General features: G+C 71.6%; 55 protein-coding genes, 1 tRNA gene and 1 pseudogene (2 of these 57 running past the window's edge). 22 read left to right on the top strand and 35 right to left on the bottom strand.

Going from position 1 to position 55,067, the window contains the following annotated elements:
* The 4 genes from AB5J87_RS17750 to AB5J87_RS17735 form a co-directional block, all read right to left on the bottom strand.
* Nucleotides 1-918: the 5' portion of a MerR family transcriptional regulator gene (locus tag AB5J87_RS17750; RefSeq protein WP_369383571.1), read on the bottom strand. It extends 3 nt beyond the left edge of the window; 918 of the gene's 921 nt are visible here — the first part of the coding sequence; it begins with the start codon at nt 916-918; its stop codon lies off the left edge, out of view.
* Nucleotides 919-1,172: 254 nt separating this feature from the next.
* A complete protein-coding gene (locus AB5J87_RS17745; RefSeq protein ID WP_369383570.1) occupies nt 1,173-2,096 on the bottom strand; it encodes a metal-dependent hydrolase in 924 nt (307 codons plus the stop codon).
* Between the two features lie 2 nt (nt 2,097-2,098).
* On the bottom strand, nt 2,099-3,883 hold the full coding sequence (locus AB5J87_RS17740; protein WP_369377726.1) for an SDR family oxidoreductase: 1,785 nt from the start codon (nt 3,881-3,883) through the stop codon (nt 2,099-2,101).
* On the bottom strand, nt 3,880-4,728 hold the full coding sequence (locus tag AB5J87_RS17735) for a M24 family metallopeptidase (protein WP_369377725.1): 849 nt from the start codon (nt 4,726-4,728) through the stop codon (nt 3,880-3,882). The genes AB5J87_RS17740 and AB5J87_RS17735 overlap by 4 nt, the downstream gene beginning before the upstream one ends.
* 269 nt (nt 4,729-4,997) lie before the next feature.
* Here AB5J87_RS17735 and AB5J87_RS17730 point away from each other — a divergent pair, with 269 nt between their 5' ends.
* The 5 genes from AB5J87_RS17730 (at nt 4,998) to AB5J87_RS17710 (ending at nt 9,374) form a co-directional block, all read left to right on the top strand.
* On the top strand, nt 4,998-6,020 hold the full coding sequence (locus AB5J87_RS17730; RefSeq protein WP_369383569.1) for an ABC transporter ATP-binding protein: 1,023 nt from the start codon (nt 4,998-5,000) through the stop codon (nt 6,018-6,020).
* A gap of 16 nt (nt 6,021-6,036) precedes the next feature.
* The gene (locus AB5J87_RS17725) at nt 6,037-6,972 is read left to right on the top strand and encodes an ABC transporter permease (RefSeq protein WP_369377724.1); all 936 of its coding nucleotides are present in this window, start codon (nt 6,037-6,039) and stop codon (nt 6,970-6,972) included.
* Complete coding sequence (locus tag AB5J87_RS17720; RefSeq protein WP_369377723.1) at nt 6,969-7,880, top strand: ABC transporter ATP-binding protein; 912 nt, start codon at nt 6,969-6,971, stop codon at nt 7,878-7,880. Before AB5J87_RS17725 ends, AB5J87_RS17720 begins: the two co-directional genes overlap by 4 nt.
* Nucleotides 7,881-7,897: 17 nt before the next feature.
* Nucleotides 7,898-8,617, top strand: a complete 720-nt coding sequence (locus tag AB5J87_RS17715) for an ABC transporter permease (RefSeq protein WP_369377722.1) — start codon at nt 7,898-7,900, stop codon at nt 8,615-8,617.
* An 85-nt stretch (nt 8,618-8,702) separates the two neighbouring features.
* A complete protein-coding gene (locus tag AB5J87_RS17710; protein ID WP_369377720.1) occupies nt 8,703-9,374 on the top strand; it encodes a rhomboid-like protein in 672 nt (223 codons plus the stop codon).
* Nucleotides 9,375-9,494: 120 nt separating this feature from the next.
* Here the strand turns inward: AB5J87_RS17710 and AB5J87_RS17705 are convergent, their stop codons facing one another.
* The 9 genes from AB5J87_RS17705 to AB5J87_RS17665 all read right to left on the bottom strand — a co-directional run bounded on the left by AB5J87_RS17705 (nt 9,495) and on the right by AB5J87_RS17665 (nt 19,240).
* The gene (locus tag AB5J87_RS17705) at nt 9,495-10,316 is read right to left on the bottom strand and encodes an HAD family hydrolase (protein ID WP_369377719.1); all 822 of its coding nucleotides are present in this window, start codon (nt 10,314-10,316) and stop codon (nt 9,495-9,497) included.
* On the bottom strand, nt 10,313-11,602 hold the full coding sequence (serS, locus tag AB5J87_RS17700) for a serine--tRNA ligase (protein WP_369377718.1): 1,290 nt from the start codon (nt 11,600-11,602) through the stop codon (nt 10,313-10,315). Before serS ends, AB5J87_RS17705 begins: the two co-directional genes overlap by 4 nt.
* 561 nt (nt 11,603-12,163) lie before the next feature.
* Nucleotides 12,164-13,099, bottom strand: coding sequence for a prephenate dehydratase (gene pheA / locus AB5J87_RS17695; protein WP_369377717.1), 936 nt, complete (start codon nt 13,097-13,099; stop codon nt 12,164-12,166).
* 72 nt (nt 13,100-13,171) lie between these two features.
* A complete protein-coding gene (efeB, locus tag AB5J87_RS17690; RefSeq protein ID WP_369377716.1) occupies nt 13,172-14,431 on the bottom strand; it encodes an iron uptake transporter deferrochelatase/peroxidase subunit in 1,260 nt (419 codons plus the stop codon).
* 11 nt (nt 14,432-14,442) lie between these two features.
* A complete protein-coding gene (locus AB5J87_RS17685; protein WP_369377715.1) occupies nt 14,443-16,371 on the bottom strand; it encodes a copper resistance protein CopC in 1,929 nt (642 codons plus the stop codon).
* A gap of 21 nt (nt 16,372-16,392) precedes the next feature.
* Entirely contained in the window at nt 16,393-16,851 is a 459-nt protein-coding gene (locus tag AB5J87_RS17680; RefSeq protein WP_369377714.1) for a copper chaperone PCu(A)C, read from the bottom strand.
* Nucleotides 16,848-17,507 (bottom strand): SCO family protein, encoded by a 660-nt coding sequence (locus tag AB5J87_RS17675; RefSeq protein WP_369377713.1) that lies wholly within the window; start codon nt 17,505-17,507, stop codon nt 16,848-16,850. Before AB5J87_RS17675 ends, AB5J87_RS17680 begins: the two co-directional genes overlap by 4 nt.
* A gap of 38 nt (nt 17,508-17,545) precedes the next feature.
* Entirely contained in the window at nt 17,546-18,277 is a 732-nt protein-coding gene (locus AB5J87_RS17670; RefSeq protein ID WP_369377712.1) for a YcnI family protein, read from the bottom strand.
* A 117-nt stretch (nt 18,278-18,394) separates the two neighbouring features.
* Nucleotides 18,395-19,240 (bottom strand): hypothetical protein, encoded by an 846-nt coding sequence (locus AB5J87_RS17665; RefSeq protein ID WP_369377711.1) that lies wholly within the window; start codon nt 19,238-19,240, stop codon nt 18,395-18,397.
* 288 nt (nt 19,241-19,528) lie between these two features.
* Between AB5J87_RS17665 and AB5J87_RS17660 the strand changes: the two genes are divergently transcribed.
* Nucleotides 19,529-19,993: an ATP-binding protein gene (locus AB5J87_RS17660; protein ID WP_369377709.1), complete on the top strand. Its 465-nt coding sequence runs from the start codon at nt 19,529-19,531 to the stop codon at nt 19,991-19,993.
* A gap of 123 nt (nt 19,994-20,116) precedes the next feature.
* Here AB5J87_RS17660 and AB5J87_RS17655 read toward each other — a convergent pair whose 3' ends face one another.
* On the bottom strand, nt 20,117-21,583 hold the full coding sequence (locus AB5J87_RS17655; RefSeq protein ID WP_369377707.1) for an aminopeptidase P family protein: 1,467 nt from the start codon (nt 21,581-21,583) through the stop codon (nt 20,117-20,119).
* A gap of 113 nt (nt 21,584-21,696) precedes the next feature.
* Entirely contained in the window at nt 21,697-23,196 is a 1,500-nt protein-coding gene (locus AB5J87_RS17650) for a PP2C family protein-serine/threonine phosphatase (RefSeq protein WP_369383568.1), read from the bottom strand.
* Nucleotides 23,197-23,618: 422 nt separating this feature from the next.
* On the opposite strand from AB5J87_RS17650, the gene AB5J87_RS17645 reads away from it, so the two are divergent.
* Both AB5J87_RS17645 and AB5J87_RS17640 read left to right on the top strand, forming a co-directional pair.
* Complete coding sequence (locus tag AB5J87_RS17645) at nt 23,619-24,302, top strand: bifunctional DNA primase/polymerase (protein WP_369377706.1); 684 nt, start codon at nt 23,619-23,621, stop codon at nt 24,300-24,302.
* Between the two features lie 241 nt (nt 24,303-24,543).
* Nucleotides 24,544-25,230 carry a hypothetical protein gene (locus AB5J87_RS17640; RefSeq protein WP_369377705.1) on the top strand — a complete coding sequence of 229 codons (687 nt, stop codon included), beginning with the start codon at nt 24,544-24,546 and terminating at the stop codon, nt 25,228-25,230.
* A gap of 228 nt (nt 25,231-25,458) precedes the next feature.
* Here the strand turns inward: AB5J87_RS17640 and AB5J87_RS17635 are convergent, their stop codons facing one another.
* The 3 genes from AB5J87_RS17635 to AB5J87_RS17625 all read right to left on the bottom strand — a co-directional run bounded on the left by AB5J87_RS17635 (nt 25,459) and on the right by AB5J87_RS17625 (nt 28,167).
* Nucleotides 25,459-26,424, bottom strand: a complete 966-nt coding sequence (locus tag AB5J87_RS17635; RefSeq protein ID WP_369377704.1) for a DUF5926 family protein — start codon at nt 26,422-26,424, stop codon at nt 25,459-25,461.
* A gap of 119 nt (nt 26,425-26,543) precedes the next feature.
* On the bottom strand, nt 26,544-27,230 hold the full coding sequence (locus AB5J87_RS17630; RefSeq protein WP_369377703.1) for an ATP-binding protein: 687 nt from the start codon (nt 27,228-27,230) through the stop codon (nt 26,544-26,546).
* 109 nt (nt 27,231-27,339) lie between these two features.
* Entirely contained in the window at nt 27,340-28,167 is an 828-nt protein-coding gene (locus tag AB5J87_RS17625; protein ID WP_369377702.1) for a glycerophosphodiester phosphodiesterase, read from the bottom strand.
* Nucleotides 28,168-28,547: 380 nt separating this feature from the next.
* On the opposite strand from AB5J87_RS17625, the gene AB5J87_RS17620 reads away from it, so the two are divergent.
* Nucleotides 28,548-30,110 (top strand): S1C family serine protease, encoded by a 1,563-nt coding sequence (locus tag AB5J87_RS17620; RefSeq protein WP_369377700.1) that lies wholly within the window; start codon nt 28,548-28,550, stop codon nt 30,108-30,110.
* 112 nt (nt 30,111-30,222) lie between these two features.
* Here AB5J87_RS17620 and AB5J87_RS17615 read toward each other — a convergent pair whose 3' ends face one another.
* Entirely contained in the window at nt 30,223-31,203 is a 981-nt protein-coding gene (locus AB5J87_RS17615; protein ID WP_369377699.1) for a helix-turn-helix domain-containing protein, read from the bottom strand.
* 534 nt (nt 31,204-31,737) lie between these two features.
* Here AB5J87_RS17615 and AB5J87_RS17610 point away from each other — a divergent pair.
* Nucleotides 31,738-31,822 (top strand) — tRNA-Ser (locus tag AB5J87_RS17610).
* Nucleotides 31,823-32,103: 281 nt separating this feature from the next.
* Here AB5J87_RS17610 and AB5J87_RS17605 read toward each other — a convergent pair.
* On the bottom strand, nt 32,104-33,159 hold the full coding sequence (locus AB5J87_RS17605) for a bifunctional DNA primase/polymerase (RefSeq protein ID WP_369377697.1): 1,056 nt from the start codon (nt 33,157-33,159) through the stop codon (nt 32,104-32,106).
* Nucleotides 33,160-33,558: 399 nt separating this feature from the next.
* Here AB5J87_RS17605 and AB5J87_RS17600 point away from each other — a divergent pair, with 399 nt between their 5' ends.
* The 9 genes and pseudogenes from AB5J87_RS17600 to AB5J87_RS17560 all read left to right on the top strand — a co-directional run.
* Nucleotides 33,559-33,864 (top strand): hypothetical protein, encoded by a 306-nt coding sequence (locus tag AB5J87_RS17600; protein WP_369377696.1) that lies wholly within the window; start codon nt 33,559-33,561, stop codon nt 33,862-33,864.
* 261 nt (nt 33,865-34,125) lie between these two features.
* A complete protein-coding gene (locus tag AB5J87_RS17595; RefSeq protein WP_369377695.1) occupies nt 34,126-35,298 on the top strand; it encodes an acyl-CoA dehydrogenase family protein in 1,173 nt (390 codons plus the stop codon).
* A 53-nt stretch (nt 35,299-35,351) separates the two neighbouring features.
* On the top strand, nt 35,352-36,272 hold the full coding sequence (locus tag AB5J87_RS17590) for a bifunctional MaoC family dehydratase N-terminal/OB-fold nucleic acid binding domain-containing protein (protein ID WP_369383567.1): 921 nt from the start codon (nt 35,352-35,354) through the stop codon (nt 36,270-36,272).
* On the top strand, nt 36,272-37,336 hold the full coding sequence (locus AB5J87_RS17585) for an acyl-CoA dehydrogenase family protein (RefSeq protein WP_369377694.1): 1,065 nt from the start codon (nt 36,272-36,274) through the stop codon (nt 37,334-37,336). The genes AB5J87_RS17590 and AB5J87_RS17585 overlap by 1 nt, the downstream gene beginning before the upstream one ends.
* Nucleotides 37,333-37,833, top strand: a complete 501-nt coding sequence (locus AB5J87_RS17580) for a MaoC family dehydratase (protein ID WP_369377693.1) — start codon at nt 37,333-37,335, stop codon at nt 37,831-37,833. Before AB5J87_RS17585 ends, AB5J87_RS17580 begins: the two co-directional genes overlap by 4 nt.
* A complete protein-coding gene (locus AB5J87_RS17575; RefSeq protein WP_369377692.1) occupies nt 37,830-38,996 on the top strand; it encodes a lipid-transfer protein in 1,167 nt (388 codons plus the stop codon). Before AB5J87_RS17580 ends, AB5J87_RS17575 begins: the two co-directional genes overlap by 4 nt.
* A 72-nt stretch (nt 38,997-39,068) precedes the next feature.
* The gene (locus AB5J87_RS17570) at nt 39,069-40,082 is read left to right on the top strand and encodes a DUF1906 domain-containing protein (protein WP_369377690.1); all 1,014 of its coding nucleotides are present in this window, start codon (nt 39,069-39,071) and stop codon (nt 40,080-40,082) included.
* Nucleotides 40,083-40,206: 124 nt separating this feature from the next.
* Nucleotides 40,207-40,743, top strand: a complete 537-nt coding sequence (locus tag AB5J87_RS17565; protein ID WP_369377689.1) for a SigE family RNA polymerase sigma factor — start codon at nt 40,207-40,209, stop codon at nt 40,741-40,743.
* A 188-nt stretch (nt 40,744-40,931) separates the two neighbouring features.
* A pseudogene (locus AB5J87_RS17560) lies at nt 40,932-41,144 on the top strand (fatty acid--CoA ligase); the annotation flags it as partial.
* 137 nt (nt 41,145-41,281) lie between these two features.
* Here AB5J87_RS17560 and AB5J87_RS17555 read toward each other — a convergent pair.
* From AB5J87_RS17555 to AB5J87_RS17535, 5 genes are all read right to left on the bottom strand, one after another.
* Complete coding sequence (locus tag AB5J87_RS17555) at nt 41,282-42,448, bottom strand: methyltransferase domain-containing protein (RefSeq protein ID WP_369377688.1); 1,167 nt, start codon at nt 42,446-42,448, stop codon at nt 41,282-41,284.
* Complete coding sequence (tgmB, locus tag AB5J87_RS17550; protein ID WP_369383566.1) at nt 42,445-43,395, bottom strand: ATP-grasp ribosomal peptide maturase; 951 nt, start codon at nt 43,393-43,395, stop codon at nt 42,445-42,447. Before tgmB ends, AB5J87_RS17555 begins: the two co-directional genes overlap by 4 nt.
* Nucleotides 43,396-43,416: 21 nt before the next feature.
* Nucleotides 43,417-43,713, bottom strand: coding sequence for a putative ATP-grasp-modified RiPP (tgmA, locus tag AB5J87_RS17545; protein WP_369377686.1), 297 nt, complete (start codon nt 43,711-43,713; stop codon nt 43,417-43,419).
* Nucleotides 43,714-44,448: 735 nt separating this feature from the next.
* Entirely contained in the window at nt 44,449-44,649 is a 201-nt protein-coding gene (locus AB5J87_RS17540; RefSeq protein ID WP_369377685.1) for a DUF397 domain-containing protein, read from the bottom strand.
* An 11-nt stretch (nt 44,650-44,660) separates the two neighbouring features.
* Entirely contained in the window at nt 44,661-45,515 is an 855-nt protein-coding gene (locus AB5J87_RS17535; protein ID WP_369377683.1) for a helix-turn-helix domain-containing protein, read from the bottom strand.
* Between the two features lie 298 nt (nt 45,516-45,813).
* On the opposite strand from AB5J87_RS17535, the gene AB5J87_RS17530 reads away from it, so the two are divergent.
* Genes AB5J87_RS17530 through AB5J87_RS17520 form a run of 3 tightly spaced genes read left to right on the top strand, consistent with a single transcriptional unit; the run spans nt 45,814 to nt 46,735 of the window.
* A complete protein-coding gene (locus AB5J87_RS17530; RefSeq protein ID WP_369377681.1) occupies nt 45,814-46,212 on the top strand; it encodes an ATP-binding protein in 399 nt (132 codons plus the stop codon).
* Nucleotides 46,209-46,403 carry a hypothetical protein gene (locus tag AB5J87_RS17525; protein WP_369377680.1) on the top strand — a complete coding sequence of 65 codons (195 nt, stop codon included), beginning with the start codon at nt 46,209-46,211 and terminating at the stop codon, nt 46,401-46,403. The genes AB5J87_RS17530 and AB5J87_RS17525 overlap by 4 nt, the downstream gene beginning before the upstream one ends.
* The gene (locus tag AB5J87_RS17520; RefSeq protein ID WP_369377678.1) at nt 46,400-46,735 is read left to right on the top strand and encodes a hypothetical protein; all 336 of its coding nucleotides are present in this window, start codon (nt 46,400-46,402) and stop codon (nt 46,733-46,735) included. The genes AB5J87_RS17525 and AB5J87_RS17520 overlap by 4 nt, the downstream gene beginning before the upstream one ends.
* A 136-nt stretch (nt 46,736-46,871) precedes the next feature.
* On the opposite strand, the gene AB5J87_RS17515 is transcribed toward AB5J87_RS17520, so the two are convergent.
* The 10 genes from AB5J87_RS17515 to AB5J87_RS17470 form a co-directional block, all read right to left on the bottom strand.
* Nucleotides 46,872-47,126, bottom strand: coding sequence for a hypothetical protein (locus tag AB5J87_RS17515; RefSeq protein WP_369377677.1), 255 nt, complete (start codon nt 47,124-47,126; stop codon nt 46,872-46,874).
* Nucleotides 47,123-47,383 (bottom strand): hypothetical protein, encoded by a 261-nt coding sequence (locus AB5J87_RS17510; RefSeq protein WP_369377675.1) that lies wholly within the window; start codon nt 47,381-47,383, stop codon nt 47,123-47,125. The genes AB5J87_RS17515 and AB5J87_RS17510 overlap by 4 nt, the downstream gene beginning before the upstream one ends.
* A 78-nt stretch (nt 47,384-47,461) precedes the next feature.
* The gene (locus AB5J87_RS17505) at nt 47,462-48,340 is read right to left on the bottom strand and encodes a peptidoglycan-binding protein (RefSeq protein ID WP_369377673.1); all 879 of its coding nucleotides are present in this window, start codon (nt 48,338-48,340) and stop codon (nt 47,462-47,464) included.
* A gap of 68 nt (nt 48,341-48,408) precedes the next feature.
* Complete coding sequence (locus tag AB5J87_RS17500; RefSeq protein WP_369377672.1) at nt 48,409-48,654, bottom strand: hypothetical protein; 246 nt, start codon at nt 48,652-48,654, stop codon at nt 48,409-48,411.
* Nucleotides 48,655-48,666: 12 nt separating this feature from the next.
* Nucleotides 48,667-50,103 carry a phage tail protein gene (locus AB5J87_RS17495; protein WP_369377671.1) on the bottom strand — a complete coding sequence of 479 codons (1,437 nt, stop codon included), beginning with the start codon at nt 50,101-50,103 and terminating at the stop codon, nt 48,667-48,669.
* Between the two features lie 41 nt (nt 50,104-50,144).
* Nucleotides 50,145-50,999, bottom strand: coding sequence for a hypothetical protein (locus tag AB5J87_RS17490; protein ID WP_369377669.1), 855 nt, complete (start codon nt 50,997-50,999; stop codon nt 50,145-50,147).
* A complete protein-coding gene (locus tag AB5J87_RS17485; protein WP_369377668.1) occupies nt 50,999-52,111 on the bottom strand; it encodes a hypothetical protein in 1,113 nt (370 codons plus the stop codon). Before AB5J87_RS17485 ends, AB5J87_RS17490 begins: the two co-directional genes overlap by 1 nt.
* Nucleotides 52,096-53,139, bottom strand: a complete 1,044-nt coding sequence (locus AB5J87_RS17480) for a hypothetical protein (RefSeq protein ID WP_369377666.1) — start codon at nt 53,137-53,139, stop codon at nt 52,096-52,098. The genes AB5J87_RS17485 and AB5J87_RS17480 overlap by 16 nt, the downstream gene beginning before the upstream one ends.
* Before the next feature lie 12 nt (nt 53,140-53,151).
* Nucleotides 53,152-54,042 carry a hypothetical protein gene (locus AB5J87_RS17475; protein ID WP_369377665.1) on the bottom strand — a complete coding sequence of 297 codons (891 nt, stop codon included), beginning with the start codon at nt 54,040-54,042 and terminating at the stop codon, nt 53,152-53,154.
* Between the two features lie 2 nt (nt 54,043-54,044).
* Nucleotides 54,045-55,067 carry the end of a phage tail tape measure protein gene (locus AB5J87_RS17470; protein WP_369383565.1) on the bottom strand. The gene runs 1,392 nt beyond the window's last position, so the window shows 1,023 of its 2,415 coding nt (coding positions 1,393-2,415); the start codon falls outside the window, past its right edge; it ends in the stop codon at nt 54,045-54,047.

The raw sequence follows: 55,067 nt of genomic DNA, 5'->3' as shown, positions 1-55,067 counted from the left end.
TTCTGTGGACAACGGACGGCTCGAGAGGGCGTCCAACGTACGGGTCTGGACCTCCCGTTCGGCGGCTGCCGAGATGAACGCGGCGACATGCTCGGCGCCGACCAGCTCCTGGACCGCCCGGACCGTGTCCGCGGGAAGGGCGACCGGTCGGGGCTCGGGGTCCTCCGAGGCGCCGGCTGCCGAAGTGCCCAGATGGCGCTGGAGGTGCCGGGTGGCGAACAGGCGCATCGCACGGGCGAGTTCGGCGTCCACCGTCTGCTGGGCCAGGGGCCGCAGTCGGCGCACCAGACCGGCTGCCTCGGCGGCCTCCGCGTCGGTCGGCGGACGGTGGCCCAGATAGCGGGCGAAGACGTGCTCGGTGGTGAAGTCCAGGAAACGGGCCGCGATGTGCTCCACCTGGCCGCGCAGTTCGCGCAGATGGCCGGAGATCGCGTCCAGGGGGACACCGGCCGCGTAGAGCTCGGCGGCCACCGCGAGCTCCTGGGGGCTGGGGACGAGGAACTCGCGGTCATTGCCGGGGATGCGCTCCAGGATGCCCAGTTCGACGGCGTCGGCCACGGCCTCCTCGTCGGGCTCGCCGCCGAAGGTGGCGTCGAGATCGTCCCGGGAGATCCGGGCGGCCTCCTCGTCGGTCCAGGGGCCGCTGACCTCGGCGACCAGGCCGAGCACCCCGCCCAGGCCGCGGCCCGCGTCCCAGGCTTCGAGGAGCTCCTTGATGGAGGCCAGGGTGTAGCCGCGGTCGAGCAGATCGGCGATCTGGCGCAGCCGGGCCAGATGGGTGTCGCCGTAGACGTTGGACCGGCCGCGGCGTTCGGGCCGGGGCAGCAGCCCCCGGTCCTGGTAGGCCCGGATCGTACGGACCGTGGCGCCGCTCGCATGGGCGAGATCCTCGATGCGGTACTCGGCGGAAGGAGGCAGGGATGAGGAAGTCTGTGCCTGGAACGGCTGCTGCCCAGCCGCACCGGACACCGGCTGCTGGGCCGCTCCCGGGCCCGAAGTCGGGGCGGGGCCCGAAGCCGGGGCCTGGGTCCGGGCCGAAGGGGGGCCTGGCATCGGGTCGGAGGCCGGGCCCGCCGGTGCGGCGGTCAGCCGGATCGCCGGTTCGGCCGGTGGGCGAAGTGATGTCACCGACGACTGTGAAGCTGCTGGCTGCCCGGACAAACCGTCTCCCTCTACCCCAGGGCGGCGCGGCCCACCGCACCCGCTGCCGCACGGGCCGCCGGCGAGGTCGCGAGATAGTCGACGGCCTTGCGCAGGGAGCCCTCCTGCGAGGGATGGTACGACCGACGGATGTAGCGGGGTATGGCCGCGCCGAGCTCCTTCCAGCTGGGCAGCAGTCCGCGCCGCACCGCCCGGTTGTGCTCGCGCAGCGAGTAGCGCAGCCGTCCCGCGAGCCGGGGGTCGTTGCGGATCAGATACGAGGCACCCCAGGCCCAGAGCCAGAGCAGTACGGGAGCGACCACGGCCATGCCCTCGATCCGGCGGGCGTAGCGGGGCAGTCCTTCCCCGCCGCAGTGCTGGTACATGTCGAAGGCGACGGCGCGGTGCTCGACCTCCTCCGCGCCGTGCCAGCGCAGCAGGTCGAGCATGATCGGGTCGCACTCGGCCCGGTCGAGCGCCTCGGCGTGCAGCACCCAGTCGCCCAGGACCGCCGTGAACTGCTCGATCGCGGCGATCAGGGAGAGCCGGAAGCGCAGCCACTCCTGGGTGGGGACCGGGGCGCCGAACGGGGGGCGCTCGCCGAGGAGTTTGTCGAAGAGGAAGTCGACGTGGCGGGTGTAGGCGGCGGTGTCGAGGCGCTGCTCGGCCAGGTGGTCGAGGACATGGGCGTGCTGGACGCTGTGGGTGGCCTCCTGGCCCATGAAGCCCTTGACGTCCTTGAGCAGCACCGGATCGGTGACCAGGGGAAGGGCTTCCTTGAAGACCTTCACGAACCACCGCTCGCCCGCCGGGAGCAGCAGGTGCAGCACATTGATGACATGGGTGGCGGTGGGCTCGTCCGGTATCCAGTGGAGGGGGGTCTCGTGCCAGTCGAAGGAGACCCGGCGCGGGGTGATCCGGTAGTGGTCGGGGCCCACGCCGTCCCGGCGCTCCATGCTCACAGCGGTGGCTCCATTCGGGCTATCGCCCGCAGGGTGCGGGGGGTGAAGCGGGACATCAGGAGGGCGCCCCGGGCCTCGGGGGTCACCGGGACCACGGCCTGGTTCTTGACCACGGCGCGCAGGATCGCGGAAGCGACCTTCTCCGGCGGGAAGTTGCGCAGGCCGTAGAGGCGGGCGGACCTCTTCTGGCGGCGCTTCTCCTCGGCCTCGTCGACCCCGGCGAAGCGGGCGGTGGAGGTGATGTTGGTGTTGACGATGCCCGGGCAGATCGCGCTGACGCCGATGCCCTGGCCGGCCAGCTCGGCGCGCAGGCACTCGCTGAGCATCAGGACGGCGGCCTTGGTGGTGGCGTACGCGGGCAGTGCCTTGGAGGGCTGGAAGGCGGCGGCGGAGGCCGTGTTGACGATGTGGCCGCCCTGGCCGCGCGCGGCCATCTGCTTGCCGAAGACGCGGCAGCCGTGGATGACGCCCCAGAGGTTGACGTCGAGGACCTTCTTCCAGTCCTCGGTGGTGGTGTCGAGGAAGGAGCCGGACAGACCGATCCCGGCGTTGTTCACCAGGACGTCGACCACTCCGTGTTCGGCGGCGACCTTCTCGGCGAGCTTCTCCATCGCCTGCTCGTCACCGACGTCGACCGTCTCGGCCCAGGCACCGGGGGCGCCGATGAGCCGGGACATGTCGGCGGTCCGGGCCGCCCCCTCCGCGTCCCGGTCCACCGCGACGATCCGCGCCCCGGCCTCGGCGAACGCGAACGCGGTGGCCCGGCCGATGCCGCTGGCGGCGCCGGTGACCAGGACCAGCTGGCCGGCGAAGCGGTCCGCGTACGGGCCGGTGGCGACGGTGTCCTTGGCGCTGACGCCGTCCTCGTTGGCGGTGATGAACTCGGTGATCCAGTCGGCCAGCCGGTCCGGGCGGGTGCGGGGGATCCAGTGCTTGGCCGGCAGGGTGCGGCGGACCAGCTGCGGCGCCCAGCGCTCCAGGTCGTCGTAGAGCCGCTCGGAGAGGAAGGCGTCGCCGGTGGGGGTGATCAGCTGGACCGGGGCGTGCGCGTACGCGTCGGCGCGCGGGCGGCGCAGCCGGGCGCGCACGTTGTCGCGGTAGAGCCAGGCGCCGTGCGCCGCGTCCTGGGGCAGGGACGCCGTGGGGTAGTCGCCGGCCGGGACCTTCTCGACCCGCTCCAGGATCGCGGGCCACCGCTTGGCGAGCGGGCCGCGCCAGGCGAGCTCGGGCAGGACGGGGGTGTGGAGCATGTAGACGTACCAGGACTTGGCGCCCTGGCCGAGCAACTGGCCCACCCGGCGGGGGGTGGGGCGGGTCATCCGGCTCTTGATCCAGTGCCCGAAGTGGTCGAGGGAGGGGCCGGACATCGAGGTGAAGGAGGCGATGCGGCCCTCGGTGCGCTTGACGGTGACGAACTCCCAGGACTGCACCGATCCCCAGTCGTGGCCGACCAGGTGCACCGGCCGCCCGGGGCTCACCGCGTCGATCACCGCCAGGAAGTCGTCGGTCAGCTTCTCCAGGGTGAAGCCGCCGCGCAGCGGGGCCGGGGCGGTCGAGCGGCCGTGGCCCCGGACGTCGTACAGGACGACGTGGAAGCGCTCGGCCAGCCGGGACGCGACGTCGGACCACACCTCCTTGCTGTCCGGGTAGCCGTGCACCAGCACCACGGTCGGCTGCTGCGGGTCGCCGAGTTCGGCGACGCAGAGCTCGATCCCTCCCGTACGCACCCAGCGCTCGCGCGCGCCCTCGATTCCGCCGCCCACCCGGTCCTCCACGCTCACGCCGTCTTCTCCTCGGCCCAGCGCCGCACATGCGGCAGGTCGTCGTCCAGCCAGAACGCGCTCTGCTCGGGGTCCTTGGAGTCGGTGACGACCAGGATCTCCTCGAACTTCGCGCCCGTACCCCGGAAGCCGAGGTGCGGCTCGACCGCCCAGAGCCCCGGCTGGGGCGGGTGGTCGGAGAACTTGTAGGGGCTCCACAGCGGGGACCAGCCGTCCCGGTGGCCGTGCAGCGCGTCGCTCGCCAGACCCTTGAGCGCCTGGGTGCCGAACCCGAACACGTTCGGTGACCAGCGGCGCTCCTTGACCTGGTCGATCTTGTGGGCGATCACGCCGAACGGATAGGCGCGGTGCCGGTTCGCGTAGCCCTGGCGGACCATGAGGCGCTCCACGTCCTCGTAGATCTCGCGCAGCGGGCGGCGCTCGCGGACCTCGCGCAGGATGAGCGCGCGGTGCGCCTCCAGATCGGCGAGGAGCCGGTCGTGGACCGGGTTCAGGCCCAGACAGCCCGAGTAGCCGATGTCGGCGGTGAAGCCCTTGTAGACCGGGGCCATGTCGAGGATGAACGGCATCCCCGGCTCCAGCCGCCGGTTGGTGGGGAAGAACTGGAGCGGGACGCGGAAGTTCACGAACGCCGTCCGGTCGCCGAACCAGGCGAACGGCAGATGGAACCAGTCCCGCACCCCGCGCCCGCGCAGCCAGTCCCGCTGCATCCGGGCCGCCTCGCGCTCCGTCACACCCGGCTTGAGCTGGGCCGCGACGGCTTCCGCGCACTCGTACGCGAGAGACTGCACTTCCCTGAACCCGCTGAGCCGCGCGTCGAGTTCAGCCTTGACCGCCGTTGGCATCGCGCCACACCCCTGTCGCCGTACGCGTGCGTAACTTGACACTGATGAATGTGACAATGCCCGGCGGCTACGTCAAGGGCTGTGCGCATCCCTGTGGACGGCGAAGAGGATGTGGACAACTCCGTGGCCCGGTCGGGCGAGCGTCTCGGGGTTCTCTCAGCCTCGCGTAGGGGTTCTCCTACGGGGGCGTACCTCTGGAGTCGGACACGGATCCAGCCGCCTGGTCTGACGATCCGTGTGGTCTGCGCCACTACCGTCGAAGTGTGAATGTGATCGCGACCGAAAGCCTGAGCAAGCGGTTCCCCCGGGTGACCGCGCTTGACCGGCTCTCCCTGGACATCGGGCCCGGTGTGACCGGCCTGGTGGGTGCCAACGGAGCCGGCAAGTCGACGTTGATCAAGATCCTCCTCGGCCTCTCCCCGGCCACGGAGGGCAGGGCCGCGGTGCTCGGCCTCGACGTCGCCACCAGCGGCGGCGCGATCCGGGAGCGCGTCGGCTACATGCCGGAGCACGACTGCCTGCCGCCCGACGTCTCGGCCACCGAGTTCGTCGTGCACATGGCGCGCATGTCGGGCCTGCCGGTGACCGCCGCCCGCGAGCGCACCGCCGACACCCTGCGCCACGTCGGGCTCTACGAGGAGCGCTACCGCCCCATCGGCGGCTACTCGACCGGTATGAAGCAGCGGGTCAAGCTGGCCCAGGCGCTCGTGCACGACCCCCAGCTGGTCCTGCTCGACGAGCCCACCAACGGCCTCGACCCGGTCGGCCGCGACGAGATGCTCGGCCTGATCCGCCGCATCCACACCGACTTCGGCATCTCGGTCCTGGTCACCTCGCACCTCTTGGGCGAGCTGGAGCGCACCTGCGACCACGTGGTGGTCATCGACGGCGGCACCCTGCTGCGGTCCAGCTCCACCAGTGACTTCACCCAGACCACCACGACCCTCGCGGTCGAGGTCACCGACTCCGACACGCACCCCGACGGCACCGGCGCCCTGCGCGACGCGCTCGCCGCCGCCGGAATCACGCTCCACGCGGGCGTGGAGGAGGGTCTGCCGGGCGCCGGTCACATCCTGCTCGTGGAGGCGGCGGGCGAGGAGACGTACGACGTGGTGCGCGACACCGTCGCCGGGCTCGGGCTCGGCCTCGTACGGATGGAGCAGCGCCGCCACCACATCGCGGAGGTCTTCACGACCCCGGCGCAGGCCGCGGAGCCGGTCTCCGAGCGCGCCGCCGCCTGGGCGGCGACCGCCGCCGCGCGGGAGAACGGAGGCGGCAGCCATGGCAGCTGAGGCAGCAGGGACCGGAATGACACAGAACCAGATCGGCCAGCGCCCGACGGCCCAGAGCCCGGTGGCCCAGAGCCCGGTGGCCCAGACCCGGATCCACAACATCGGCTACCGCGGCTACGACGGGGCGCGACTGGGCCGGGCGTACGCACGGCGCTCGCTGTTCTCGCAGTCGCTGCGCGGCGCGTTCGGACTGGGCCGCAGCGCCAAGTCCAAGGTGCTGCCGATGCTGCTCCTGACGGTGATGTGCCTGCCCGCGGCCATCATGGTCGCGGTCGCCATCGCCACCAAGGCCAACGACCTGCCGGTGGACTACACGCGCAACGCGATCCTGATGCAGGCCGTCATCGGACTCTTCATCGCCGCGCAGGCCCCCCAGACGGTCTCGCGCGACCTGCGCTTCCGCACGGTGCCGCTGTACTTCTCGCGGCCCATCGAGCGGGTGGACTACGTGCTCGCCAAGTTCGCGGCGATGGCCTCGGCGCTCTTCATCATCACCGCGGCGCCGCTGATCGTCCTGTACGCGGGCGCGCTGCTCGCCAAACTCGACTTCGCGGACCAGACCAAGGGGTTCGCACAGGGACTGGTCTCGGTGGCTCTGCTCTCGCTGCTGTTCGCCGGCATCGGCCTGGTGGTCTCGGCGCTCACCCCGCGCCGCGGCTTCGGCGTCGCCGCCGTCATCGCCGTACTGACCATCACGTACGGGGCGGTCTCCGCGGTCCAGGGCGTGGCCTTCGACCAGCAGTCCACCGGGGCCATCAAGTGGTTCGGGCTCTTCTCCCCCATCACCCTCGTCGACGGGGTGCAGACCGCCTTCCTCGGCGCCACCTCCGCCTTCCCGGGCCGCGCGGGTCCGGGCGCGGGCGTCGGCGTGGTGTACCTGCTCGTCGTCCTCGCGCTGATCGCCGGCTCGTACGCCGTGCTGATGCGCCGCTACCGGAAGGTCGGGCTGTGACGACCATCGACATCGACCACACCTCCCGCTGGTTCGGCAACGTGGTGGCCGTCAACGACGTCACCATGTCGATCGGCCCCGGGGTGACCGGACTGCTCGGCCCCAACGGCGCCGGGAAGTCCACGCTCATCAACATGATGGGTGGTTTCCTCGCCCCCTCGACGGGAAGCGTGACGCTCGACGGGCGCCCCATCTGGCGCAACGAGGAGGTCTACCGCCAGATCGGCATCGTTCCCGAGCGCGAGGCGATGTACGACTTCCTGACCGGCCGCGAGTTCGTCGTCGCCAACGCCGAGCTGCACGGCCTGGGGGCGAAGGAGGCCCAGCGGGCGCTCGCCACGGTCGAGATGGAGTACGCCCAGGACCGCAAGATCCAGACGTACAGCAAGGGCATGCGCCAGCGCGTGAAGATGGCGTCCGCGCTGGTCCACGAGCCGTCGGTGCTGCTGCTCGACGAGCCGTTCAACGGCATGGACCCGCGCCAGCGCATGCAGCTGATGGAGCTGCTGCGGCGGATGGGCGCCGAGGGCCGCACGGTCCTGTTCTCGTCCCACATCCTCGAAGAGGTCGAGCAGCTCGCCGCGCACATCGAGGTGATCGTGGCCGGACGCCACGCGGCGAGCGGCGACTTCCGCAAGATCCGCCGGCTGATGACGGACCGCCCGCACCGCTATCTGATCCGCTCCAGCGACGACCGCGCGCTCGCCGCCGCGCTGATCGCCGACCCGTCGACGGCGGGGATCGAGGTCGACCTCAAGGAGGGCGCGCTGCGCGTCCAGGCGGTCGACTTCGGGCGGTTCACGACGCTGCTCCCGCAGGTCGCCAAGGCCCACGGGATCCGTCTGCTGGCGGTCTCGCCGTCCGACGAGTCGCTGGAATCCGTCTTCTCCTACCTCGTAGCGGCCTGAAAGGAGCTGTGAGCGTCATGTACAACCCCACAGTCGCCCGGCTCACCTACCGGGCCCTGCTCGGCCGCCGCCGGGCCGCGATCCTCTGTGTGCTGCCGGTGCTGCTGATCGTCATCGCCGCGGCGGTACGGTCCTTCAGCGGCGCCGACGACCAGGTGGCCGCCAATCTGCTCGGCGGGTTCGCGCTGGCCACGATGGTGCCGCTGATCGGCGTCATCGCGGGCACCGGCGCCATCGGGCCCGAGATCGACGACGGCTCGATCGTCTATCTGCTGGCCAAGCCGGTGAAACGGCCGACGATCATCTTCACCAAGCTGATCGTGGCGATCGCGGTGACCATGGTCTTCTCGGCCGTGCCGACCTTCGTCGCCGGAATGATCCTCAACGGCAACGGTCAGCAGATCGCGATCGCCTACACGGTCGCCGCCCTGGTCGCCTCCATCGCGTACGCGGCGGTCTTCCTGCTCCTCGGCACGGTCACCCGGCACGCCGTGGTCTTCGGCCTGGTCTACGCGCTGGTCTGGGAGAGCCTGTTCGGCAACCTGGTCCCGGGCGCGCGCACCCTGAGCGTGCAGCAGTGGTCGCTGGCCCTCGCCGAGCGGATCGGCACCAACGGCTTCATCACCTCGGACGTGGGCCTGCCGGCGGCGGTCGTGCTGCTGACGGCGGTCACGGTGCTGGCGACCTGGTACGCGGGCCAGAAGCTGCGCACGCTGAAGCTGGCCGGGGAGGAGTGACCCCGGGCAGCGCCCGAGGGGGAGGCGTCACCCGCGTGCGACCCGGGCGGCGGCCCTGCGGCCCCGCCCGGGTCATCATCGGAGGATGACGACGCTTCACGGCGGCACCCGGCGGGCGCCCGAGCCGGCCCGCCCGGTGCGGGCCTGGGTGCTCTCCTCGCCGGGGACGCACATCTGGCTGCTGGTCATCGCGGTGACCAGCACCGTCATCGAGCTGTCCAGCCAGGGGCTGGAGCACTATCTGCTGCACCGCAACAGCAGCAACATCCACGAGCTCACCAAGCACCCCGCCCAGTCGCTGTTCACCAGCGCCTTCTGGATCGAGAACCCGTCCTCGTTCCTGCTCTACTTCGTCCTCTTCGAGGTGGTCCACGCGCCCGTGGAGCGCTGGATCGGCACCCTGCGCTGGATGGTGGCGGTGGCCGTCGCGCACGTCTCGGCCACGCTGATCAGCCAGGAGATGGTGCTGCTGAGCATCCGCGACCACGAGGTGCCCAAGCGGATGGCGCACGTGGTGGACATCGGGGTCAGCTACGGCCTCGCCGCCTCCGCGGGGCTGCTCGTCTACCGGCTGCCGCGGCCGTGGCGGTGGCTCTACCTCGCGTGCGTGGTCGCGTTCTTCGGGGTCCCGCTGCTGACCGGGGGCACGTTCACCGATGTCGGCCATGGCGTCTCGCTGGCCATCGGGCTGGCCTGCTGGCCGCTGACCAGGGGAAAACCAGTGGCTCCGAACGGGTCTGCGGGGCACAGTGGTTGAGGGCCCCGGGGCCGACCGTTTCGAGCGCGCCACGGCGCGGGTCGCCCCCGGGACACGGGGATCGGTAAGGGGCGTCCACCCATGGCGGACGCCCCTTACTCTCCGGCTCTCCGGTACGCCCTAGGCGCCCAGAAGCTGCTCCAGCACCACGGCGATGCCGTCGTCCTCGTTGGACGCCGTGATCTCGTGGGCGACGGCCTTCAGCTCGTCATGGGCGTTGGCCATGGCCACGCCGTGCTGCGCCCAGCCGAACATCGGGATGTCGTTGGGCATGTCGCCGAAGGCGATCGTGTCGGCGGCGCGGCAGCCCAGCCGGCGCGCCGCCAGCGAAAGGCCGGTCGCCTTGCTCAGACCCAGCGGAAGCAGCTCCACCACGCCCTCGCCCGCCATCACCACGTCCACCAGGCTGCCGACCACCTGGCGCGCGATCCGCGCCAGCGCGTCGTCGCCCAGCCCCGGGTGCTGTATGTAGACCTTGTTGAGCGGGGCCGCCCACAACTCGGTGATCTCGTCGAAGTGCACATACGGCAGCGGGCCCTCCTGGACCCGGTAGCCGGGGCCCACGAGCACCTCGCCGTCCAGCCCGTCACGGCTCGCCGCCAGCGCCAGCGGGCCGACCTCGGCCTCTATCTTGGCCAGCGCCAGCCCCGCCAGCTGGCGGTCGAGGGTGACCGAGGTCAGCAGCCGGTGCTCGCCGGCGTGGTAGACCTGCGCGCCCTGGCCGCACACCGCGAGCCCCTGGTAACCCAGGTCGTCGAGGATGTGCCGGGTCCAGGGCACGGCCCGGCCGGTGACGACGATGTGGGCGGCGCCCGCCGCCGTGGCGGCGGCGAGCGCGGCCCGGGTGCGCTCCGAGACGGTGTCGTCGGAGCGCAGCAGCGTCCCGTCCAGATCCGTCGCGATCAGCTTGTACGGGAACGGGCTCCCCGGGGTGGTGCTCACTTGGCGATGGGCTCCAGGACCTCGCGACCGCCCAGGTAGGGGCGGAGCACGGCCGGGACCCGCACGGAGCCGTCGGCCTGCTGGTGGTTCTCCAGGATCGCCACGATCGTGCGCGGCACCGCGCAGAGCGTGCCGTTCAGCGTCGCCAGCGGCTGGACCTTGCTCTTGCCCTCGACGGTCTCCCGCATGCGGACGGAGAGGCGGCGCGCCTGGAAGCCGTCGCAGTTGGAGGCCGAGGTCAGCTCGCGGTACTTGCCCTGGGTGGGGATCCACGCCTCGCAGTCGTACTTGCGCGAGGCCGAGGCGCCGAGGTCGCCGGTGGCCACGTCGATCACCTGGAACGGCAGCTCAAGACCGGTCAGCCACTGCTTCTCCCAGTCCAGGAGCCGCTTGTGCTCGGCCTCGGCGTCGTCCGGGTGGACGTACGAGAACATCTCGACCTTGTCGAACTGGTGCACCCGGAAGATGCCCCGGGTGTCCTTGCCGTACGTACCGGCCTCGCGGCGGAAGCACGGCGAGAAGCCCGCGTAGCGCAGCGGCAGCTTCTCCGCGTCGATGATCTCGTCCATGTGGTAGGCCGCGAGCGGGACCTCGGAGGTGCCGACCAGGTAGTAGTCGTCCTTCTCCAGGTGGTACACGTTCTCGGCGGCCTGGCCGAGGAAGCCGGTGCCCTCCATGGCGCGCGGGCGGACCAGCGCCGGAGTGAGCATCGGGATGAAGCCGGCCTCGGTGGCCTGCGCGATCGCCGCGTTGACCAGGGCGAGCTCCAGGAGCGCGCCGACGCCGGTGAGGTAGTAGAAGCGCGAGCCGGAGACCTTGGCGCCGCGCTCGACGTCGATGGCGCCCAGCGCCTCGCCGAGCTCCAGGTGGTCCTTGGGCTCGAAGCCCTCGGCCGCGAAGTCGCGGACGGTGCCGTGCGTCTCCAGGACGACGAAGTCCTCCTCGCCGCCGACCGGCACGTCCGCCTGGACGATGTTGCCGAGCTGGAGCAGCAGCCGCTTGGCGGTCTCGTCCGCCTCGTTCTGCTCGGCCTCGGCGTTCTTCACGTCGGTCTTGAGCTGCTCGGCCTTCTTCAGGAGCTCGGCGCGCTCCTCCGGCGTGGCCTTGGGGATGAGCTTGCCGAGCGCCTTCTGCTCGGAGCGCAGCTCGTCGAAACGGAGGCCGGACGACCTGCGCCGCTCATCGGCTGAGAGCAGGGCGTCGACGAGCTCGACGTCCTCTCCACGGGCGCGCTGGGAGGCGCGAACACGGTCGGGGTCCTCACGGAGCAGGCGAAGGTCAATCACCCCTCCAGGCTACCGGTGCGGATCCCTGGCACCCCACCGGATATCACCCGCACGCTCCTTCCGCGTGTCGCTTTGCCCGAATTGACCGTATTGAGAAATGTGGTGGGGGAATTCCGGGGCGGCCGTCAATAAGGCCCGTGCTTTTCCCCTGGAAAGGGGTGTTTTCCGGACTCCCCTTGACCGGACTCCCTTGCGCCCCAACGGACTTGTCCACAGAAGTGCACAGGCCGGGAAAGTTATCCACAGGGTGTGGGGAGCGGCTGTGGACCGGCCGCCGGATCCCTTCCCCGGCTTGGTGCGGGGCCTAGGATTCCCTGTTCGAAGCTCTCCCACACACTCATTCGGGTGGGAATTCCTCGCCCTAAAGAGTTCATCGGTGGAATTGGGGTGACATCACCCCCAGTGGTCGCCTGTGGACGGATGCGGCGTCACTAGAGGTATTTGTCGACTCTGCCCGGTTGTGTTGTCGACTTACCCACAGGTCGAGAAGCGTGCCTGTGGATAACTTTGTGGACAGTGAAAATCAGCAGGTAGGACTGGTTCGCGCCGGGCGGGACGTGCTCAGGCGCGGCCGTCCTGGCTGCAGGCCAGCCACTCGGACGCCGACACGAACTCGGCGTCCGAGGTCCCCGGCCGCAGCGCCCGTACCTCCTCGGGCGCGACACCCGCGCGCGGGTACGAGCCGAGGAAGCGCACCTTGGGGCAGATCCGCTTCAGCCCCATCAGCGCCTCGCCCACGCGCCGGTCCGAGATGTGGCCCTCGGCGTCCACCGCGAAGCAGTAGTTGCCGATGCCCGCGCCGGTGGGCCGGGACTGGATGAGCATCAGGTTCACCCCGCGCACCGCGAACTCCTGGAGCAGTTCGAGCAGCGCGCCCGGCTGGTCCTCGCCCAGCCAGATCACCACGGACGTCTTGTCCGCGCCGGTCGGCGCCGCGGGCCGGGCCGGGCGGCCCACCAGGACGAACCGGGTCTCCGCGTTCTCCGCGTCGTGGATCTCGGTGACCAGCGGCTCCAGCCCGTACGTCGCCGCGGCGAACTCGCCCGCGAAGGCCGCGTCGAACCGGCCCTCCTGGACCAGCCGGGCGCCGTCGGCGTTGGAGGCGGCCGACTCCCACAGCGCCTCGGGCAGATGGGCGCGCAGCCAGTTGCGCACCTGCGGCTGGGCCACCGGGTGCCCGGTCACCGTCTTGACGTCCGACAGCCGGGTCCCCGGCCGCACCAGCAGCGCGAAGGCGATCGGCAGCAGCACCTCGCGGTAGATCATCAGCGGCTCGCCGGAGGCCAGCTCGTCGAGGGTCGCGGTGACCCCGCCCTCCACCGAGTTCTCGATGGGTACGAGCGCCGCGGCGGCCTCCCCGTTGCGCACCGCGTCGAGCGCGGCGGGCACCGACACCATCGGGACCAGCTCCCGGGTCGCGGCCTCCGGGAGCGTGCGCAGGGCGGCCTCGGTGAAGGTGCCTTCGGGACCCAGATAGGTGTATCGCGTGGCGGACATACCCGTCACCCTAATGGCCTGCCGTCACGCGCGAGGGCCGGTCTCACCGGCCGGGCACCGGCCGGTGACACCTCATGACTCCAGCAGCAGCTGGCCCACGTACTCGCCCGCGCGCGGCCCGCCCGGCACCGCGAACAGACCGCTCGACTCGTGCCGGATGAAGGCCGAGAGCGCGTCCCCCCGGTCGAGCTTGCGCTGGACCGGCACGAAGCCCCGCAGCGGGTCGGCCTGCCAGGCCACGAACAGCAGACCCGCGTCCGGCACGCCGTCCGCCGAGATGCCGTCGTGGTACGAGAAGGCGCGCCGCAGCATCGCCGCGCCGCCGTTCTGCTCGGGGGCGGAGATCCTGGCGTGCGCGTTGTCCGGGATGACCAGCTTGCCGTCCGGGCCGAACTTGTCGAGCCCCATCGGGGTCGTCTCCGTACCCCCCGAAAGAGGTGCTCCGGTCGCCTTCTTGCGGCCGATCACCTGCTCCTGCTGGGTGAGCGGGACCTTCTCCCAGTCGTCGAGCAGCATGCGGATCCGGCGGACCACCGCGTACGAGCCGTTCGCCATCCAGGCCGGCCTGCCGGTGTCGGGGACGAAGATCCGCTTGTTGAAGTCCGGGTCGGCGGGCTTGGGGTTGCCGGTGCCGTCGATCTGGCCCATCAGATTGCGGGCGGTCATCGGCTTCTCGGTGGCGCCGGGAGTCCGGTTGAAGCCGTTCATCTGCCAGCGCACCCGGGCCGCCGCACCCGCGTCCTTCTGCACCGCGCGCAGCGCGTGGAAGGCGACCAGGGCGTCGTCCGCGCCGATCTGCACCCACAGATCACCGCCCGAGCGCTTGGGGTCCAGCCGGTCGTTGGAGAAGTCCGGCAGCGGATCCAGCTCCACGGGGCGCTGAGCCACCAGGCCCGTACGGTCGAAGAAGGTGCGGCCGAAGCCGAACGTGACCGTGAGCGAGGACGGCCCGGCGTCCAGCGCGACCCCGGTGTCCGAGGGGCCCGGCTCGCCCGCCATCAGCGCCTTCGCCGTCGCCGACCAGCGCCGCAGCAGCGCCGCGGCCTCCTTGCGCCCGGCGCCGGGGGCGAGGTCGAAGGCGATCAGATGGCCGCATGCCTGCGGCGGGGTGGAGATTCCCGCCTGATGTTTCACGTGAAACGCGACCTCGGTGGAGCCGACCGAGGAGAGCTCGGTCGAGCCCGAACCGTCCGAACCGACGGCGGCGTGGACCAGCGCGCCGCCCGTCGCTCCCAGGGCGACACCGGTCGCACCGGCCGCGCCCACCGTGCCGAGGAGCCGCCGCCGGGTCATGTCGACGGACTCGTTGGTGCCGTTGGTGCTCTTGCTCATGGGGTCCGTACTCAGCCGATCTTGATCTTCTTGTCCACGGTGGTCTGGTCGATGTCGGAGGTCCGCACCGTCACGGAGACCTGCCAGTCACCCGCCATCGGCAGCTGTACCCCGCTGGCGCTCCAGTGCCCCTTGGTGATGCGCTCGGGCGAGACGGGCAGCGGTCCGACCGCCTTGGCGGGCAGGGTGAACGCGACCTTCAGCTCGGGCGCGTCCAGCGGCTTGGCCTGGTCGTCGTCGGTCCACACATGCAGTTCATTGGCGCCGGTGCGGCCCGGATCCAGGGTCAGGCGGACCGTTCCCTTGCCGTTCTTGCCGCCGGTGTCGAACGGCATGCGGATGCTGATCGGGCGGTCGGGCACGGCCACCTGGGTGGTCGACTGGGCGGCTGCCGCCGCCTCCTGCGTACGGCCCGGCTCGGTCGACGACAGGATCGTCGCCACCGCGAGCACCGCCACCGCGACCCCGGCCTCGGCGAGCACCGAGCGCCGCAGCCCCGACCGCTCCGGGTCGGCGTCGCGGATGCGCTTCTCACGGGCGACCGCCACGGCGGCCTGCTGCCGCTCCAGCTGACGGGCCCGCTGGGGGTCGGCCGGGGCCTTGGCGCCGTCCGGCACGGTGACCGGCTCGGGCTCCTCGGCGGGCTCCGGTTCGGCGGCGCGCTGCTCGATCACCGAGGCGGCCTCGGCCTCCGGCGCGGTGTGCTCGGAGAGCCGGCCGGTCCAGCGGCGCGAGACGTACGCGGCGGACAGCAGCACCGCGATCAGACCGAGCTTGACCAGCAGCAGCTGGCCGTAGCCGGTGCCGGTCAGCGCGGACCAGGAGCCGATCTGCCGCCATGCCTGGTAGACGCCGCTCGACGCCAGCACGACCACGCTCCAGAAGGCGATCCGGGAGAACCGCCGCACCGCGGCGCGCTCCACCGCGGGCGTCAGATGGAGCGCGGTGAGCAGGGTCGCGAGGCCGCCGAGCCAGGTCGCCATGGACAGCAGGTGCACCACCGCGACGGGCATGGCCAGCGCGGTCTGGATGCCGGTCGAGGCGTGCTCGGCCAGCGCCCAGGTCGCGGCGATTCCGGCGGCCACCACGAAGCCGCCGATGGCGAGCCCGTAGGTGAGGTCCTTCTTCTCCTCGTCCTCGCGCTTGGCGTACGCGCCGAACAGTACGGAGATGAACAGGGCCGCCGCGCTGAGCAGCAGCAGCCGGGAGCTGAGCGCGGCGCCCGACTTGGTCTGCAGGACCGCCTTCAGCCCGTCCAGGTCGAAGGCGTCGGAGAGCTGCCCGGAGCCGGTGTAGGGGGTCCTGAGCAGCAGCAGCGCGATGGTGGCCGCGGTCATCGCCAGCCAGCCGCCGACGACGAGCCGCTGCACCGGGCGCACCGTGGCGCCGCGCTGCCAGCAGGCGAGGACGAAGACGCCGCCGCCGGTGAAGAGGATGAACCCGGCGTAGGCGACGTACCGCATGGTGTCGTACAGCGTGCCCACCAGACCGCCGCCGACGTCCTGCGACGGCAGGGCGACCGAGGTCTTGGAGGGGGCGCCGATGGAGAAGGTGAAGGCACCGGCGACCGGGTGGCTGTCCGCCGAGACGGCCTGCCAGGCCACGGTGTAGGTGCCCTTGGGCAGCCCGTCGCGCAGGCTCACGCCGTACTTGACGATGGAGCCGCTGCACAGGTTGAGCAGTTCGCCGGTGTCGGCGCGCTTGCCGCTGGGGTCCAGGACCCGGATGGACTTGTTGTCCATCGCGACCTGCTCGGAGAAGGTGAGATCGACGTCCTTGGGGGCGGCGGCGACCACCGCCCCGTCCTTCGGGTTGGTCGCGGTGACCGCGGCGTGCGCGGAGGCGGGTGCCGCGGTGGCGATCAGCGCGCCCAGCAGGGCCGCTGCGACGAGCAGCAGCCGGGCCAGGGCGGATCCGAAGCGTGGGGCGGTGGCCGTCATCGTCTGTCAGTCCCTCATCCCTCAGTGGTGCTTCGGGTTGTAGGTGGTGTCCTTGACCGGGAGGTCGACCTTGATCGGGTCGGCCTTCTCGAAGTGCAGCTCGATGGAGACCTTCTCGCCCTGCTTCGGCTTCTTCTTCAGGCCCATGAACATGATGTGGTTGCCACCGCGTTCGAGGTCGAGCCGGCCGTTCGCCGGGATGTCGAAGGACTTCACCTCCTGCATCTTCTGGTTCTTGGTCTCGTGGATCGTGACGTCGTCGGAGATGTCACTGGTGACCTTGGTGAGCTTGTCCGCGGTCTTGCTGTCGTTCTTCACGACCAGGAAGCCGCCCGCCATGTCGGCGTTGACCGGCTGCGGCATGAACGCCTCGCTGACCTTCAGGCTGGGCTTGGCGTCGGAGCTGTCGGACGAGCAGCCCGTCAGCGCCAGTCCCGAGGTCAGGGCTATGGCGGCGACGAGGGTGGTGCGGCGGTTCACGGGTTTTCTCCAAGAATGATCTTCGGCAAGTCTTTGGTGTAGTCCTCGGCGGTGGCGGTGTCGCCGTACAGGACGTACCCCTGGTCGGTCTTGGGCGAGAAGGCGATGACCTGCGCGCCGTGCATCGACACGACCTTGCCGTCCTTGTCCTTCGTCGCCGGGTCGATCCCGATGCCGATCGAGCGGGCCCCGGCCTGGATGGTGGGGAAGTCGCCGGTCAGCCCGATGAACGACGGGTCCTGCGCCCGCAGCCACTTGCCGAGCGATTCGGGGGTGTCCCGCTCGGGGTCGGTGGTGACGAAGACGACCTGGAGCTTGTCCTGGTCGGCCTTGGGCAGGTGCTTCTTGGCGATGGCGATGTTGCTCATCGTCAGGGGGCACACGTCGGGGCAGTTGGTGTAGCCGAAATAGATGAGGGTCGGCTTGCCCTTGGTCCGCTCACGGAAGTCGAACTTCTTGCCCTGGGTGTCGGTCAGGACGAAGTCCGGCTTGGTGAACGGCCGGTCGAGCACCGTGCCGGCCTTGTTGCTGGTGTCGGCGGAGACATCGGTGACCGGGCTCTTGGCCTGGTCGGCGCCGTTGTCTCCGCACGCGGTCAGGGTGAGCGCCGCCGCCACCGCGAAAGCGATGGCGGCCGGCGCGTACTTGGTGCGCATGGGGGAAGTTTTCCGCTCGCAGGGAGGGCCGGGCGGGATTACGCGGCCCGGCGGCGTCCGGCGAGGGCGCCGAAGGCGACCCCGGCGACGCCGATGACGATGCCGACGACACCCAGGACGCGGGCGGTGTTGTCGCTGTCCTTGGAGTCCGAGGCGGCCTCGGTCTTCTTGTCGTCGTGGCCCATGCCGTCGGACTTCTTGTCGTCGGACGCGGGCGCGGCACCACCGTGGTGGTCATCGGCGGCGGCGCTCAGCTTCAGCACCGGGGCCGGGTTCTGGGGCTCCTCGGAGCCCTTCTGCTCCTCGATCCAGCGGACGGTCTCGCCGTTGTCGTACGTCTGGACGGCCTTGAAGACCAGCGAGTCGGCGTCGGTGGGGAGCGCGCCGATGGAGAGCGGGAACTTCTGGAAGTAGCCGGGGGCGACCTTGCCGCCGCTCCAGGTCACCTTGGTGACGGCCTCGTTGATCTGCTTGCCGTGCACGGTCAGCGGCTTGTCCAGCTTGGACTTGGTGACCTCGACGGTCCAGCCGGGCAGGGCCTCGGGCTGCACGGACGCCAGTGGGTGGTCGGCCGGGAAGTTGACTTCGAGCTTCACGGTCGAGGCGTTGTCGCGCTCGTTGGGCACCTTGAAGTTGACGACGGCGTAGCCGCCCTTCGCGGCCGAGCCCTCGGGCTGCACGCTGACGTGCGCGAAGGCGGGACCGGCGAGGACCACGACGGAGGAGGCGGCGACGGCACCGGCGAAGGCCAGACGGCGGGAAACGTTCATGGTGAAGACACTCCGGTGAGCAGGAAGGTGAGTGGGAACGGCCCGGCGCACACGCGTGCGCGGACCCCACGGACCACTCCTGGGACGGGTGTCGTCTGAGGTGCGGAGCGGGCCGTGTCAGGCTGCGAGGGCGTACGCCGCGGGCGGCCCGCGCCTGATCACCGAGTGCTGGAGCGCCTCCCCGCACGACGGCAGGGGTACGGCGAGCTGTGCCAGCGGGATGCGGGGGCCGTGCTCCGGCGTCCCCGGCAGACCCGCGCACAGGGCCCGTACGAGCGCCAGGGCGGCGCGCAGCGCGCGGGCGCAGGTGCCCTGGGCGGCACCGGCGGCGGCCTGGGCGGAGAGCCGCACCAGACGGAACAGCGCGGCCTCGCCCCGGCGCAGCAGCCAGCCGGTCAGCACGGCGGCCAGCAGGTGGCCGAGCAGCATGGGGAGCGAGGGGAGCAGTCCGGCCAGGACGCCGTGCGACGAGCCCGGCTGGGACATCCCGGGCATGTGGGCCATGCCGGGCATCGAGCCCTGCGCGGCCGGGGCGGCGCCGGACGGCGGGCGCAGGCCCGCGTCCGTGATGATCCGCCGCGCGTCCGTCACCGTCAGCTGGGCGGCGCCGGGGCCGCACACCAGCTTGGCGGCGAGGCGCAGCACCGGCGAGTCGCCGCCGAAGCCGGCGCCGGTGGTGCCGGCGGCGTGCTGGCCGAGGCCGAACAGGGAGTGCAGGGCGAGCTGACCCGCGGCCAGGGCGCCCGCGATGGACGGCAGCGTGCGCTCCCGCCCGGCGAGCGGCACGGCGACCGCGAGGACCCCGAGGAACCCGGCGAGCAGCGTCCACCACGGGACGGTCGCACAGGCCGCCAGGACGTGCCCGAGCGCGGACAGCACGACGCAGACCGCGGCGAAGACCGCGGCCCTCAGCAGCCGGAGACCGGCCCCTGCGTCTGTGTGTCGGACGGTGCGAGCAGACATGGCGGGGCCATCATCGCACTGGCCTTACCCGCCTCATACGGCAGGTCCACAAGGTCACGAATTACTGTGATGATCACATCCATCCCGAGTGTCCCTCTCGTGCACCGCCGTCGCGCCCGTCGCGCCCCCGCCCACCTTGTGCTTCCCGCGCCCCGGAGCATCGCCATACACCGGCGCATCGAGTCACACATCCGCCGAATGAGCGTCATCACGTCAAGTCCGCGCTTACGGGCCGGGTGTTGAGGCAATAGGTAGGGGTATGTCGAGCCGCAGCCAGGAGGCTGGAGCATGAGCATCTGGTGGTCACTCCACTTGCGGCGCGAGGCCGCGAGCGTTCCGCTCGCACGTCGCCTTCTGCTCGGCACCATGGAGACCGCTGGGGTCGATCCGGACATCTCCTACGATCTGTCGGTCGCACTGGGAGAAGCGTGTGCGAACGCGGTGGAACACGGTGGAGACGAGGATTCCGGAACCTCGGAGGCGTACCGGGTGACCGCGTATCTGGACGGCGAGAAATGTCGTATCGAAGTCGCCGACTCGGGGCCGGGCTTTCCCCAACGACGAGGCCGTCGCACCGCGGCACGGATGAACAGCACACTGGGCAGCGCCATGGCCGAGAACGGCAGAGGGCTCTGCCTCATCGAACAGCTCGCCGACCACGTGCACTTCCGCAACCGCCCCGGCAGAGGCGCGGTGGTGAGCTTCGACAAGATCCTGAAGTGGCGGGAAGGCGCGCTCCTCAACGTCTCGTGACGGCGGGGCGGGAGCGCCCGCAGGCGCCACGCGCGCGTGGCGGAGACGCGGTCCGGCCGCGGGCCGCGGTACGGGAAGAGCCCGGACGCCCCACGGGGCGGCCGGGCTCTCGCGCGTGCGGGGTCAGCTCTGCTTGACCCGCGCCATCCACGCCTCGACCTCGTCGGACCGGCGCGGCAGCGCGGCCGAGAGGTTCTCGTTGCCGTCCTCGGTCACCAGGATGTCGTCCTCGATCCGGACGCCGATGCCCCGGTACTCCTCGGGCACGGTCAGGTCGTCGGCCTGGAAGTACAGACCCGGCTCGACGGTCAGGCACATGCCCGGCTCCAGGTCGCCCGCGACGTACGTCTCGGTGCGCGCGGCGGCGCAGTCGTGGACGTCCATGCCGAGCATGTGGCCGGTGCCGTGCAGGGTCCAGCGGCGCTGCAGACCGAGCTCCAGGACCTTCTCCACGTCCAGGTCGCCGCAGAGGCCCCACTCGACCAGCTTCTCCGCGAGGACGCGCTGGGCGGCGTCGTGGAAGGCGCGGTAGGGGGCGCCCGGCCCGACCGCGGCGATACCGGCCTCCTGGGCCTCGTACACCGCGTCGTAGATCTTCCGCTGGAGCGGCGAGAACGTGCCGTTGATCGGCAGCGTGCGCGTGACGTCGGCGGTGTAGAGCTCGGTGGTTTCGACGCCGGCGTCGAGCAGGAGCAGCTCGCCGGGGCGCACGGCGCCGTCGTTGCGCACCCAGTGCAGGGTGGTGGCGTGCGGGCCGGCGGCGCAGATCGAGCCGTAGCCGATGTCGTTGCCCTCGACGCGGGCGCGCAGGAAGAACGTTCCTTCGATGTAGCGCTCGCTGGTCGCCTCGGCCTTGTCCAGGACCTTCACGACGTCCTCGAAGCCGCGCGCGGTCGCGTCGCAGGCCCGGCGCAGCTCGGCGACCTCGAAGGCGTCCTTCACCAGGCGCGCCTCCGACAGGTACACCCGCAGCTCTTCGTCGCGCTCGGCGGTGACCTTGTCGGCCAGCGCCGCCTCGATCCCGGCGTCGTGACCGCGTACGGCCCGGACCGGACCGGTGGCCTCGGTGAGCGCGGCGGCCAGCTCGCGCACGTCCTTGGCCGGGATGCCGAGGAGCTGCTCGGCCTCGGCCAGCGAGTGGCGGCGGCCGACCCACAGCTCGCCCTGGCCGTCCAGCCAGAACTCGCCGTTCTCCCGGTTGGAGCGCGGCAGCAGGTAGAGGGTGGCCTCGTGGCCCTCGCCCCGGGGCTCCAGCACCAGGACGCCGTCCTGGGTCTGGTCGCCGGTCAGGTACGCGTACTCGGTGGAGGCGCGGAAGCTGTACTCGGTGTCGTTCGAGCGGGTCTTCAGATTGCCCGCGGGGATCACCAGGCGCTCGCCGGGGAAGCGCCGGGACAGCGCGGCGCGGCGGTCGGCGGTGTGGCCCGCCTGCGCGATCGGCTCCAGCCCGTGCAGCTCGGTGTCGGCCCAGCCGGACTTCATGTTCTCGGCCAGCTCGTCGGACACGCCCGGGTACAGGCCGTTCTTGCGCTGCTTGATCGGCTGCTCTTCCGACTCTTCCGGGGTCTCCGGGGTGAGCTCTTCGGCCACGGTCTGCCTCCACTTAGTACGACATTGGACCTCCGTCCATCGTACGGGCGGCGCGAAAAGGAGCCAGGGCCCTAGGACCCCGGCTCCTCTTCCGTCACGGCGCGTGGGCGGCGCTATGCGAAGCGTGCCGCCAGCAGCACCACGTCCTCGGTGCCGTCCGAGGCGTCCAGACCGTCCGGCAGCACCGTGCGCAGGACGTGGTCGGCGACGGCGTCCGGGTCGTCGCGGGCCGTCTTGGGCACGCTCGCGGCAGCCGCGTGCAGCCGCGCGAAGGCCCGGTCCATCGCCTCTCCGGTGCGGTGGAGCAACCCGTCGGTGTACAGCAATACCGTTTCTCCGGCCGCCGGGTGGATCTCCACGCTGGGCGCCTCCCAGCACGCGAGCATGCCGAGCGGCGCGGAGAGGGAGGTCTCCACGAACTCGGTCCGGCGCTCGCCGACGATCAGCGGCGGTGCGTGCCCCGCCCCGGCCAGCACGATCTTGCCCTGGGCGGGCTCGCAGTAGGCGAAGAGCGCGGTGGCCGAGCGGGCCGGCTCGGTCAGCCGCAGCAGCAGCTCCAGATCGGACAGGACGGCCACCGGGTCCTCGCCCTCCATCACCGCGTACGCCCGCAGGCTGGCCCGCAGCCGGCCCATCGCGGCGACGGCGCTCGGCCCGGACCCGGTGACCGACCCGACCGCGAGGCCCAGCGCGCCCTCCGGCAGCGGCAGCGCGTCGTACCAGTCGCCGCCGCCGCGCGGCCCGGTGCGGTGGCGCGCGGCCAGCTGCACCCGTGCCACCCGGGGCAGCCGGCTGGGCAGCAGCTCCTCGGTGACGGTCGCGAGCCGGGTGCGCGCCCGGTCGAGCTCCAGCAGCCGCGCCACGTGCTCGGCGGCCTGGCGCAGATAGAGGCCGATGAGATGGCGGCGGCGCTCGTCCGGCTCGGCGGGCTCGTCGTAGAGCCAGACGGCCGCGCCCAGGCGTCCGCCCGCGTCGGTGGTGAGGGGCAGCGCGTAACTCGCCGCGTATCCCAGACGGGCCGCCACTTCGCGGTGGCGGGGGTCGGGGCCCCGCTCGCCCGCCGCGCCGACCAGCTCGGATCCGCCGTCGGCGTCGGGCAGGCCGTCGAGGATCCTGCCGTACCCGGTGGCGCTGCGCGGGACCGTCTCGATGTGGCCGAGGTCGGCGTGGGCGAGGCCGAGGCCGGTGGTGACGGCGGGGCCCAGACCGTCGGCGGGCTCCAGGACGACCAGGCCGCGCCGGGCGCCGACCAGCCCGGCACCGGCCCGCAGCAGTTCGTTGAGGGAGGCGTCGAGCGTGGTGGTGCGGGAGAGGCGTTCGGTGAGTTCGTGCAGCGTGGTGAGGTCAGAGACCCAGCCCGCGAGCCGGTCCTGGATCAGTGCGCCGGGGGCGGTGGTGGCGGTGACGGCGGCTGTGGGCAGCGGCGCAGAAGTGTGCGCGGGGGGCGGGACGGCTGGATCGATTCCAGCCACTTTCGGCAGGTGTGGGGCGCTCATGGCAGTCGGCTTTCCGACCGGTCGATTCTGCTCAATAGCATCGCAAACCCCCATGTCAATCTGCGCCGCCATCAATGCATCCAGATGTACACGCACAAGTAAGGGGATGTCCAGCATTGTCATAGCGGGATTGTTGGTGTCCGCGGGGTGTCCAACTTGGCGGAAAAATGCCCCCCGTGGCCCACCCCTGGGGTCGACTGAGGGCGTTCAAGAGCGCGTCATATCGAGCGTGTTGGGTACGTACTCGGTGATGGCCAGGGGCAGTTGACGGTGCCCCGGAACCCGGCGGCGGGTCGGAGCGTCTTAACAGCCGGTGGCCGCGCCCCATCCCCGAGTGGCGGGGTTTTTGCACAAGGGACGGCAAGCGCCACGCGCGCGCCACCCCTCGCCATGCGTTTAATGGTCACAGCCCACGCTCGGTCCTGACGGGTTACCCGTACCGCAGGCTCGCAGAGCTCACAGAGCATGTACGCGCAGTGAAGTGATGCACACATGGTGTGATGTGGACCTCGGCGTTCAACGGAAAGGAACGAGCGCTCATGCGCGAGATCCTCGGAAGGCGACGCAGGCTCCGGTTCCGGCGCAGTGAAAGGGCTGCCCAGCTCGGTGCCGCGCTGATGTGCGCGACCGAGTGGAAATGGCCCGTACTCCCAGGTGTGGGGCTTGAGGCCGCCCGTGGCCGCGGTGACCGGGACCGCGGCTGTGCCTGCCCCGACCCCGAGTGCGTCGTACCCGGGGCACATCCCTTCGACCCGGGACTGCTCGCGGCGTCGACCGACGAGCGCCTGGTGCGCTGGTGGTGGACCAACCGGCCGGCCGCCCCCGTGCTCCTGGCGACCGGAGGCAGGGCGCCCTGCGCGGTGAGCCTCCCGGCCGTCGCGGGCGCGCGGGCGCTCGCGGCCCTGGACGACATGGGAATCCGGCTCGGCCCGGTGGTGGCGACGCCCACCCGGTGGTCGCTGCTGGTGGCCCCTTACTCGATGGAACGTCTGGGCGACCTCCTCTACTCCAAGGACTGGGTGCCGAGCTCCCTCCGCTTCCACGGGGAGGGCGGCTATCTGGTGCTGCCCCCCTCGCAGACCGGCCGGGGACAGGTGAGCTGGGAGCGGGCCCCGCTGCCCGGGTCCGCCGCACCCTGGCTGCCGGATGTGGAGGCGGTGGTGGACGCGCTGGTCGCGGCGTCGACCAGCGCGCCGGACGGAGGATCCCGGCTCGCCTACTGAGCCGCGGGGGACGGCCCGGGTGCCCGAGCCGTCGGGACGGTTGGGTGCCGGGTCGGTGGGACAGCCCGTGTACTGAGTCAGCGAACGGGGCGGGCTCCGGGTTCCCGACGGGGCCCGGTTCACTCGTTCGGGTGTGACAGGCCCCCAGTTGTACGGGAAACGGGCGCGCGGACCGCCGGGCGCCCGGAATCCGTCGCTATCTTCGGCCCACCGCAGGAATTCCAGGGACGGATGGGCCGCCATGAACCTCCGCATGATCGGGATCGGGGCCGTGGTGGTGTTCACGGCGCTGCTGCCGCTGGCGGCCTCGGCCGGGACGGCAGAGGGACCGGAATCCTCGCCGCGGGCGGGGGGTTCGGAAGGGCCCGGCACCTTCGGCGGCGCCGGAGGGCCGGACGGGGCGCGCGCACCCGGGGGCTCCGGCGCCCCGCCGTCCCCGGGCGCGCATGACGGGCGCCCCGCGCACGATGACGCGAAGCCGTCGCCACGCGCGCGCGTGAAGGGTGCGCCGGAGTCCACCGCGCACGCACCGGCCGCCGCCGGGCCGGCCGAACACGAGCCCGCCGCGCGGTGCGGGCCCGCACTCGTCTCCCCCGAGGGCATCGAGGCGCAGACCTGTGTGCTGAGCGAGGACCGCGACACCTGGGCGCGTACGTACTACCGCAATGCCACCGGCGGACGGTTGCGCTCGGTGCTCACCCTGATGGGCCCGCGCGGGCACACCGTACAGACCAACTGCTCGGTATTGGCGGGCGATCAGCCGGGAGTGTGCGAGACCCCGAGAGAACCCGCGCGGGGAAAACCTGGCGCGTACTCGGCGGTCGCGGAGTTCTCGGGAACGAGCGACGAGGCGCCGCTGCTGCTGCGCTCCGGATCCCAGGCGCCCGACGGCGGGGCGGTCAACTCGGCTGTGGCCACGGCTCGTTGAGACGGAGGTGGGCACGTCACAACGGCGGGGATCCGGCGGCGATCCGGAAGAGGAAATGGAAGGGCCCGATCGCTGGCGACGGGGGATGCACCAGCGACCGGGCTCTTAGAACGGTAACAAGAGATCTGTCATTCGCAAATTCGATCTCGGTTATTCGGACACCGATTTATCTGCGACTACCGGGAGTTGTGACGCGGGTCACCCGTCCCGTGACAGGGTTGGTCACTCTCAGCTCAAGGTCACCTGGCGGTTGGTGAGCCCGCCGCGCGCCCGGCGCTCCTCCGGCGTGAGCGGCGACTCGTCCGCCAGCGCACCCGCCAGACGCTCCGCGAACGCGGCGGCCGGCTTCTCGCACTCCTCGGCCGTCATCGCGCGCGGCAGGTCCCAGACCGGGACGGTCAGACCGTGCGCCCGGAAGGAACCGACGAGCCGGGTGCCCTCGCCGAGCGACGAGGCGCCCGCAGCGTGCAGCCGGGCGAGCGCGTCCAGAAGACGCTCCTCGGCGTGCGGCATGACCCACCGGAGGTGGTTCTTCTCCGGGGTCTCGCACCAGTAGGACGAGTCGACCGACTTCAGCCGTACGGTCGGGATCGCCGCCGCGTTGGCGCGCTCCAGGGACGCCGACACCTCGGGGGTGGCGTTCTCGGAGTCCGGCACCCAGAACTCGAACCCGCTGTGCACGGCGGGCTCGAAGGGCGCCGCCGGGTCCAGCAGGTCCTGGAGGCGCGGGCCCTGCGCGTCGATGCGCGCGGGGGCGACGGGCGTGCCCGGCTCGGCCGCCAACGCGCGCGTGAGGGTGTCCGCCAGGTCGCGGCTGATGTCACCGGTCGGCGTGTCGTTCTGCAGGCCGAGCAGCACCGAGCCGTCGTCGCGGCGCAGCGCGGGCCACGCCATCGGCAGCACGGTCGCGAGCGTCACGGAGGGCACGCCCTCGGGCAGCCCGTCCTTCAGGGTGAGCTCGACGGTCGCGGCGGGGACCAGCTCGCGCAGCGCGACCCAGTCGCACTCGCCCGCCAGGCCCTCGAAGGGGCGCTGGACCAGCTCGGTCACGGCGTGCGAGGCGGCCCGCCCGTGGCACGCCTTGTAGCGGCGGCCCGAGCCGCACGGGCAGGGCTCCCGGGCCCCGACGACCGGGATCTCGCCATCGGCGATCTGCGGCTTGGCGGCCTTCGTCTGGGGGCGCTTCTTGGCCATGGTGTGGCTCTCTCCCGACTGCGGTGGTGCGGTGTCGCTGTGTCGGGCGCGAGCCTAGCCGTACGCGTCGTCGCCCGGGGTACGGCTCGGGGGTCCGGGTATGCGGTTCGGCCGGGGAATCAGCCCAACTCGTCGAAGGGGTCCGCGAAGCCGAGCCCGGGAAGCATCACGCGCGCGATGAAGTCGTCCAGGAGCGGTCCGTGCCCGTTCTCCCGGGGAGCCGGAACGGTTCCTCCGCCGGCGCCCTTGCCGGGTGCGGCGCCGGGGACGGGCGCCGGGCCGTGGGCCACCGGGATGATCGCCCAGACCGTCACCTCGCCGGCCGCGCTGTCCCGTACGCCCCAGTCCTGGGCGAGCGCGCTGATGATGTTCAGACCGCGGCCCCCGCGCGCGGTGACGGACGGCGTGGCCGGAATCGGGCGGGTCGGGCCGCCCCCGTCGGTCACCTCGACGGTGAGGCGTCCCGCCTTGTCGATGCGCCAGGCCGCCCTGACGTCACCGTCGCCCATGTCCGCCGGGCCGAGCGGTCTGCCGTGCCGACACGCATTGCTGAGCAGTTCCGAAAGGACCAGTACGGCATCGTCCACGACCGGCTCCGACACCCCGCTGCCGAGCAGTTGCTCACGCATCCGGTGTCTTGCCTTGCCCACGCCCGCAGGGCCGTAGGGCACGGCCATGCTCGACGACGTGGGCACCTCCTGTGCCACCACCAACGCCACCCCCGAGACCTCCTTCACCCCACGCCAGGGTGTGAATGCCCCAATGGACTGGACCGGAAACCGGCCAACCGGCCTCCGGTGACGCACTCGACACGCCCGCACACGGAGCGAACGCGCCGGTGCACTCCCTGTCACCAGTATTACTGGTGACGCAGGAGGCGTCCGGGGGGACGGACGGGGGGACTTCCGGTGCGTCTCAGGCGCGGCCGAGCTGGTGCAGGACCTGCTTGGGGCGGTTGGTGATGATGGCCTCCACCCCCAGGCGTACGCACAGTTCGACGTCCTCCGGCTCGTTCACCGTCCAGACGTGCACCTGGTGGCCGGCTTCGTGCAGCCGGTCGATGTAGCCGGGGTGGTTGCGGACGATCCGCATGCCCGGGCCCGCGATGCGCGCGCCCGCGGGCAGCCGCCCGTCGCGCAGCCGGGGCGACAGGAACTGCATCAGGTACACGGTGGGGATGTCCGGCGCCGAGGCGGCGACCCGGTGCAGCGAGCGCGCCGAGAAGCTCATGATGCGCACCGGCGAGGGCTCGTCCGCGGGCGGCGGGTCCGCCAGCCCGAACCGCTTGAGCAGGTGCAGCAGCCGCTCCTCGACCTGCCCGGCCCAGCGGGTGGGGTGCTTGGTCTCGATGGCCAGCTCGATGCGCCGGCCCGCGTCGGCGACGAGCTCCAGGAGCCGCTCCAGGGTCAGGACCGAGGTGAAGGACGGGTCGCCCCAGTCCGGGCTCTCCTCGCTGTCCTTCCAGGAGCCGAAGTCGAGCGCCGAGAGCTCGGAGAGCTCCAGCGCGGAGACGGCGCCGCGGCCGTTGGAGGTGCGGTTGACGCGGCGGTCGTGGACACAGACGAGATGGCCGTCGGCGGTGAGCCGGACATCGCATTCGAGGGCGTCCGCGCCGTCCTCGATGGCCTTCATGTACGCGGCGAGGGTGTGCTCGGGCGCGTCCTCGGAGGCGCCGCGGTGGGCGACCACCTGGATGGAGGCCCGGTGGGGGGTGTTCCTGTCGTGCTGCCGTGCTTGGGTCACCGCGTCATCGTGCCACTGCGCGGCGGGTGCCGGGCGCTTCGCGGGCAGGTGGGGGAAGGACCGGCCGGGTGCCGGGCCCGGCACCCGGCCGAGGACCGTGACGACGTACGCGTCGGCGCCCGCGACGTCGTACGGACGGGGGCGCGGCGACCGGGTACCCGGGTGGCCGCGCGCTCGATGCGGCGGCCCGGAGCACGGATCCACAGCTCCTGCTTACAGTGGCCTGACAGGTCGTGGGAAAAGCTGAGCCCTGACATGTGCACACGTCCGCACCTCGTGACACGCGATTGTCGGACCCCTGACGCACCATGGTCGGTGTCGCCGTCCCCATGCCGAAACAAACCGACCCCGAGACTGAGTGGAACCGAGGAGAGAGAGCTGTGAGCACCGAGAACGAGGGCACCGCGGCCCCGGCCGTCCCGCCTGCCCCGTCGTCAGCACCGCCCGCGCCTCCCGTTCCGCCCGCCACCAACGAGGGGGCGGTGCAGGAGACCGCCCGGCTCGAAAAGCCGGTCCCGGCGGCGGAGCCCGCGCCCGCGCAGCCGGGCCCGGCCACCGCCCCCGACCCGGCCGCCGCGCCGCAGACCGTCGCCCCGCACGCGGCGCACGAGAGCGCGCACCCGGCGCCCGACCCGGCCGCCGCGCCCGCCCAGGACCCGGCCACCGCGCAGCTGCCCGGCCCGGTGCCGGGCGAGCCGTACGGCGGGGCGCCCGCCACGCACGCGCAGGGCGGCTGGCCCCCGCCCCCGCCCGCCCTGCCCGCGTACGGCGGCGGCCAGGGCGGCGGCCCCGTCTGGGGCGCCCCGGCCCCCGAGCCGCGCCCGCGCAGGCGTGGCGGCGGTCTGGTCGCCGCCGTCCTGGTGGCCGCGCTGGTCGCGGGCGGCGTCGGCGGAGCCATCGGCTACTGGGCGGCGGACCGCGAGGACGGCTCCAGCGGTTCGACCACGGTCTCGGCGTCCGACACCCCCAAGGACTTCAAGCGCGACCCGGGCACGGTGGCGGCGGTCGCCGCCAAGGCGCTGCCGAGCGTCGTGACGATCGAGGCGCAGGGCGGCGACGGCGAGGGCGGCACCGGCACCGGCTTCGTCTACGACCGCGAGGGCCACATCGTCACCAACAACCACGTGGTCGCGGCGGCGGCCACCAGCGGCAAGCTGACGGCCACGTTCTCCAACGGCAAGAAGTACGACGCCACGGTGGTCGGCCGGGCGCAGGGCTACGACGTGGCCGTCATCAAGCTCAAGAACGCCCCGGCCAACCTGGTCCCGCTGGCCCTCGGCAACTCCGACCAGGTGGCCGTCGGCGACTCGACCATCGCGATCGGCGCCCCGTTCGGCCTCTCCAACACGGTCACCACCGGCATCATCAGCGCCAAGAACCGTCCCGTGTCGTCCAGCGACGGGGGCAACTCGAAGGCGTCGTACATGAGCGCCCTCCAGACCGACGCCTCCATCAACCCGGGCAACTCGGGCGGTCCGCTGCTCGACTCGCGCGGCGCGGTCATCGGCATCAACTCGGCGATCCAGTCGGCGGGCAGCGGCGGCTTCGGCCAGTCGCAGGCGGGCTCGATCGGCCTCGGCTTCGCGATCCCGGTCAACCAGGCGAAGAACGTGGCCGAGCAGCTGATCAAGACCGGCAAGCCGGTCTACCCCGTGATCGGCGCGACCGTGGCCATGGACGAGAAGGGCCAGGGCGCCAAGATCTCCCCGCAGGCGGCGGGCGGTTCGGCGGCCGTGGTGGCCGGCGGCCCGGCGGACAAGGCGGGTCTCAAGCCCGGCGACGTCATCACCAAGTTCGGCGACACGGTGATCGACAGCGGCCCGACCCTGATCAGCGAGATCTGGACGCACAAGCCGGGCGACCAGGTCCCGCTCACGTACCAGCGCGACGGCAAGGAGACGACCGTGACGGTCACGCTGGGCGAGCGCACGGGCGACAGCTGACGTCCGTCGGCGTCCGAAGGCCGTGAGGAGCGGCGGGAGCCGGGAGGACCGTGAGGGCGGTGAGGGCCTTGACGGTGCTCCGGGCCGCGAAGTCCCCGCAGTGCGTGGGAGGTCACGGGCTCTCCCCACGGCCCGCCGGAAGCCGCGCGGAGTCCGCCCCGGCACCGAGCCGGGCCCGGGCGGACACCGAAGCCCCCGACCGTAGCCCGGTCGGGGGCTTCGCGGTGCCCGCCGCCCGTCCGGTCGGCGGGGCGGGCAGCAGGTTGTCGACCGGCGACCAGTCGGCGGGGCTGCCGGGCACCTGGGTCGGGGTGAGCCCGGTCATCGCCTTGAACACATGGTTGTAGTGGGCCTGGTCGTGGTACCCGGCGAGCTGCGCGACGGAGGCCAGCGGCAGCCCGCCGTCCCGCAGCCGCAGGGCCCGCCCGAAGCGCAGGATGCGGGCGATGGCGGCCGGGGAGCGCCCGATCTGCTCGCGGAAGCGGCGCTCCAACTGCCGTACGCTCCAGTTCGTTCCGGCGGACAGGGCCGTCACCCGGAGCTGTCCGTGGGTGCGGTGCAGCTCGTGCCAGGCCCACTCGACCTCGGGCGAGACGGCCGGACCCCGGGCCAGCAGCTGGTGCAGCACCCGGTCCAGCGTCCGGAACCGCTCGCCCCAGTCGGCCTCCTCCAACTGCTCGGGCAGATGGCGCAGTACGCGCGGCAGCAGATGGACGGGGTCGAGGTGGGGCAGGTCCCACTCGGACATCGGCACCCCGAAGAGCCGGTAGGCGCCCATCGGCGTCAACCGCACCACCACGCCCCGCACACCGCCCTGGTGGTGGCCCAGCATCGCCGTCATGACCGGCAGGACCGCCCGTGAGGGGGCGCTGACGGAGTCACGCGGGTCGATCATGTTGTCGGTACGGACGGACCCGCCGCCCAGGCCGAAGCCGACGGAGACGAGGGTGTCCGGGAAGACCAGCCGCCGCTGCGCGCAGCCGTCCCCGTACTCGTATCCGGCGTACGACCGGACCGCGCCGCGCAGGGCGGGAGCGGCGAGCAGGCGGGTGAGCACGGGCCGGTCGGGCGCGGAGCCATGTGGCGTGGACACCTCGCGTACCCCCTGTGAGAGACAGGGAGATGCTGCCCCGCGCACCACGGCGGGGACAATGCGCCCGCGCGCCATTCCGGTCCCGCCGAGGCGTGGGCGCGCGGGCGCGCGGACGGTGAGTCCGGCGAGGACGCCGGGTACGCGTCCGGTCCCGTTGCCGCGCGGGCGCGCGGGTGGGGCACCGGCCCGGAGCCCGACCTCGCGCTCGTCAAGCCCGTTGCCGCGCGGGTGGGCCCGCGAAGGCGGGCGGAACGGCCCCGCCGCGGCCGGGCCTTGGCCGGACCCGAACGGAATCGGATCTTCCGAATCCTGTCGCGTCCGAACAATACGGCCGCCTCGGCGCCGGGTGACGCTGATCCCTCCACCTCGCCGGTGCGGCGGCCCGGACCCGAACGGCCCGCCGCACCGGCTCCCCCGGGACCCCGCGCACGAGCCGCCACGACGGCCCCGCGGCCACCCTGTGGTCAGCCATCCGCGCCCCGGGCGCCCCTCCGCTACCCTGTACTCGCCCCGCCGCTGGTCGGCCGGGGTGAGGGTGGGTTGCCCGAGCGGCCTAAGGGAACGGTCTTGAAAACCGTCGTGGCGCGAGTCACCGTGGGTTCAAATCCCACACCCACCGCGTGAGCGGCCGATGCGGTCCGCGATAGAAGAGGTGCCCCGGGAGACCGGGGCACCTCTTTCGTCTTCCTCGTGCCTTCTTAAGAAGAGGCAGTCGGGCGGTGCGAGGAGAAGCGGTCCGGCGGACGCCGTGCCCGTTGGTGAGGAACTCGGCGCGGTAGTGCCCGCGCGAGCCTGTGCACGTCGACCTTCTCGCCGGTGCCAGCCTGTACGCCGTGTCGCCGCCCAGGGCTCCGCTCAGCGCCCCCTCGGTGTGCCGCCCGCGGCCCCGCCCAGCGCCCCTCAGTGCGCCGTGGTCAGCCGCGCCGCCGACGCGATCGTGGCGCGGGCCTCGCGTTCGGTGAGGCCGGTGCGTACGGCCGCGGCGGCGAGGCGGTCGGCCAGCGCGTCGCCGAAACCGTTCTCGTACGCACGGCAGGCGGCCCAGAACAGCCGGGTGTTGCGCTGCCCCTCATGGGCGGCGAGCACGAACTGCACCAGCCCGTGCCCCTGGTTCGCGCCATGGGCGTGGGGGTGTGGAGCGCGCGGCGGGGGCGTGAGCAGATCCAGGAGTGCGCCGGGGCAGGGAGCGGGGGCCAGATGGGCGGTGCCGGGGGCGAGCCGATAGACGCCGTTGCTGGTCAGCGAGCCGGGACCGACCAGATAGCCGCCCGCTCCCCGGACGTCGATACCGGGGGCGAGCCGGCTCGCGGAGTTGGGGACGACCCGGTCGGGCGGACCGGTCAGCCAGATGTGCCGCCCCCCGCTGGGCGTGATCACGACGACGGTTTCCGGAATCGTGAACAGGTGCCGCAGCGCGAGGTGCTGGAGCGCCGCCACGGACTCCGGCGGCGGGTCGGCGGCGGGCGGCAGGGCCGCTGCGGCGGGCGCCGCGTGGCGTCCGGGCCGCCGCGCGGGCGGGACCCTGGGCGGGTCCGACACGGGCGGCAGGTCCGGCACGGGTAGTGGACCCGGTACGGACGGCAGGCCCGGTACGGGCGCGGAGTGCGCGTGCCGGGGCGCCGCGCGGCCCGCGGCCGCCGCGGGCTTCATCGTGTCCAGGTCGATCCCGATGAGGTGGTGCGGCGGCCGTCCGCAGGCGATCCCGTACCCCGTGGCCCAGGGCGCGGCGGCGAACAGCGCGCGTACCGCCGCCGGGTCGGTGGTGGCGTCGTGCACCCCGTGCCCCGGCAGCCCGCACTCGCCCCGGCAGAGGGCGGGCTGCGGCTCGTCGCGGTGCGGGGAGCGCAGCGCGGGGAGCTTCGAGCGGGACAGCGGGATCACGGGCAGCCCGCGCTCGGCGACGGAGAGCGCGTGGGCGAGGGCCAGGGTGGAGGCATGCCGGTCGATGGTGGCCATGGCTCTATGTTCGTACGAGTGTTCGAAAAAGGGAAGCGGAAGGCGGTCCCGACTCGGCCGTGCCGACGGCTTTCGTTCGCCCTTCTTGCCGCCCCTTCGCCCCTGGGTGACAGGCAAATGACGAGGAAGATTGGCCGAAAATGTGCTGAAACGCTTCTCCCCTTATGGGGCCCGGGATACGTACGACAACTCCTGTGCCGGTGGACATGCGCTGGGGTTTTGGGAGCGCGTTGGGGGTTTATCGACATGTCCTCACGCTTGCGGGCGAAACGCGCCCTCTGGACTGGTTCGCCGGGGATTCGGTGGGCAACTCTGATCTCGCGACGTCGTCACAGCGTCCGGGGCGGTCGGCCAACTGCCTTGGAACAAGCCGTACTTCTGGTTCCTGGAGGAATTGACATGGCAAGCATCCGTACCGCCCGCGTCCTCGCCGCTGTTGCCGCCCTGCCCCTCGCTGCCGCGCTCTTCACGGGGGTGGCCTCCGCCGACAACGGCTCCTTCGCGGACCACGGATCGAACGCGGCCGTGGCCACGGTCAGCGGGAGCGGGGTCGGGCACGACAACAACGGGAACTCGTCCACCACGCAGCAGCAGGCCGTGGGCTCCGGCGCTTCGAACCAGAGCAACACCGCACAGGTGAACGGGTCGGCCTTCACGGCGATCCGCCAGGACAACGTGTCGGTCAACTTCACCAACCTCTGGTGAGCCGGGGCCCGTCGGGGCCGGGGTCAGTGGGGTGAACACCTGCCCGGGTGGCGGCGCTTCGGCGTCGCCACCCGGGCGGTTTCGCGTGACGGGGGCGGTTGTGGAGGCGGCTCCGCGGCGGCCGGGGTCCGGGTCGCGCGGCGCGGGTCCGGGGCTGTCGCGAGCATTGACAAGGGATCGCTATCTGACGGACAGTCAGAAACCCTGTTCGCCCATCCGCTGTGTCCCGGACGATCCGGCCCGGACCGGAAGGCCGCCCCCGTGCACCTCACCCCGACCGAGCGCCAGCAGCGACTGCGCGCCGAACTCCGCTCCTACTTCCGCGCCTTGATGCCGGACGGGCCGCCCCGTCCCGACTCCGGCGACCCGGCGGCGCAGCGCGCCCTGCTGCGGCGCATCGGCGCCGACGGGATGCTGGGGCTCGGCTGGCCCGTCGAGTACGGCGGACAGGGGCGCGGCCCCGACGAGCAGTTCGTCTTCTTCGACGAGGCGTACCGCGCGGGCGCGCCCGTGTCGATGGTCACGCTCAACACCGTAGGGCCGACCCTGATGAAGTACGGGACCGCCGCGCAGAAGGCGTACTTCCTGCCCCGGATCCTGGCCGGCGAGCTCGTCTTCGCCATCGGCTACAGCGAGCCGGGGGCGGGCACCGACCTCGCCGCGCTGCGGACCAGGGCCGTGCGCGACGGCGCCGACTGGCTGGTGGACGGCCAGAAGATCTTCACCTCGAACGCCCAGAACGCCGACTGGGTCTGGCTCGCCTGTCGTACGGACCCGGCGGCGCCCAAGCACAGGGGAATCTCGATCGTGCTGGTCCCGACCGACGCGCCGGGGTTCTCGTGGACGCCGATCCACACGGTCGGCGGCCTCACGACGACGGCCACGTACTACGACGGCATCCGCGTCCCCGCCGGGAACCTCGTCGGCGAGGAGAACGCGGGCTGGGGCCTGATCACCAACCAGCTGAACCACGAACGGGTCGCGCTCGCCGCGATCGGCATGCAGGCGGAGGACTTCTACGACGCGGCGCTCGACCGCGCCCTCATCCCCGATCCGGTGACGGGCGGGCGCCGTGTTGACGCGTCCTGGGTTCGTTCCAAAGTCGCCGAGACGCATGCCCGGCTGGCCGCGAATCGCCTGCTCAACTGGCGTTTGGTGGGGGACGTGGGGGCCGGTTCGCTGGCCCCCGGCGACGCGAGCGGCGTGAAGTTCATGGGAACCGAATCGGCGGTCGAGGTGTATCGGATGTGTCAGGAGATCGCGGGGGAGGAGGCGCTGGTCCGAGCGGGCTCGCCGGGCGCCCTGGGGGACGGCGGGCTGGAGCGGATGAACAGGGCGGCACAGATCAACACGTTCGGGGGCGGGGTGAGCGAGGTTCAGCGGGAGATCGTCGCGACGATGCGGCTCGGGATGACGAGGGGGCGGAGGCAGTGAGCGAGGACTCCGTGGCGGACGGGGCGACGGCGGTTGGTGCGGCGGGCGACGCGTTGGCGGACGGCGCCGTGGACGGGTTGTACGGGCGTCTGAAGGCGTTCGAGGGGCGGCCGACCGGGGGCTCCGGGGTCGGCAAGGACCTCGTCAACGAGCCCATGATCAGACACTGGTGCGAGGCGATGGGCGACACCAGCCCGGCGTACCGGGGGCCGGACGCGATAGCGCCGCCCACGATGCTCCAGGCATGGACGATGGGCGGCCTGTCGGGCCAGACGGACCGCTCGGGGGCCCACGAGGAGTTGTTCGGCCTGCTCGACGCGGCGGGCTTCACCTCCGTCGTCGCCACCGACTGCGAGCAGGAGTACGTACGGGAGCTGCGCCCGGGCGACCGGATCACCTATGACGCGGTGATCGAGACGGTGTCCGCGCGCAAGACGACCAAGCTGGGCACGGGCCACTTCATCACCACGCGCATGGACATCCGGGCCGGCGGCGAGCTCGCGGGCACCCACCGCTTCAGGATCCTCAAGTACGCACCGGCGCGTGCGGAACCGAAGCGGCTGCGCCCCCGCCCGGTGATCAACCGGGACAACGCCGGGTTCTGGGACGCGGTGGCCGCCCGCAGACTCCTCATCCAGCGCTGCACGGGCTGCGGCGAACTGCGCTTCCCCTGGCTGCCGGGGTGCAACGGATGCGGGTCCCCGCGGTGGGACACCGTCGAGGCCGAGGGGGCGGGGACCGTGTTCTCGTACGTGGTGATGCACCACCCGCCCTTCCCCGCCTTCACGGAAGGGGGCGGCGCGGGTCCGTACGCGGTGGGGCTGATCGAACTCGCCGAGGGCGTGCGGATGATCAGCAACGTGGTGGGCGTCCCGTACGACAAGGTGCGCGTCGGGATGCCCGTACGGCTCGAATTCCTGCGGGTGGACGACGAGTTGGTGCTGCCGGTGTTCCGAGGGTGTGAGGGTGGCTGATGGACTTCACCCCCACCGAGGAGCAGACGGCCGTCCGCGAGCTGGCCGGGGAGATCTTCACGGACCGCTCGACCCATGAGCGCCTCACCGCCGCCGGGACGGGCACCGACGGGGAACTGTGGAAGGCGCTGTGCGGGGCCGGGCTGCCCGGGGCGGTCGAGGAGACGGGGCTGCTGGGGCTGGTCCTCGCCCTGGAGGAGCAGGGCCGGACGACCGCCCAGGTGCCGTTCGCGGTGAGCTGTGCGTACGGCGTCCTGGCGGTGGCCGCGCATGGCTCGGCGGCCCAGCGCGAGCGCCTGCTGCCCGCGTTGCGGGACGGCACGGCGGTGGCGACCGGGGCGTTCCCGGCGGGAGCCGGGGTGCGGATCTCCCCGGACGGCGGGCTGACCGGCGTGGCGCCGCTGGTGCCATGGCTGCGCGACGCCACCCACGTCCTGGTGGCGGCCGGGGACCGGACGCTGTGGTGGATACGGGTCGGCGCACCCGGGGTGGCGGTGGAGCCGGTGGAGTCGACCGCGCCCTGGTCGGCGGGGCGGCTCACGCTCTCGGGGGCGCGGGGCGAGCGGATGGGCGGGCCGGGGCCGGACGCCCACGAGGACGTGCTGGCGACCGCCCGCACCGCCTTCGCGGGGCTGCAGACGGGGGTGTGCGCGGGGTCGCTGGCCCGTGCGGTGGCGCACACCACGACCCGCGAGCAGTTCGGGCGCCCGCTCTCCACCAACCAGGGCGTCCTGCTGCGGGCGGCCGACGCGTACATGGAGACCGAGGCGATCCGGGTGACCTCGTACGAGGCGGCCTGGCGGCGTGACGAGGGCCTGCCGTACCGGACGCACGCGTTGACAGCGGCCTGGTGGGCATCCGAGGCGGGCCGCCGGGTCGTCCACTCGGGCCAGCATCTGCACGGCGGCCTCGGCGCGGACCTGGAGCATCCGGTGCACCGGCACTTCCTGTGGGGGCGGCAGATCGACGCGCATCTCGGCTGCGGCGCCGAACTCCTGGAGGAACTGGGCACGTTGATAGTCGACGCGCGGGCGGCGGCGGACCGGACGGAGGGAGTGGCATGAGAGTGGGCGACGAACTGCCGCCGCTGGAGGTTCCGGTCACCCGGACGCTGATCGTCGCGGGGGCGGTGGCCTCCCGCGACTACCAGGACGTGCACCACGACGCGGTGCTCGCCCGGGAGAAGGGAGCCCCGGACATCTTCATGAACATCCTCACCACCAATGGCCTGGTCGGCCGCTACATCACCGACCACTTCGGCCCCGCCTCCCGGCTGCGGGCGGTGCGGATCCGGCTGGGGGCGCCCAACTATCCGGGGGACACGATGACGTTGACGGGCACGGTGACCGCCGTGGACGGGGAGACGGCGCAGGTGCGGGTGGTGGGGGCCAACGGCCTGGGGCACCACGTCACCGGGACCGTGACGGTCGTGCTGCCCCCGGACCCGGCGGCCGGGGCTCCTCGGGCGGTCAAGGTGCCCACGGCGGACGGGGCGGCCGGGACAGCCGGCGGGGCCGAGGTGCCCGGGGCCGCCGGGGCGTCCGGCGAGGGGGCGATATGAGTGTGCGGCGGGCCGACTCGCTCGGCGGGAAGGCGGCGATCGTCGGGATCGGGGCGACCGAGTTCTCCAAGGACTCGGGCCGCAGCGAGCTGAAGCTGGCCGTGGAGGCGGTGACGGCCGCGCTCGACGACGCCGGTCTGAGGCCCGACGACGTCGACGGCATGGTCACCTTCACCATGGACACCAGCCCGGAGATCACCGTGGCGCAGGCGGCCGGCATCGGTGAGCTGTCCTTCTTCTCGCGGATCCACTACGGGGGCGGCGCCGCGTGCGCCACGGTCCAGCAGGCGGCGCTGGCGGTGGCGTCCGGGGTGGCCGAAGTGGTCGTCTGCTACCGGGCGTTCAACGAGCGCTCGGGGCGCCGCTTCGGGGCCGGGGTGCAGCAGCGGGAGGCGTCGGCGGAGGGCGCGGCGCTGGGCTGGTCGCTGCCGTTCGGACTGCTCACCCCGGCCTCCTGGGTCGCCATGGCCGCGCAGCGCTATCTGCACGCGTACGGGCTCACCCCCGAGGCGTTCGGGCAGGTGGCCGTCGTCGACCGGCGGTACGCGGCGACCAACCCGGCGGCGTACTTCTACGGCAGACCGATCACGCTCGCGGACCACGCGGCCTCGCGCTGGATCGTCGAACCGCTGCGGCTGCTCGACTGCTGCCAGGAGACGGACGGCGGCCAGGCCCTCGTCGTCACGACGACCGAACGGGCCCGGGGGCTGCGCCGCGCGCCCGCCGTGATCAGCGCGGCGGCGCAGGGAGCGGGCCGCAGACAGGAGGGGATGACGAGTTTCTACCGGGACGGTCTGACCGGGCTGCCCGAGACGGGGGTGGTGGCGCGGCAGCTGTGGCGGACGTCGGGGCTGGCACCGGCCGATGTCGACGTGGCGATCCTCTACGACCACTTCACTCCCTTCGTGCTGATGCAGCTGGAGGAGTTCGGGTTCTGCGGGCCGGGCGAGGCGGCCGACTTCGTGGCGGCGGACGCGCTGCCGCTCAATACGCACGGAGGGCAGCTGGGGGAGGCGTATCTGCACGGGATGAACGGAATCGCGGAGGCCGTCCGGCAGGTCCGGGGACTGGCGGTCAATCAGATACCGGGCGCCGGACGCGTGCTGGTCACGGCGGGTACGGGAGTGCCGACGTCCGGGCTGATCCTGAGCGTGGACGGGTGATCCTGTCCACGGACGGCTGAGGCGGAGGGCCCAGCGGTGGCCGAGCGGAGCTGACGGCCTTTCACTCGCCGTATGCGCAGCCTCGTATCGACCCGGGCCTGGTACCTGGGCATCGTCACGCCACCGCTAGCCGTGGCCACCACGCTCGCCGCTCTGCTCACGCTGAGCCCGCCCGCCTCGGCCGCCGCGCCGGGCGCCAGGCCGGGGAGCGCGGCGGCCTCCGCGCCGTCGTCCGCCCCCGGTCCCGTACGGGGGCCGCTGTGGGGGCCGGACGGGCCCGATGTGGTCGAAGCGGCCGACCTGGCCGAGGCGGCCGGTGCGGGCGTGCCGGCCGACGCGGTGGACCGTCCGGAGGTGCTGGCGCGGGCCGTGCACTTCAAGGGCGCCGCGTTCGACACCTGCCAGGCGCCGCCGCTGGCCACGATGAAGGCATGGCGCTCCTCGGCGTACCGGGGCGTCGGGGTGTACTTCGGCGGGCGTGGCCGGGGCTGCCCGAACCAGCACAACCTCAGCCGGAGCTGGCTGGCGAGCGTGGACGGGATGGGCTGGCGGGTGCTGCCGATCTTCGTGGGCTCGCAGTCGCCGTGCGTGTGGTCGGCGGCCAAGCGGAAGGTGCGGATGAGCAGCCGTTCGGCGACCCAGGGCCGGGCCGAGGGCAGACAGGCGGCGGGCGCGGCCCAGCTGCTCGGCATCCGGCCGGGCAGCGCGCTCTACCTCGACATGGAGGCGTACGACGCGGACGACTCGGCGTGCGCCCGCACCACGCTGGACTTCGTCCGGGCCTGGAACCGCGAGGTGCGGCGCCAGGGCTTCCTGCCGGGCTTCTACAGCAGCGCCGCCTCCGGGGTGCGGCACATGGAGCGGGCGCGGAAGGCGGGGCAGGGCGACCTGCCGTCGGCGATGTGGTTCGCGCGCTGGGGCTCGGCCGCCTCGGTGTACGGGGAACCGACCCTGCACAAGGACGCGTGGCGGCCACACCGGCGCATCCACCAGTACGCGGGCAACGTGGCCGAGACCCATGGCGGGCGCCGTCTGGTGATCGACCGGAACACGGTGGACGCCCCGGTGGCGCGGTTCGAACCCTGACTCGCGGGGAGGGTGCCTCCACCTTCAGGAGGTGGGGGCACCCCCACCCGTACAACCTGAGAGGGACCCGGCTTCGCGACCTGGGGCCGATCCGTGGCGTAGTGGGCGCTCCTAGCGTGGAGGTATGACCACGCCTGTCTGCAACAGCGCCTCCCGGGCGGCGACGCCGTACCCGTCGTTCGCCTCGTACATGAGGGCCAGGGGCCCCGTGCTGCTGCGCACCGCACGCTCGCTGACCGCGAACCCGAGCGACGCCGAGGACCTGCTGCAGACGGCCCTCACCAAGACGTACGTCGCCTGGGACCGGATCGAGGACCACCGCGCCCTCGACGGCTATGTGCGCCGAGCGCTCCTCAACACCCGGACGTCGCAGTGGCGCAAGCGCAAGGTGGACGAGTTCGCCTGCGACGAGATGCCCGAGCCGGACGTCGTGCCGGAGCCCGACCCGGCCGACCAGCAGGTGCTGCACGACGCGATGTGGCGCGCCGTGATGAAGCTGCCGGACCGCCAGCGGGCGATGGTGGTGCTGCGGTACTACGAGGACCTCAGCGAGGCGCAGACGGCCGAGGTCCTGGGGGTGTCGGTGGGCACGGTCAAGAGCGCGGTGTCCCGGGCGCTGGGCAAGCTCCGCGAGGACCCGGAGCTCGCGCCGGTGCGCTGAGCCCCGGCCCGGGACCGAGCCGTCCGGGGTCGCAGGGGAGCGGCCGTCCGGTGCGTGACGTTGGTCTCGTCGGTGATTCATTACCTCCGGGTAGTGACATACCGCGCGGTACGTGAGCAGAATCGGCACACCCCTATCGCCACGTGGCGCACCATAGCGCCCACCGGGAGGCCGCCGTGCTGAGCACCATGCAGGACGTACCGCTGCTGATCTCGCGGATCCTGACCCACGGATCGACGATCCACGGCAAGTCGCAGGTCACGACCTGGACCGGTGAGGCCGAGCCACAGCGCCGCAGTTTCGCCGAGATCGGCGGCCGGGCAGCCCAGCTCGCCCACGCCCTGCGCGGACTCGGCGTCGAGGACGGCCAGGCGACCGCCACGCTGATGTGGAACAACGCCCCTATTGCACACGCCGCCAAGGGAGCATGAAAAGAGCAGGTCAGAGTAGGTGCGGCGACAGGTGTTCGGTGCACAACGGCCCCGGATTCCGCCACTAGAGGCGGACCGGGGCCGTTGCGTTCTTGCCGAACTGGGGGCTACAGGTCCCAGCGGCGGCCGGTGGGGATGTGCCACGCGCGGGCGCTGCCCTCGGGTTCGCGGGCGTAGCCGAATCGGTCTTGGGAGGGGCGTCCGTTCTCGTTCCACCATGCCCATGCGTTCTCGACCTTCTGCCACAGGTCGAGGGCGCCGCCGTAGGTCATGGTCGCGTCGCCGGCGAGGGGTGTGCGGGCCCATGAGCCGTCGGGGCGTTGGAGTTGGAGCGACATGGTTCCGTTGTCGTCGGAGTGATAGACGAGCTCGACGTCGCGCAGTTCCAGCGCGAGCAGCAGCCGGAAGGGGTAGTTGCCTCGGATGTCTGCTGCGGTGACCGTGGTCGGGCGCGTGCCGGTCTCCGGGGCGTAGGGGGCGCGCTGGCGTGTGGGGTAGGTGGTGGCGTTGCTGCGTGCGGCCATGAAGCGGCCGGTGGTGTGGGTGAAGTGTCCGTAGGCGCGTTGTTCGGCGTCGATGGAGAGGCGGACGAGGCCGCCCTCGATGCCGAGGGCGATGTCGGCGACGATGATTCCTTCGGGGCGGGTCTGCTCGATCCATGCCGGGGGGATGCTGGGCACGGAACAGGTGGCGATGATCCGGTCGAAGGATGCTGCGCCCGGGTAGCCGTTCTGTCCGTCCCCGGCAGTGAGGTGCGGGGCGTATCCGATCTCGGTGAGCCGCTTCTGCGCGATCTGGACGAGGGCGGGGTCGACGTCGATGGAGTGCACGAGGGTCTCGTCGAGGCGGGCGCAGAGTAGGGCTGCGTTGTAGCCGGTGCCGGTGCCGATTTCGAGGACCCGGTGACCGTCCTCGACGTTCAGGTCTTCGAGCATGCCGGCCATGAGGCTGGGCAGGGTGCTGGACGAGGTGGGGATGCCGGTCCACGCGTGCGGGTCGACCTGCTCGGCGGTGTCCGGGTCGAGGGCGGTCACGAGGGTGATGTCGCGGTACGCCTGCGGTAGGCGGTCCTCGTGAATGGCGTGCTGCATCCGCCACACGGTGATGCCGTTGTCGTTGGTCTCCTGCTCGTACCAGCGGGGCACGAAGACGTGCCGGGGAACGGTGGCGAGCGCGTCGGCCCAGGGCTCGGACCGGATCGCCCCCTTCTTCCTGAGTTCCTCGACGAGGCCGGCGAGGTAGGGGCGAGCGGTGTCGAGGGCGGTGGTGCTCACGGGGTGACTCCTAGCAGGTCGTCGGCGATTCCTTCGGCGATGGGGTGCCCGGTGGCGTGCTGTATCCAGTCCCATTGCCCGCAGGGGTTCGCCTCCAGGAACGTCCAGTCGCCGGATGGCGAGACAATGAAGTCGAGCGCGGCGAAGCGGAGTTCGAGGCGCTGCATTAAGCGTTGCACTGCCTCGGCGATGGCCGGTGGGGTTTCGGTGGCCCGGTACGTCAAGGACTTGTAGTCGCTGCGCCAGTCGACGTGTCCGGCTTTGGTGTTGGAGTGAACCTCTGCGGCGTAAAGGCGCTCGCCGGCGACGGTGAGGCGGATCTCGTGGGCCTTGTCCATCCACGCTTGAAAGAGGTGGGCGGTTGTGTCGATGCCCGTGAGGTCGGCGAGGTCGTCCTCGGTGAGGCGGCGGGTGTAGACGGTCTTGAGTTGGTCGCCCTCGATGAACACCGGGCTCGCGACGGGCTTGCAGATCAAGGGCCCCGGTGTGTCGCCGGCGAACGCTCGTACGGCGTCGGGGCTGTTGGTGATCAGGGTCGGCGGGATCGTGAGGCCGCACTCACGTGCGGTGGCGAGCTGGAGGGGCTTGTACTCGGCGCGGGACATGGCCGAGGGGTGGCTGACCCATCGGCAGTCCAGTGCGGTGAGGATGCCGCCGAATCCGGCGCGAGCCTGGGCTGCGGCGAATCTACGTTCGGGCTCGGACATGCCGGCGGCAAGGCGGAACGGGTGCGGCGTGCGGAAGTAGCAGGCGCTCACGTCGGCCAGGTCGAGGGCGCGGAGCGAGGTGGACAGTCCGCCGTGCCACGGGTGCGCGTCGTCGATGCGGGCGGCGAGCGTGGCCTCCTGGGGGAACTCGGCGGCATCCATGCGGAAGACGGTCGCACCGCGGTCTTGCAGCGTCTTTACGACTCGGTCCGTGGGCCAGTCGTCGCGAGCGGCGATCACCAGGACGGTAGGCACGTGGCGTCAGTCCTTCGGTCCCTCGTCGAGCGGCGGCGGATTCTTCGGGTCGCCGTCCGGGACCGTGGGGTTATGGGTCTGCATGTACGGCAGCAGGTCAGTGTCGACGCCGACGGAGATCTGTCGGTCCTCGTCGTACAGGGCCGGCGGCAGGGGGACGGCCTGTGTGGAGTCCGGGAGGATGGCGTAGCGGAGAATCCACGGTCGGGTAGTCGGGCCCGAGGGCTGCTCGGAGCTGTGGGGGATGCGTCCTCCCTCGGCGACGAGGGGGAAGGCTGCTTGGGGGTGCGCAATGTGGCTCAAGAGACAGTCCTTAAGTCCGGTCAGCCATTGGTGGGTTGGGGGTTTCGATCGCACCAATTGGGAGGGGTAAGGCGCAGGAACTGCGCGGGGCGAACGGTCCATACGGCGATCTCGCCCGTGCGTAGACGGAGAATGCATCCGAGGGGCTCGCCGAAAGCGAGGGTTGCGCGAGCAGCGACGAATCCCTCGTTGGCCCACTGAACCGTTCGGTAAGATTCTTCGGGAGTCATGGCGAGTACATGGCCGGTCCGAAGGTCAATGCGCAGGGTGCTGATGGCGCGGGAAAGCGTATCCAGCACGGCACTTTTGACTAGGCGCGGTGCCTCGTCCTCGTTGGATCGGTAGAGCAGAACCTCGTACCAGTACCCATGCTCGACGCTGGCCTCGACGAGGCGAGCCCTAGGGGGCAACGTTGCTACGCCACGAGCGGCAACTGCCTGTCTGATGGGCATGGGCCAGTCCTCCCGCGTAGCGGCATGGTTGCCCCGCCCCTGACAGGGATCGGGGCAGGGCGACCAATCGGGGATCTCGCCTGAACCAGCCATCGGCACAGGCGAGTTGCGTCACCACGGGCACGGTCCTGCCGAGGAGTCGAGCGCCAGGGCGATGCAGAGCGAACGTAGCGCTACGCTACTGACCGGACAAGGCTGCTACGGGGCATACTTGGTTTTTGGCATATGCAGAAGCCCCCGTCCCAGGTCAGACGGGGGCAACGTTGCGCAGGCGTGAGTGTCTCTAGTTGACGTACTCGTCAAACTCCCCCGCCTTGGCGCCTGCAAGGAAGGCGGCGAAGTTCTCCATAGATGTGAGGATCTCGACGCCGGGCAGCGCGCTCTCGTTGAGCTTGATCACGCCGTCCTTCCGCTCCACGTAGATGCACTGTTCGCCGCCAGCGCCGGAACGGCTGGACTTCTTCGGGGGAATGTCCCTGATCATTACTGGAGTTCTCACAGTTCTCTTGCGATGTGGTGAATGAATTGGCGTGATTCTTCGGGATCGAGAGACGCCTGCTCGGCAAGGTCGAGCAGGGTTCGATATCGAGCGAGGTCGGCCTCGGCGTCGAGGAATCGGCCGCCGAAAGGGGTGTCGATGTGCACAGTGTCGAGCTGCGGCACCTTTCCGGCGGCGTAGAGGACTGTCTGCGTGGCCTCGATGAAATCTTCGCTCGTGAATGGGATTACCCGCAGCGTCAGCCATGGAAGCTCAGATGCCTGCATGAGGTCTTCGAGTTGATCCCGGGCCGTCTTCCGGCCGCCGACGCGCATCCGTAGCGCGGCCTCGTGAACGATGGCGAGGAACGGTGGTGGACTGGGGCGATTGAAGATCTCTCGCCGCTTCATCCGATGCTCGACCCGAACCTGTACTTCGTCGTCGGGGAGCGGCGGGATGTGGCCGGCGAACAGAGCCTCGGCGTAGGCCCTGGTCTGAAGAACTCCGGGAAAGGTGACGGACTGGAGCCCGCGGAACTCGACTGCATGGTGCTCGGTCTCGGCGATGTCCAAGAACCCTGGGGCTAGCACTCCCCGGTACGCATCCCACCAGTGTTGGCCCCGGTGCTCTCGGGCTATTTCGCACAGAGCCTCGATCAGCGCCTCGTCGTCGCAGGCGTAGAAGGTGGCCAGGCGCCTGATGCGGTCCTCGCTGATGCCGATCCGACCCGCTTCAATATGGCTGATCTTGGCCTGATCGGTCGAAATCAGCCCCGCTGCCTCTTTCGCCGTCTTACCGGCCCGGTCGCGCAGCTTCCGCAGCTCGCTGCCCAGGCGCGCTTGGCGCACAGTTGGGTTATCCCTCGGCGGCATGTCACCTTCCCCTGTCTGGGCCCAGTGTCGCGCGTAACGGTGCCATGGGTCCACCCGCTAAAACCAGATCCCCGGCGCTACCTTGCCACGGGGCATGTATGCCCCCTACCGTCGTGGCAGCACCGCGTCGCACGCCAGTAAGACCGAAGTGCAGCCGCGCGTAGGCCAGTTGAGGCATGCGCACGAGGGGCGGCCATTGCCACGCATGGCGAGCAACGCGAGCACACACGCGTTGGGAGACGACGACATGACGACCGCAGCCTTAGTACCTCCCGCACCACCCGTATCCGCATCAACGATGACTTACCGGCTGACCACCGGGAGCCGGACGGAAGCCGTCGGCGGCATGCGCGACCTAGTCGCAGCGTTGTGCCAGAGCTTCGGGCACAAGGAGCTCGCCGAGGCGGCAAGGATCTGCACGAGCGAGGTGGTCACCAACGCTTTCAGGCACACCAAATCGCCCCTCGTGCACGTCGAGGTCACCATCGCCGAGCGCGGCGTGAAGGTGTACGTACACGACAACCTGCCGCGCGATCTGCCGATGCCGCGCGAGGTCAGCGACGCCGAGGGCGGGTACGGCCTGTTCATCGTGAACAGCCTTGCGGACGCGTGGGGAGTCGACCACTACGGCGGACTGATTCCGACGTCAAAAGCCGTGTGGTTCTCCCTGCTTGACGGTGGCGGGGGTGCGGCGTGATCCGGCCCAAGCGCATCCACGTGATGGCATTCGCCCCCAACACGCGTGCGGGACGCGTGTGGTTGTCCGTCGATCACGCGACGCTCGTCGACATCAGCGCCGAAGACGCCCGCGTCCTGACCTTCGAACTCGGCGCGCAGCTCGGTTTGTTCGTGGCTGCACGCGACGGGATCGCGGAGGCAGCAGAGTGAGCCCCGGCACGGAACGGATGTTCTGGGGCGTGATCGTCCTCGCGGTCTGCCTCGGGCTGCTGGCGCTGCTGGCGATCTACTGGTCGATGCCGTCCCCTCGCCGCGCGTACGTCGCGCCGCCGACAGACCGGAACGGCTACTCGTACACCTGCTACTGCTGGCGCGACCCTGTGCGCGTGACCTTCTGCGCTGAGCCGGCCCGCAAGCGGCGCCGGCACGCGCGGCTCGACCAGCCGCCCCAAGACCGCCGCAGCCGCCCGGACCCGTCTCCCAATGCGGGGGCGGACTGCGGAAAGGAGGGGGACATAGCTCCCGTGCCCGTGGCCGTATAGGACCGCCCGCACGGTGACCGTCCCCTGTGAGAGGACCCTCGGCACTGCGGCTCGCCGGGGGTCCTCCCCGTGTTCCCCAGCAACAGCAAAGGCGCCCCCGTCACCGGCCCGAGGCCGGTGATGGGGGCGCGCTGTGTCAGCGGGTGGCGAGCTGCCACAGGGTGAGGGCGAGGCCGGCCAGGGCGACGAGGGCGAGCACGCTGGGCAGGGGCCATCGGCCCCGCTCGATCGCGTCGAGGCGCTGCTCGTGGTCGGCGAGGGCGCGGTCGGTCTGGTCGCTGCGCTGGACGAGCAGCGCGAGTGATCCGTCGGTGCGGGCGAACCCGACCTCGACGACTCCGCGGAGCCGTTCCAGTTCGAGGGCGACGTCGGACGGGTCCGGTTCGGTCACTCGGCGCCCCGCTCGCGGTCGAGGGCGAGCAGCTCGTCGTCGGCGTTCGGCGCGGTGCGCAGCCATCCGGGCAGCAGGTTCTCAACGACCGGCAGGGCCATCACGCGAGTGAGGCCGGCGGCGACGGCGAGCACGACGGCGACGCCGGCGGTCGACTGGGGAATGCCGGATGCGTCGATGATCAGGGGGAGGCCGGCGGCGATACCGAGCACGGTCTGCACCACGGTGCGCACAGTGCGGCGGGTGGCGTCAGTCATGGGGATGTACCTCTTTCCACAGGGTGGGGACAGTGAGGCGCCCGCCCAGGGATGCGGGTGGGCACCAGGGGCAGGGGGTCAGACCTTGGGGACCTTGAGGGCGTCCCACTGGCGCGGGCCGGGCCACCCGTCGCAGTACTCGGGGGCGTCGCCGAGCTTGCGCTGCCACAGGCGGAAGGACTCGCGGTCGGCGTTCGTCCAGCGCGGGCCGGGGCCCTCGGAGTAGGCCGAGCAGCCTTCGGCGACGAGGCGGCGGCCCATCGCGGTCACGATCGGAGAGTTGGGCGCGTTGCGGAACCACTGCTCGCCGGGGAACGGCTCGTACCGGGGCGCGGGGGCCGGAGTGTCTGGTGTGGCGCCGAGGCGGCGTGCGATCCGGGCGCGCATGCCCGCCATGGAGAACGTGGGGTCGGACTTCCAGTCGGACCATTCCTTGTGGCCGATGACGGATGCGGCCGACCAGCCGTAGGCGCGGCAGATCGCCGCCGAGGTCCGCTCGATCGCGTCGAGCTGCGCGGCGGGCCACGGGTCGGAGCCGTCGCCGAGGTTGACGCACTCGAACCCGTAGAAACGCGCGTTGCCGTCGGCCGAGCCCGAGCTGCCCTCGTGCTTGTGGGTGGCGGGCAGGGACTCCTCGGCGATCACGGCGTCGAGCACGCGGGCGTCGCCCCCGCCGGCATGGTTGGCGCGGCCGGACGAGATCAGGTAGACGGTGCCGTCCTTGGCGATCACGCCATGGCACAGCGGGCCGGGCAGCTCGTCGTATCCGTCGTAGCAGAGCCGCACCGAGGAGTCGGTGCCGGAGCTCACGGTGTGGTGGATCATCACGCCGTTGACCGGGCCGAACGGCCCGCGGTGGTTGCGGTTGTGGTTACGCCAGTCGCCGTACTCGACGACGCGTACGCCCTCGGCGCGCAGGATCTGCACGAGCCGGTCGGCGCTGAACGGTGCTGCCATCTGTGGATGTCTCCAGACATGAAAAAGGCCCCCGGGAAAGGGGGCTGCGGGATGCGGGCGGGCGGGGGCTAGCGGTGGGCGACCTCGGCCGCTGTCTCGGTGACGAGCTCGCCGCTTGCCTGCGTGAAGCGCATCGGCAGTGCGGCGATGGCTGCGGACAGTGCGGCGGTGAGGACGTTCTCGCGTTCGGCGTCGGTCCATCCGTCGTACGGGTCGAGGCCGACCCGGTCCGTGATGCGCAGCTCGATGTACGGGGCGAGCTTGTCCGGGGAGGTGCTGCGGGACGTCTTGAGCGTCGCGGCAGTGATCGGCATGAACGTTTCTCTCTAACTGACTGCTGCCCAGAGGGCGTTGGCGTCGTAGGTGAGGCCCGAGGCGGGCGTGAAGGATGCGGGCAGGCTGGTGAGGCCGGTCGCGGTGAGCCGTGCGTGACGGCGGAATCCGCCGGGCATCGCGGCGGCGCCGGCGGGCGAGGTGCCGAGATTGGCACCGCGCGCGAGCACGGGGCCGTTGTAGGGGCTCGCGGTCTGCCCGTTAGTGACGATGGCGACCCAGTAGTTCCCGGGCGCGGCCGAGTAGGCGGCGGTCAGCGGGCAGACGACGGTCGCGCCCTCGTTCGCGGTGAAGATGCCGTTCAGCGCGGCGGTGACGCCGACGCGCTGTCCGGCGGCGGTGTAGAGGGCGGCGAAGCTGTTCGCGTTCAGGGAGCCGCCCGCGTAGCCGCACGAGTAGAAGACAAGGTTCGTGACCGTGGTCGTCGCGCGCAGCGTGATGCCGCACAGGTAGCCGTATCCGGCGAGCAGGTTCTGCCCCGAGTTGGAGGCGGCAGGGTCGAACGTCCAGGCGGCGAACCCGAGGTCGCTGGGCTGCCAACTGCCCCCGCCGAACGCGTCAACGTAGGACTTGCGGGCGAGGTGGTTCGCGCTCGTCGGTGCCGCGCTTGACGACGGCACGGTGCTGAACGTCTTGGTCCCACTGATCGTCTGCGTTCCGGCGAGCAGGACCGCGCTCCCGGCGGCCTCGGCGCTCACGTCGGCTGCGACCAGGACGACGGCGCCGGTCTTGCCGTTGACCGAGTCGACGGCGCCTCCGCCCCCGCCCGCCGGGAGCTGGGCGGCGGGTACCTTGCCGTCGGCGCCCAGGGTAGCGATCCCGCCCGCAGCCCCGGCGGCGGTGGCTGCGACCGCGCCGACGTCGGCGGCGGTGAGGGTGACCGAGGGAGCGCTCTTGCCGTTGACGGACTGGATCACACCGGGGGCACCCGTCGCACCTTGGACGCCTTGCACGCCCTGCGGCCCGGTGGCGCCCGTCGCCCCGGTCGCACCTCGTGACCCGGTCGCCCCGGGCGGGCCGACCAGAGAGGCGAGCCACTGCGCCGGGGACCCAGTGAAGCCGCCCGCGACGGCGACCTCGTACGCCGAGTCGCCGCGCACAGCTACATAGTTGGGCTTGGTGGGGTCGGTGGGGGCGATGTCGGCGAGGTCGACGACCGGGTGCTCGGCGGGCAGCAGGACTTGGTAGGAGCGGCCGGCGGGGATGCCTGAGAGCTGCTCGGTGACGGTGTACGACCAGCCGGCCGGGTCCATGCCCGGGGCGTCGGTGGCGGGCAGCGTCGCCGATATCTGCCCTTGGGCGTCGAGCTGGGCGATGACGGGACCGCCGAGGATGACGTCGGCGGCGGGGAACGTGAGCTGAGCCGGCGGCCGGAAGATCACGGAGCCGGACAGGGGCTGACCGTCGGGGGCGAGGAAGCGCCCGCGCACGGTGACGGTGGGGATGGACTCGGGCAGCAGGGTGCGGCTCCCTAATCGGAGGACGGCGCGGCCTCGGGCGCCGTGCTGCGGGCGAGCGAGGCCGGGCGCGGGTCGGGGATCTCGGACTTGGATGCGGTGGCGCGGGTGAACGCGCCGAGGATGTGTGCCATCACGCCGGATGTGCCCGACCTCTGCCGCACCTGGAGCCGGAAGTACACGGGCAACAGGTAGCTCGCGCGGTGCAGGGGCGTGACGAATTGCTTCGCCGACCATGCGGTGTCGGTCGCGGGAGCGGTGACGCTGGCGGTGCCTACGTCGGTGAAGTCGGTCGAGTCCGCGGTGCGGTACTGCAAGAGCACTTCACAGGTGGAGCCCCCGCCCGCGCCGAACTCGACGACGACCACGGCGACCGGCTGCTGCGCGGGGAAGATCGAGAAGTACCGGTTCTGGAACGAGGACGAGTTGACCACGTCGCTCCCGGTACTGACGAGGCGGTTGAAGACGATCGGCAGATAGGGCGTGCCCATGCCCCACCCGGTGGTGGTCTCGTCGGAGACGACTTGGTTGTGTGACCGGTCCCAGATGCTCACGGCCTGGTCGTCGACGCCGAGCGCGCTCGGGATCGCGCGCACGGTGATCGCCTCGGTGCCGTCCTCGCGCTGGATGATGAGCCCCTGCTGCGGCGAGCCGTCAACGTGGTTGTAGAACGGGGGGAGTTGACCGACGCCGAAGAGGCCCTCGCCGTTGGGGGCGGTGACGGACAGCGATCCGCCCTCGCCGATCCGCACGTTGCCGTGGTTGATCTCGTTCAGGGCGGGCCGGATGTTGGCGCGGCCGGTGAGCTCGTGCAGGCGGCGCTCAAGGTCGCGGACGCGGTCGAGCAGGTCCTGCGGTACAGCAGCCATCAGGCAGTCTCCAAGTACAGGCGGGCGGTTTCGGGTCGGCCGCGCTCGGGCGGGGTGATCGCGAGTCCGATCACCCGGTACCGCTCGTCGAGACCCGTCGGCCACCACAGGTCACGGATGCGGAGCCGGATCACGGAGCCGAGCAGCGCGGGCGACAGGGGGGTGCGGTCGAGGGCGACCGTGATTTCGGGGATGGTGCGGGGCCTGCGGGCCGCTTGCCAGTCGGCGCGGGCGTGCGCGTCGAGTACCGGCTGCTGCTCCACGGTTGTGTAGTCCGACGTCCCGTCGAGGCGCGGCCACCCGGCGGAAAGATCGTCCTGGGCGACGAGTTCGGCGGACATGAGCGGCACCGATTCCGTGGCTTGGTTGCTGTTGGTCGAGGCGCCTCTCGACTGCCAGGCATTCGCGCGCTGGGTGCCGTCCACTGGCCACGCGTAGGACAGGACCGGGCCGGGGTGGTCGAGCACGATGTCGGACGCCCCGCCCCGGATGACCGGGTGCCCGAGCTGCAACCGCTTGACCCTGCGCCCGGAATCCGGGTCACGGTGGACGGCGATGCGCCACTCGAACCCGCCCTCGACCTTGCCGAGGGCGTCGAGCAGATCGCGCACGGTGGGCAGGTCGTAGCGGCTGTATACCCGGTCGCGCAGGACACCGGACACCTGCTCGTCGTACTCGATGCCGATGTCGCCGCCCGGCGTGCGCTGCGCGTAGTCCACGAGGCTGCGCGCGATGTCGAACTGATCAACCCCGGTGGCGGTCTGGGTGTCGAACAGGCGGCGGTGGTCGAGGTAGCTGTCGAAGGTTCCAGCCTGTACCTGCATGGTCAGGAAACCGCGGGCATCGCTCGCGACGTTGGCGGTCCAGACGATGCCGCCCCACCAGAGTTCACGGTCGCGCTCGATCCACAGAGCGGTGCGGGCCGGCTCGACCGCGTCCCGCACGCGCGCAGCGATGGCGGTGTTGGGGATCGGGATGGTGCCCGACGCTGAGCCGGTCTTGCCGATCCAGTCGTCGAGCGACACCCCCTGGAGCGGCAGCACGTCGAGGAGCTGATCGGAGCGCAGATCAGCGAACAGCGCCCGGTACGTGCTCGTCACGGACCCTGCCATATGAGCGACGCTTTGCTGTACGAGGCGGGAACGTTGGTCAGGGCCGCATCGGTGTAGATGGACATCTCGATGTAGTCGCCGGCCTTGAGCACCACGGGGCGGGTGGCGGCGTTGGACTGCCCGCCGTTGGAACTGGCGATGAACGACATTGCCTGTCCGGCGGCAGCGCCGTTCACGGCGATCGTGGCGCGCGCCATGGTGGCGCCGCCCGGCCAGATCTGATGCGCGCTGATCAGGTACAGGCCGTTCACGGTGGCGGTCAGACGGCTGTCGCGGGAGGCGCTCCACATGCCGGGGTCCGACATGGCGTCCGTCCCGGACCACGACAGGGTGGTGTACCGGCCGCCGGCGAGGTTGTAGTCGCTGCTCTTGTAGACCGACACGTAATGCCGCTCGACGGCGTCCCGCCATGCGGTCCCGTCCCACCGTTCAAGGCGCCCGGCATCGCGGTACTGGCCGACGTAGGCGCCCGGAGTGGAGGGGCCGCCGGGCGGGGTGATCCCGCCGTGGCTGGTGGTGTAGCGGCGCCGGTCGGTGAGGGCTGTTGCCCAGTTGATGCCGCCTGTCCCGGCGGAGGTGCCAGCGGGCACGGTGATGTCCCACAGGCGCAGCGTCGCGGGTGGAAGCGGGGGCGGCGCCGGGGTCGCGTTCGCGTCGCCGACGATGACCTCGACGCGGGCGAGGGTCTGCCCCGAGGTGTCGTACAGACCGTCGTAGACCTTGAGCACGACGGAGTCGATCCGGGTGAACTGGGCATGCCCGGCGCCGATCGGGAGTGTCTCGGGGGCGGTGACGGCGACGGGGTAGGCGCCTTGGGCGAGGGTGCCCTGCACGACGGCGCGGCCGGTGCCGATCTGTACCGCCATGGCCGAGGCGCCGCTCGCACGCAGCGGGTTGCCGCCGGCGATCACGCCGTCGCGGGTGAGCAGCTCGCCCTCGGGGGCCATCGTGCCCAGGGGCGTGATGCGGGTGTCCTCGCGGGTCTGTCCGCCCGGGGCGGTGAGCAGCCAGGCAGAACGGACCGTCATACGCGGACCTCCTTACCAGTAGGCCGAGCGGAACCGCACGGCGGCGGACGCTCGGGGATCGGATGAGCCGGGGGCCGCGCGGAACGCGAGATCGGTCGTGCCGGGCGGGAACGTGAACGCCTGCTCGGGCACGCTGCGCGCGGTGGCGGTGTAGAGGCGGGAGGCCGAGCCGTTGAGGGTGACCGTGCCGTTCGCGGTGTCGACGAGCAGCTCGTCGCCGTCGGCGAGGACGAGGTCGTACTCGACTGCCTCACCCGTGACGATGTTGGTCAGGCTCGGCCGCTCAACCGGCCCCCGGAACACGAGGGTTGGGTGCGCGGGGGCATCGCCCTCGTTGAGCGCGGTCATGGCGCCGCTCGCCCCGGGCGCTCCCCAGTTGAGCGGCCATGCAAGGGTGCCCGTCCAGTCGAGGCCGGGCTCGGCCTGCGGCAGGCGTGTCTCGATGTGCCGCTCGTCGAGGCTGTAGCGGCGCGGGTCGGTCGCCTCCCATTGCAGGGCGGCGCCCTGGACGACGCCGACGCCGTACCCGCCGGTCCCGACGGGTATCGCCCGGCGCAGGCAGCGGGCCCAACTCAGCAACGGCGGCGCGGAGTCGAGGCGGATCACGAGGGGCAGCTCGTCGTCGCGCACCGCAGTGGCGGCGGCGAGCTGCCGCACGGCGGCGCCCATCAATCCGGGCTCGGTCCGCACGACGATCCCGTCGAGGGTGATCGTGCGCGGCTGCGCGAGCAGCCGGCCCGGGTAGGCGCCGTGCGCAGCGGAGCGGCTGACCGTCCCGGAGTCCAGCGCCGGCGAGTCCTCCCACCCGGTCAGCGACTGCCACCCGTAGGCGGTGTGCGGGCCGAGCAGCAGCTCGCCGAACTGGACATGCCCGGGGCGGGCGACAAGGTCACCAGGGGCCACGGTCACCCCCTCGCCTTGGCGTGCCACGCGAGCGCGGTCGCGTTCTGCTCGGGCGACTGCTCGCCCCCGTACCAGTGCTCGATATGGACGGCCGAGCCGCCCCAACCGCCAGAGTCATAAGCGGAGTTGGCCGGGGGAATGCCGCCGACGCTGAACTGCGGGGCGGCGGGGACGGTGACCAGGTTCCGCATGGTGCGGTCGACCGCCCCCGCACCGGAGTTGATGCCCTCGACGATTCCGGCGGGAATGAACCGGCCGATCTGATCACGCATGACGCGTGACGGCGAGTGAATCCCCAGGGCCTTCGCGATGGGCCCGGGGATCATGTCCTTCGCCCACGAGGTGAGTTTCGAGCGCAGCCACGAGCCCATGGCCTTTATGCCGTTCCACAGGCCCCGGATAAGGTCGGCGCCCTTGTCGTAGAGCATCGTTCCGAAATCGCCGAAGTACCCCAGGACGGTGCCCGGGAATCGGACGAGCCACGAGAGCAGCTCGCCCGCCTTCCGAATGGTTCCTTCCTTGATCGACTGCCAATGCCGGACGATCAGTCCGGCGAGAGTCCAGTTCAGGAAGAAGTCAACGATGCGCCCGGGGAGGGCCTTGACCCAATCGACGATGGCGGTCCAGATGCGGACCGTTCCCGACCAGATCGCATCCCAATGCTTGATGACGGAACCGACGATGGTCCAGTTGAGGAAGAAGTCGAGCAGGAACTGCCCGATGCCCTTTATCAGGTTCCAGACGAATTCCCACGCTGCCTTTGTGGCGGATGCGATCGTGTCCCAGTTGGCGACGACCAGGGCGACGATGCCGACCACGGCGGCGATCACGAGGGCAACCGGGCCCATGGCGAGCAGCCAGCCGGCCGCCATGCGGGCGCCCTGGATCAGGGCCTGTCCGCCCATGAGGACCCAGGCGGCGACCACGCGGAGCGCGGTCGCTCCGGCCGCTACTCCCTGGGCGATCCAGCCGCCCACGATCAGGGCGTTGGTTGCCAGGAACCGTACGGCGGCGACTGCGCCGGC

Source organism: Streptomyces sp. cg36, from assembly GCF_041080675.1.
Classification (GTDB): Bacteria; Actinomycetota; Actinomycetes; order Streptomycetales; family Streptomycetaceae; genus Streptomyces.
The sequence above is the reverse complement of the archived record's forward strand: the minus strand, read 5'-3'. Positions and strand labels throughout refer to the sequence as shown.

Excerpts from the sequence above, each read along its gene's own strand:
- AB5J87_RS17745 (WP_369383570.1), bottom strand. The coding sequence starts at position 2,096 with ATGGAGCGCCGGGACGGCGTGGGCCCCGACCACTACCGGATCACCCCG.
- AB5J87_RS17735 (WP_369377725.1), bottom strand. The coding sequence starts at position 4,728 with ATGCCAACGGCGGTCAAGGCTGAACTCGACGCGCGGCTCAGCGGGTTC.
- AB5J87_RS17725 (WP_369377724.1), top strand. The coding sequence starts at position 6,037 with ATGACACAGAACCAGATCGGCCAGCGCCCGACGGCCCAGAGCCCGGTG.
- AB5J87_RS17715 (WP_369377722.1), top strand. The coding sequence starts at position 7,898 with ATGTACAACCCCACAGTCGCCCGGCTCACCTACCGGGCCCTGCTCGGC.
- AB5J87_RS17710 (WP_369377720.1), top strand. The coding sequence starts at position 8,703 with ATGACGACGCTTCACGGCGGCACCCGGCGGGCGCCCGAGCCGGCCCGC.
- pheA (WP_369377717.1), bottom strand. The coding sequence starts at position 13,099 with ATGTCCGCCACGCGATACACCTATCTGGGTCCCGAAGGCACCTTCACC.
- efeB (WP_369377716.1), bottom strand. The coding sequence starts at position 14,431 with ATGAGCAAGAGCACCAACGGCACCAACGAGTCCGTCGACATGACCCGG.
- AB5J87_RS17685 (WP_369377715.1), bottom strand. The coding sequence starts at position 16,371 with ATGACGGCCACCGCCCCACGCTTCGGATCCGCCCTGGCCCGGCTGCTG.
- AB5J87_RS17675 (WP_369377713.1), bottom strand. The coding sequence starts at position 17,507 with ATGCGCACCAAGTACGCGCCGGCCGCCATCGCTTTCGCGGTGGCGGCG.
- AB5J87_RS17670 (WP_369377712.1), bottom strand. The coding sequence starts at position 18,277 with ATGAACGTTTCCCGCCGTCTGGCCTTCGCCGGTGCCGTCGCCGCCTCC.
- AB5J87_RS17665 (WP_369377711.1), bottom strand. The coding sequence starts at position 19,240 with ATGTCTGCTCGCACCGTCCGACACACAGACGCAGGGGCCGGTCTCCGG.
- AB5J87_RS17660 (WP_369377709.1), top strand. The coding sequence starts at position 19,529 with ATGAGCATCTGGTGGTCACTCCACTTGCGGCGCGAGGCCGCGAGCGTT.
- AB5J87_RS17650 (WP_369383568.1), bottom strand. The coding sequence starts at position 23,196 with ATGCTGGACATCCCCTTACTTGTGCGTGTACATCTGGATGCATTGATG.
- AB5J87_RS17645 (WP_369377706.1), top strand. The coding sequence starts at position 23,619 with ATGCGCGAGATCCTCGGAAGGCGACGCAGGCTCCGGTTCCGGCGCAGT.
- AB5J87_RS17640 (WP_369377705.1), top strand. The coding sequence starts at position 24,544 with ATGAACCTCCGCATGATCGGGATCGGGGCCGTGGTGGTGTTCACGGCG.
- AB5J87_RS17635 (WP_369377704.1), bottom strand. The coding sequence starts at position 26,424 with ATGGCCAAGAAGCGCCCCCAGACGAAGGCCGCCAAGCCGCAGATCGCC.
- AB5J87_RS17605 (WP_369377697.1), bottom strand. The coding sequence starts at position 33,159 with ATGGCCACCATCGACCGGCATGCCTCCACCCTGGCCCTCGCCCACGCG.
- AB5J87_RS17600 (WP_369377696.1), top strand. The coding sequence starts at position 33,559 with ATGGCAAGCATCCGTACCGCCCGCGTCCTCGCCGCTGTTGCCGCCCTG.
- AB5J87_RS17585 (WP_369377694.1), top strand. The coding sequence starts at position 36,272 with ATGGACTTCACCCCCACCGAGGAGCAGACGGCCGTCCGCGAGCTGGCC.
- AB5J87_RS17580 (WP_369377693.1), top strand. The coding sequence starts at position 37,333 with ATGAGAGTGGGCGACGAACTGCCGCCGCTGGAGGTTCCGGTCACCCGG.
- AB5J87_RS17575 (WP_369377692.1), top strand. The coding sequence starts at position 37,830 with ATGAGTGTGCGGCGGGCCGACTCGCTCGGCGGGAAGGCGGCGATCGTC.
- AB5J87_RS17570 (WP_369377690.1), top strand. The coding sequence starts at position 39,069 with ATGCGCAGCCTCGTATCGACCCGGGCCTGGTACCTGGGCATCGTCACG.
- AB5J87_RS17565 (WP_369377689.1), top strand. The coding sequence starts at position 40,207 with ATGACCACGCCTGTCTGCAACAGCGCCTCCCGGGCGGCGACGCCGTAC.
- AB5J87_RS17540 (WP_369377685.1), bottom strand. The coding sequence starts at position 44,649 with ATGATCAGGGACATTCCCCCGAAGAAGTCCAGCCGTTCCGGCGCTGGC.
- AB5J87_RS17535 (WP_369377683.1), bottom strand. The coding sequence starts at position 45,515 with ATGCCGCCGAGGGATAACCCAACTGTGCGCCAAGCGCGCCTGGGCAGC.
- AB5J87_RS17530 (WP_369377681.1), top strand. The coding sequence starts at position 45,814 with ATGACTTACCGGCTGACCACCGGGAGCCGGACGGAAGCCGTCGGCGGC.
- AB5J87_RS17510 (WP_369377675.1), bottom strand. The coding sequence starts at position 47,383 with ATGACTGACGCCACCCGCCGCACTGTGCGCACCGTGGTGCAGACCGTG.
- AB5J87_RS17505 (WP_369377673.1), bottom strand. The coding sequence starts at position 48,340 with ATGGCAGCACCGTTCAGCGCCGACCGGCTCGTGCAGATCCTGCGCGCC.
- AB5J87_RS17500 (WP_369377672.1), bottom strand. The coding sequence starts at position 48,654 with ATGCCGATCACTGCCGCGACGCTCAAGACGTCCCGCAGCACCTCCCCG.
- AB5J87_RS17490 (WP_369377669.1), bottom strand. The coding sequence starts at position 50,999 with ATGGCTGCTGTACCGCAGGACCTGCTCGACCGCGTCCGCGACCTTGAG.
- AB5J87_RS17485 (WP_369377668.1), bottom strand. The coding sequence starts at position 52,111 with ATGGCAGGGTCCGTGACGAGCACGTACCGGGCGCTGTTCGCTGATCTG.
- AB5J87_RS17480 (WP_369377666.1), bottom strand. The coding sequence starts at position 53,139 with ATGACGGTCCGTTCTGCCTGGCTGCTCACCGCCCCGGGCGGACAGACC.